This window comes from Streptomyces sp. NPDC085944 (assembly GCF_040686295.1).
GTDB lineage: Bacteria > Actinomycetota > Actinomycetes > Streptomycetales > Streptomycetaceae > Streptomyces > Streptomyces salinarius.
Window position 1 is genome coordinate 153,052 of the sequence record NZ_JBFBJX010000004.1, and the last position, 46,005, is coordinate 199,056.

General features: G+C 71.5%; 32 protein-coding genes and 1 tRNA gene (1 of these 33 only partly in view). 24 read left to right on the forward strand and 9 right to left on the reverse strand.

The genetic code is table 11. The features are described 5' to 3' along the window. The 11 genes from AB0P07_RS09385 to AB0P07_RS09435 all read left to right on the forward strand — a co-directional run. Window positions 1-445: the 3' portion of a Gfo/Idh/MocA family oxidoreductase gene (locus AB0P07_RS09385; RefSeq protein WP_365547396.1), read on the forward strand. The gene continues 857 nt to the left of window position 1, outside the view; only the last 445 of its 1,302 coding nucleotides appear in the window; its start codon lies beyond the left edge, outside the window; it ends in the stop codon at window positions 443-445. Window positions 446-461: 16 nt separating this feature from the next. After that, a complete protein-coding gene (locus AB0P07_RS09390; protein ID WP_365547399.1) occupies window positions 462-1,460 on the forward strand; it encodes a sugar phosphate isomerase/epimerase family protein in 999 nt (332 codons plus the stop codon). Window positions 1,461-1,725: 265 nt separating this feature from the next. Continuing rightward, window positions 1,726-5,442: a ThuA domain-containing protein gene (locus AB0P07_RS09395; protein WP_365547401.1), complete on the forward strand. Its 3,717-nt coding sequence runs from the start codon at window positions 1,726-1,728 to the stop codon at window positions 5,440-5,442. Between the two features lie 190 nt (window positions 5,443-5,632). After that, entirely contained in the window at window positions 5,633-6,853 is a 1,221-nt protein-coding gene (locus AB0P07_RS09400; RefSeq protein ID WP_365547404.1) for an inositol-3-phosphate synthase, read from the forward strand. Window positions 6,854-6,942: 89 nt separating this feature from the next. Continuing rightward, the gene (locus tag AB0P07_RS09405) at window positions 6,943-7,992 is read left to right on the forward strand and encodes an SCO3242 family prenyltransferase (RefSeq protein ID WP_365547407.1); all 1,050 of its coding nucleotides are present in this window, start codon (window positions 6,943-6,945) and stop codon (window positions 7,990-7,992) included. Then, complete coding sequence (locus tag AB0P07_RS09410; protein WP_365547410.1) at window positions 7,989-8,960, forward strand: sugar phosphate isomerase/epimerase family protein; 972 nt, start codon at window positions 7,989-7,991, stop codon at window positions 8,958-8,960. Before AB0P07_RS09405 ends, AB0P07_RS09410 begins: the two co-directional genes overlap by 4 nt. Window positions 8,961-8,973: 13 nt before the next feature. Then, the gene (locus AB0P07_RS09415) at window positions 8,974-9,735 is read left to right on the forward strand and encodes an EboA domain-containing protein (RefSeq protein ID WP_365547413.1); all 762 of its coding nucleotides are present in this window, start codon (window positions 8,974-8,976) and stop codon (window positions 9,733-9,735) included. Continuing rightward, window positions 9,735-10,583: a TatD family hydrolase gene (locus AB0P07_RS09420; protein WP_365547416.1), complete on the forward strand. Its 849-nt coding sequence runs from the start codon at window positions 9,735-9,737 to the stop codon at window positions 10,581-10,583. Before AB0P07_RS09415 ends, AB0P07_RS09420 begins: the two co-directional genes overlap by 1 nt. Before the next feature lie 3 nt (window positions 10,584-10,586). Beyond that, window positions 10,587-11,762, forward strand: coding sequence for a metabolite traffic protein EboE (gene eboE, locus AB0P07_RS09425; RefSeq protein ID WP_365547418.1), 1,176 nt, complete (start codon window positions 10,587-10,589; stop codon window positions 11,760-11,762). Beyond that, complete coding sequence (locus AB0P07_RS09430) at window positions 11,759-13,138, forward strand: nucleotide pyrophosphatase/phosphodiesterase family protein (RefSeq protein WP_365547421.1); 1,380 nt, start codon at window positions 11,759-11,761, stop codon at window positions 13,136-13,138. The genes eboE and AB0P07_RS09430 overlap by 4 nt, the downstream gene beginning before the upstream one ends. 114 nt (window positions 13,139-13,252) lie before the next feature. Beyond that, a complete protein-coding gene (locus tag AB0P07_RS09435) occupies window positions 13,253-14,461 on the forward strand; it encodes a sugar phosphate isomerase/epimerase family protein (protein ID WP_365547424.1) in 1,209 nt (402 codons plus the stop codon). Window positions 14,462-14,542: 81 nt separating this feature from the next. Here AB0P07_RS09435 and AB0P07_RS09440 read toward each other — a convergent pair whose 3' ends face one another. The 4 genes from AB0P07_RS09440 to AB0P07_RS09455 form a co-directional block, all read right to left on the reverse strand. Then, window positions 14,543-15,922, reverse strand: a complete 1,380-nt coding sequence (locus AB0P07_RS09440) for an OFA family MFS transporter (protein ID WP_365547427.1) — start codon at window positions 15,920-15,922, stop codon at window positions 14,543-14,545. A gap of 123 nt (window positions 15,923-16,045) precedes the next feature. Then, window positions 16,046-18,190 (reverse strand): acetate--CoA ligase family protein, encoded by a 2,145-nt coding sequence (locus tag AB0P07_RS09445; protein WP_365547430.1) that lies wholly within the window; start codon window positions 18,188-18,190, stop codon window positions 16,046-16,048. 4 nt (window positions 18,191-18,194) lie between these two features. Beyond that, complete coding sequence (frc, locus tag AB0P07_RS09450; protein WP_365548116.1) at window positions 18,195-19,454, reverse strand: formyl-CoA transferase; 1,260 nt, start codon at window positions 19,452-19,454, stop codon at window positions 18,195-18,197. A 19-nt stretch (window positions 19,455-19,473) separates the two neighbouring features. Then, window positions 19,474-21,156, reverse strand: coding sequence for a thiamine pyrophosphate-binding protein (locus tag AB0P07_RS09455; RefSeq protein WP_365547433.1), 1,683 nt, complete (start codon window positions 21,154-21,156; stop codon window positions 19,474-19,476). Window positions 21,157-21,296: 140 nt separating this feature from the next. Between AB0P07_RS09455 and sucC the strand changes: the two genes are divergently transcribed. From sucC to AB0P07_RS09470, 3 genes are read left to right on the forward strand one after another with little or no spacing between them, the layout of a single operon-like run. Further along, window positions 21,297-22,439 (forward strand): ADP-forming succinate--CoA ligase subunit beta, encoded by a 1,143-nt coding sequence (gene sucC / locus AB0P07_RS09460; protein WP_365547435.1) that lies wholly within the window; start codon window positions 21,297-21,299, stop codon window positions 22,437-22,439. Window positions 22,440-22,453: 14 nt separating this feature from the next. After that, a complete protein-coding gene (gene sucD, locus AB0P07_RS09465) occupies window positions 22,454-23,401 on the forward strand; it encodes a succinate--CoA ligase subunit alpha (protein ID WP_365547438.1) in 948 nt (315 codons plus the stop codon). Beyond that, window positions 23,398-24,969 carry an aldehyde dehydrogenase family protein gene (locus AB0P07_RS09470; RefSeq protein WP_365547441.1) on the forward strand — a complete coding sequence of 524 codons (1,572 nt, stop codon included), beginning with the start codon at window positions 23,398-23,400 and terminating at the stop codon, window positions 24,967-24,969. The genes sucD and AB0P07_RS09470 overlap by 4 nt, the downstream gene beginning before the upstream one ends. A 24-nt stretch (window positions 24,970-24,993) precedes the next feature. On the opposite strand, the gene AB0P07_RS09475 is transcribed toward AB0P07_RS09470, so the two are convergent. Next, a complete protein-coding gene (locus AB0P07_RS09475) occupies window positions 24,994-26,325 on the reverse strand; it encodes a DUF2254 domain-containing protein (RefSeq protein ID WP_365547443.1) in 1,332 nt (443 codons plus the stop codon). A 151-nt stretch (window positions 26,326-26,476) separates the two neighbouring features. Between AB0P07_RS09475 and AB0P07_RS09480 the strand changes: the two genes are divergently transcribed. Beyond that, window positions 26,477-26,561 (forward strand) — tRNA-Leu (locus tag AB0P07_RS09480). A gap of 382 nt (window positions 26,562-26,943) precedes the next feature. Beyond that, window positions 26,944-29,040, forward strand: coding sequence for an elongation factor G (fusA, locus tag AB0P07_RS09485; protein ID WP_365547445.1), 2,097 nt, complete (start codon window positions 26,944-26,946; stop codon window positions 29,038-29,040). A 96-nt stretch (window positions 29,041-29,136) separates the two neighbouring features. Here fusA and AB0P07_RS09490 read toward each other — a convergent pair whose 3' ends face one another. Continuing rightward, window positions 29,137-30,165 carry a substrate-binding domain-containing protein gene (locus tag AB0P07_RS09490; RefSeq protein ID WP_365547448.1) on the reverse strand — a complete coding sequence of 343 codons (1,029 nt, stop codon included), beginning with the start codon at window positions 30,163-30,165 and terminating at the stop codon, window positions 29,137-29,139. Between the two features lie 344 nt (window positions 30,166-30,509). Here AB0P07_RS09490 and AB0P07_RS09495 point away from each other — a divergent pair, with 344 nt between their 5' ends. From AB0P07_RS09495 to AB0P07_RS09510, 4 genes are read left to right on the forward strand one after another with little or no spacing between them, the layout of a single operon-like run. After that, window positions 30,510-31,820: an extracellular solute-binding protein gene (locus AB0P07_RS09495; protein ID WP_365547451.1), complete on the forward strand. Its 1,311-nt coding sequence runs from the start codon at window positions 30,510-30,512 to the stop codon at window positions 31,818-31,820. Then, on the forward strand, window positions 31,817-32,719 hold the full coding sequence (locus AB0P07_RS09500; protein WP_365547454.1) for a sugar ABC transporter permease: 903 nt from the start codon (window positions 31,817-31,819) through the stop codon (window positions 32,717-32,719). Before AB0P07_RS09495 ends, AB0P07_RS09500 begins: the two co-directional genes overlap by 4 nt. A 1-nt stretch (window position 32,720) precedes the next feature. After that, entirely contained in the window at window positions 32,721-33,617 is an 897-nt protein-coding gene (locus tag AB0P07_RS09505) for a carbohydrate ABC transporter permease (RefSeq protein WP_365547457.1), read from the forward strand. A 22-nt stretch (window positions 33,618-33,639) separates the two neighbouring features. Next, complete coding sequence (locus AB0P07_RS09510) at window positions 33,640-36,036, forward strand: glycoside hydrolase family 3 N-terminal domain-containing protein (protein ID WP_365547460.1); 2,397 nt, start codon at window positions 33,640-33,642, stop codon at window positions 36,034-36,036. A 12-nt stretch (window positions 36,037-36,048) separates the two neighbouring features. Here the strand turns inward: AB0P07_RS09510 and AB0P07_RS09515 are convergent, their stop codons facing one another. Together AB0P07_RS09515 and AB0P07_RS09520 are read right to left on the reverse strand one after the other, a co-directional pair. Next, window positions 36,049-37,236 carry a fumarylacetoacetate hydrolase family protein gene (locus tag AB0P07_RS09515; protein ID WP_365547463.1) on the reverse strand — a complete coding sequence of 396 codons (1,188 nt, stop codon included), beginning with the start codon at window positions 37,234-37,236 and terminating at the stop codon, window positions 36,049-36,051. 49 nt (window positions 37,237-37,285) lie between these two features. Beyond that, the gene (locus AB0P07_RS09520; protein ID WP_365547466.1) at window positions 37,286-39,022 is read right to left on the reverse strand and encodes an IlvD/Edd family dehydratase; all 1,737 of its coding nucleotides are present in this window, start codon (window positions 39,020-39,022) and stop codon (window positions 37,286-37,288) included. A 106-nt stretch (window positions 39,023-39,128) separates the two neighbouring features. Here AB0P07_RS09520 and AB0P07_RS09525 point away from each other — a divergent pair, with 106 nt between their 5' ends. Next, window positions 39,129-39,884 carry a FadR/GntR family transcriptional regulator gene (locus AB0P07_RS09525; protein WP_365547468.1) on the forward strand — a complete coding sequence of 252 codons (756 nt, stop codon included), beginning with the start codon at window positions 39,129-39,131 and terminating at the stop codon, window positions 39,882-39,884. A gap of 93 nt (window positions 39,885-39,977) precedes the next feature. On the opposite strand, the gene AB0P07_RS09530 is transcribed toward AB0P07_RS09525, so the two are convergent. Then, window positions 39,978-41,789: a coagulation factor 5/8 type domain-containing protein gene (locus tag AB0P07_RS09530; protein WP_365547471.1), complete on the reverse strand. Its 1,812-nt coding sequence runs from the start codon at window positions 41,787-41,789 to the stop codon at window positions 39,978-39,980. A 266-nt stretch (window positions 41,790-42,055) separates the two neighbouring features. Here AB0P07_RS09530 and AB0P07_RS09535 point away from each other — a divergent pair, with 266 nt between their 5' ends. The 3 genes from AB0P07_RS09535 to AB0P07_RS09545 all read left to right on the forward strand — a co-directional run. After that, complete coding sequence (locus tag AB0P07_RS09535) at window positions 42,056-43,141, forward strand: DUF1996 domain-containing protein (RefSeq protein ID WP_365547474.1); 1,086 nt, start codon at window positions 42,056-42,058, stop codon at window positions 43,139-43,141. Between the two features lie 89 nt (window positions 43,142-43,230). Continuing rightward, window positions 43,231-45,000: a discoidin domain-containing protein gene (locus tag AB0P07_RS09540; protein WP_365547477.1), complete on the forward strand. Its 1,770-nt coding sequence runs from the start codon at window positions 43,231-43,233 to the stop codon at window positions 44,998-45,000. 77 nt (window positions 45,001-45,077) lie between these two features. Next, window positions 45,078-46,005, forward strand: a 928-nt coding sequence (locus AB0P07_RS09545) for a glycoside hydrolase family 3 N-terminal domain-containing protein (RefSeq protein WP_365548119.1), incomplete at its 3' end; no start/stop codon positions are given.

Here is a 46,005-nt window from a genome sequence, read left to right on the forward strand (position 1 = left end):
GGACGACGCCGCCGTGTTCACCGGCCGTCTCACCTCCGGCGCCCTCGTCTCCTTCGAGGCCACCCGGTACGCCACCGGCCGCAAGAACGCCCTGCGCATCGAACTCAACGGGGAGCGCGGCTCGCTCGCCTTCGACCTGGAACGGCTCAACGAGCTGGAGTACCACGACGGCACCGAGCCCGGGGAGCACGCCGGTTTCCGTCGGATCCTTGTCACCGAACCCGAACACCCCTATCTGAACGCCTGGTGGCCGCCCGGCCACGGGCTCGGCTACGAGCACACCTTCGTGCACCAGGCGCGCGACCTCGTCCACGCCGTCGCCGAGGGCCGCGGGCCGGAACCCTCCTTCGCCGACGGGCTGCAGGTGCAGCGCGTGCTCGCGGCCGTGGAGGAGAGCGCAGAGAAGAACTCCGTCTACACCCCGATCGCCCCCATCGCACTCTGAGGAGGCCGGCAGCGACATGCCACGCAACTTCACGCTCTTCACCGGACAGTGGGCGGACCTGCCGCTGGAGGAGGTCTGCCGCCTCGCCCGCGACTTCGGCTACGACGGCCTGGAACTCGCCTGCTGGGGCGACCACTTCGAGGTCGACAAGGCCCTCGCCGACCCCTCCTACGTGGACTCCCGCCACCAGCTGCTCGACAAGTACGGCCTCAAGTGCTGGGCGATCTCCAACCACCTGGTCGGCCAGGCCGTGTGCGACGCCATCATCGACGAGCGCCACGAGGCCATCCTGCCCGCCCGCATCTTCGGCGACGGCGACGCGGAGGGCGTACGGCAGCGCGCCGCGGCCGAGATCAAGGACACCGCACGGGCCGCCGCCCGGTTCGGCGTCGACACCGTCATCGGCTTCACCGGCTCGTCGATCTGGCACCTGGTCGCCATGTTCCCGCCCGCCCCCGAGTCGATGATCGAGCGCGGCTACCAGGACTTCGCGGACCGCTGGAACCCGATCCTGGACGTCTTCGACGCCGAAGGCGTGCGGTTCGCGCACGAGGTGCACCCCAGTGAGATCGCCTACGACTACTGGACCACGCACCGCGCGCTGGAGGCGGTCGGCCACCGGCCGGCCTTCGGCCTCAACTTCGACCCCTCGCACTTCGTGTGGCAGGACCTCGACCCCGTCGGCTTCCTGTGGGACTTCCGCGACCGCATCTACCACGTCGACTGCAAGGAGGCCCGCAGGCGCCTCGACGGCCGCAACGGACGGCTCGGCTCCCACCTGCCGTGGGGCGACCCGCGGCGCGGCTGGGACTTCGTGTCGGCCGGACACGGCGACGTCCCCTGGGAGGACGTGTTCCGCATGCTGCGCTCCATCGACTACCAGGGACCCGTCTCCGTCGAGTGGGAGGACGCCGGCATGGACCGGCTGCAGGGGGCACCGGAAGCCCTCACCCGGCTGAAGGCCTTCGACTTCGAGCCGCCCAGCGCGTCCTTCGACGCGGCCTTCAACAGCTGATCCTGAGGTTCGACCGCAGGTCAGGACCGGGGACCGGCCGCCACGCCGGTGCCCGGTCCGGGCTGCCCGAATCCTGCTTTGTCCTGAGTTGGGAAAAAGTTGAATCAGCCACGGTCCAAGGGGTGTTGGCCCCGGAAGAACGCGGTTACCGTCCCTGAAGTGTCCAGGACACTCACGCCTCCGGGGTGACGGCGCACCCCGGCGCCCGCATCGCACGTCTTCGCACCCATCCCAGTACGGCCCACCCCGTTCCCGGAGGGACTTCGTGCACAGAACCAGACTCAAAGGCACCGGCACCACCAGGCGCCCCGGACTCCGCACCACCCTCGCCCTGTTCACCGGCCTGCTGCTGGCCGTGGGCACCCCGGCTACCGTCGCCGGCGCCCACCCGGGCCACCCGGAGCACGACGAGACGGCGGCCGCCGCCGAAGGGCAGTTCCAGCAGGTACCGCTCGCCAAGGGCGAGCCCGAGATGGGCGAGCCGATGTCGCTCGCCGTCCTCCCCGACCGCAGCGTCCTGCACACCGCCCGCGACGGCACACTGCGCCTGACCGACCAGGGCGGCGTCACCAAGGTCGCCGGCAAGATCCCCGTCTACAACCACGACGAGGAGGGCCTGCAGGGCGTCGGCATCGACCCGGACTTCGAGAACAACCGGGCGATCTACCTCTACTACGCCCCGCCGCTCGACACGCCCGCGGGCGACGCCCCGGAGAACGGCACCGCCGAAGACTTCAAGCCCTTCGACGGCGTCAACCGCCTCTCCCGCTTCGTCCTCAACCCCAACGGCACGCTGGACATGTCCAGCGAGAAGAAGGTCCTGGACGTCGCGGCCTCCCGAGGCACCTGCTGCCACGTCGGCGGCGACATCGCCTTCGACGCCGAGGGCAACCTCTACCTCTCGACCGGCGACGACACCAACCCGTTCGCCTCCGACGGCTACACGCCGATCGACGAGCGCGCCGACCGCAACCCGGCCTTCGACGCCCGCCGCAGCGCCGGCAACACCAACGACCTGCGCGGCAAGCTGCTGCGCATCAAGGTCGCCGAGGACGGCTCGTACACCATCCCGGAGGGCAACCTCTTCGAGCCCGGCACCGAGAAGACCCGGCCCGAGATCTACGCGATGGGCTTCCGCAACCCGTTCCGGATCAGCGTCGACAAGAAGACCGGAACGGTCTACGTCGGCGACTACGGTCCCGACGCGGGTGCCGCCGACCCGAAGCGCGGCCCGGCGGGACAGGTCGAGTTCGCCAAGGTCACCAAGGCCGCCAACTTCGGCTGGCCCTTCTGCACCGGCGACAACGACCCGTACGTCGACTACGACTTCGCCACCGGCACCTCCGGCGAGACCTTCGACTGCGCTGCTCCGAAGAACACCTCGCCGCACAACACCGGTCTCACCGACCTGCCGCCCGCGCAGGCCGCGTGGATCCCGTACGACGACGACTCCGTGCCCGAGTTCGGCAGCGGCTCCGAGTCCCCGATGGGCGGCCCGGTCTACCGCTACGACCCGGAGCTCGACTCCAGCGTCAAGTTCCCCGAGGAGTACGACGGGGACTTCTTCGCCGGTGAGTTCGGCCGCCGGTGGATCAAGCGCATCGAGCAGAACGAGGACGGCTCGGTCGCGAAGATCAACGACTTCCCGTGGACCGGCACCCAGATCATGGACATGGAGTTCGGCCCCGACGGCGCGCTCTACGTCCTGGACTACGGCCTGTCCTGGTTCCAGGGCGACAAGGACTCCGCCCTGTACCGGATCGAGAACGCCGCGGACGGTTTCTCGCCGATCGCCGAGGTGAGCGCGAACAAGACCTCCGGCGCGGCCGGACTGAAGGTCGCCTTCACCGCCACCGCCAAGGACGCCGACTCCCCGGACCTCACCTACAGCTGGGACTTCGGCGACGGCACCAAGGGCGAGGGCCTCATGCCCACCCACAAGTACAAGAAGGTCGGCACCTACACCGCGACCTTCACCGCCAAGGACCCCGAGGGCAACACCGGCAACGCCAGTGTCCGCATCGTGGTCGGCAACACCGAGCCCAAGGTGGTCATCGAGACCCCCGGCAACGGCACCCTGCTCCCCATGGGGCAGCCCATCCCCTTCAAGGTGAAGGTCACCGACCCCGAGGAGACGATCGACTGCTCCAAGGTCAAGGTCGCCTACAGCCTCGGCCACGACTCCCACGCCCACGAGCTGACCAGTGAGATGGGCTGTGAGGGCACCCTCAATCCGCCGCCGGGCGACGGCGGCCACGACCCCAACGCCGACATCTACGGCGTCGTCGGCGCCAGCTACACCGACGGTGGGGCCAACGGCCAGGAAGCCCTGACCGGCACCGCCCGAACCGTCATCCAGCCCCCGCACCGCCAGGCCGAGCACTTCTCCGCCCAGCAGGGCGTGTCGCCGATCGACAAGACCGGCGCCAACGGCGGCAAGACCGTCGGCGACATCAACGACGGAGACTGGATCTCCTTCAGCCCCTACAAGTTCGACGGGCAGAAGAAGCTGACCGTACGGGCCTCCTCCGGCGGCGCCGGCGGCTACGTCGAGCTGCGCACCGGTTCGCCCACCGGCCCGCTGCACGGCTCCGCGTACATCCCGCCGACCGGCAGCTGGGAGACCTTCCAGAACGTCGACGTGCCGCTGCGGGCCCTGCCCAAGAAGACCACCGACATCTACCTGGTCTTCAAGGGCGGCGAGGGCGCGCTGTTCGACATCGACGACTTCGAGTTCTCCAAGGAGCCGTTCAAGGCCGGCAAGAAGGTCCTGGTCTTCTCCAGGACCGCGGGCTTCCGCCACGACTCCATCCCGGCGGGCATCGCCGCCCTGAAGGAGCTGGGCACCCCGGCCGGCATCTCCGTCACCGCGACCGAGGAGGCCGGGCAGTTCACCACGGCCAACCTGGCCAAGTACGACGCGGTGGCCTTCCTGTCCACCACCGGTGACGTACTCGACGCCGATCAGCAGACGGCGTTCGAGAACTACGTCAAGAACGGCGGCGGCTACATGGGCATCCACGCCGCCGCCGACACCGAGTACGACTGGGAGTTCTACGGCGGCCTCGTCGGCGCCTACTTCGACTCGCACCCGGCCATCCAGAAGGCCACCGTCCGCGTCGAGGACCACGACCACCCGGCCACCGCGCACCTGGACGACGCCTGGGAGCGCACCGACGAGTGGTACAACTACCGCACCAACCCGCGTGAGCAGGCCAAGGTCCTCGCCACCCTGGACGAGACCACCTACCAGGGCGGCAACATGAAGGGCGACCACCCGATCGCCTGGTGCCAGAACTACGGCGGCGGCCGCTCCTTCTACACCGGCATGGGCCACACCAAGGAGTCCTACGCCGACGAGGCCTTCCGCAAGCACCTGCTCGGCGGCATGCAGTACGCCACCGGCCAGGTCAAGGCCGACTGCAAGCCCGGCAAGGGTTACCGGGACATCTTCAACGGCCAGACCCTGGAAGGCTGGAAGCAGGCCGGCCCCGGCAAGTTCAACGTCAAGGACGGCGTACTGGAGTCCGAGGGCGGCATGGGCCTGCTCTGGTACCAGGCCAAGGAGCTGAAGTCGTACTCCCTCAAGCTCGACTGGAAGATGCGGGGCGACGACAACTCCGGCGTCTTCGTGGGCTTCCCGGCCTCCGACGACCCCTGGTCCGCGGTGAACAAGGGCTACGAGATCCAGATCGACGCCACGGACGCCGTGGACCGCACCACCGGTGCGATCTACACCTTCAAGGCGGCGAACATCAAGGCCCGCGACCAGGTGCTGCGGCCGCCCGGCCAGTGGAACTCCTACGAGATCAAGGTCCGCGGCGAACGCCTCCAGGTGTTCCTCAACGGAGTCAAGATCAACGACTTCACCAACAAGGACCCCGGGCGGAGCCTGACCGACGGCTACATCGGCCTGCAGAACCACGGCGCCGACGACCAGGTCTCCTTCCGTAACATCCAGCTCAAGGAACTGCCCTCCTAGGGCGAACCGCCCCCGAGGGGTGACCTCTTCCAGGGGCGCCCCACCCCTCGGGGCAACCGGAACGGCGGCGGGCGGAGGACGCCGGACCTCCGCCCGCCGTCCCCCGGCACGGCCCATCGCTCCCGGCCCAACCCCCTCCGGCCGTACCACCGCTCGTGTGTGCTCGACGCGCTCGACAAGGAGGCTGCCCATGTCCGCGTCCCCCTCTGCTTCCTCCCACGGCTCCCGTACCGGCGTCTGGCTGATCGGAGCCCGCGGTTCCGTCGCCACCACGGTGGTGGCCGGCTGCGCCGCCGTGACCGCGGGGCTGCACCCCGCGACCGGCATGGTCACCGAGACCCCCGACTTCGCCGACGCGGGGCTCCCCGCGCTCCCGTCCCTCGTCTTCGGCGGTCACGACACCGTGGACTGCCCCTTGCCCAAGCGGGCGGAGGCACTGGCCGCGGGGGGCGTGCTGCCGCACGGGCTGCCCTCGGCGGTGGGTGCCGAACTGGCCGCGGCCGACCGCGAGATACGCCCCGGCGGTCCGCTGCCCGGCGACACCCGGGACGACGAGGAACTGATCGCCGCGTTCGCCGCGGACATCACCGACTTCGCGCGGTGCTGCGGCGTGGACCGGACGGTGGTCGTGAACGTGGCCTCCACCGAGCCCGCGCCCACCGGGGGCAGCCTGCCGGCCAGCTCCCTCTACGCCGCCGCCGCCCTGCGCGCCGGCTGCCCGTACGTCAACTTCACCCCGTCGACCGGCCTGCACCACCCGGCTCTGGCCGCGCTTGCCGAGTCCTCGGGGGTGCCGTACGCCGGCCGGGACGGCAAGACGGGCCAGACCCTGCTGCGCTCGGTGCTGGGCCCGATGTTCGCGCAGCGGGCGCTGGCGGTTCGCGCCTGGTCGGGCACGAACCTGCTGGGCGGCGGCGACGGTGCCGCACTGGCCGACCCGGCCGCCGCCGCGGCGAAGAACGCCGGCAAGGAGCGGGTGCTGGCCGACACCCTGGGCGCGCCCGTGGAGGGCGAGGTCCACATCGACGACGTGCCCGCGCTCGGGGACTGGAAGACCGCCTGGGACCACATCGCCTTCGACGGCTTTCTCGGCGCCCGCATGATCCTCCAGACCACCTGGCAGGGCTGCGACTCGTCCCTCGCCGCGCCGCTCGTCCTCGACCTGGCCCGCCTGGTCGCCCGCGCCCACCAGAAGGGGCTGTCCGGCCCGCTCGGGGCACTGGGCTTCTACTTCAAGGACCCGGTGGGGGAGGGGCCGTCCGCCCTGTCCGAGCAGTACGGGGAGCTGAAACGCTTCGCCGGGCTGCTCCGGGATGCCGAGGACTCCGGTCGGGACAGGGACGCCGAGGACGGCGGGTTCCCCGGGGCCGTGGGAACCGGCGACGCCGACGAGCGCGGGGCGGGACGATGAGCCGCATCTGCGCCACCGCGCGGAACAGCACACGGGGTGCGTCCGCGACACGTGCGTCGGGTGGTGTGGCGGGTGAGGCGTCGAGTGGTGTGTCCGGTGGAGCGAATGCCCGTGCGTCGGGGGGCGCGGCGGAGACGCCGGGGCCGGCTTCCGCCGTCGCCGGACCGCCTCCCGGGGGCGCGGCAGCACTGCCCGCCCCCTCCTCCCGCGTCGGCGCATGGGCCGAACTCCTCCGCCTGCCCGCCCTGTTCACCGTCCCCGGCGACGCCCTGGCCGGCGCGGCCGCGAGCGGTGCGCGCCCCGGCCCCCGCACCCTGCTGGCCATCGGCTCCTCCCTGTGCCTGTACGAGGCCGGCATGGCCCTCAACGACTGGGCCGACCGCGCGGAGGACGCCGTCGAGCGTCCGCACCGTCCCCTCCCGTCCGGCCGCATCCGCCCCGCCACCGCACTCGCGGCCGCGGGTGCCCTCACCGGTGCCGGGCTCGCCCTGGCGGCCGGAGCGGGACGACCCGCCCTCACGATCGCCGCGCCCCTCGCGGCCACCGTCTGGGCCTACGACCTCACCCTGAAGCACACACCGGCCGGCCCCGCGGCCATGGCGGCGGCCCGCGGGCTCGACCTGCTCCTGGGCGCGGCCGCCACCGGGGGCGGCGCCCGGGCCGCGCTGCCCTCGGCCGCGCTGCTCGGCAGCCACACCCTCGCGGTCACGGCCGTCTCCCGCCGGGAGACCACCGGCGGTTCGGTCCTGGCCCCGCTGGCCGCCCTCGCGACGACGGGGGCGCTGACCGGCCTGGTCGCCCGCCGCCGCACCCGACTCCCGGCAGGTCGGCGGGCAGCAGCCGCCCCCGGCCTGCCGGGCTCCATCCCCGCGCCGGGTGTCGCCGACGTGCTCAGGACCGGGCTGAGCGCCGTCTACGCCGCGACGGCCGCACGCCCCTGCTTCCACGCCGTGCTCAACCCCTCGCCCCCGCTCACCCAACGCGCCGTGAGCGGTGGCATCCGGGCCACCATCCCGCTCCAGGCCGCGCTCGCCGCCCGCTCGGGTGCCGGCACCACGTCCCTCCTGGTCGCGGCCCTCGCCCCGGCCGGCCGGTGGTTCGCCGGACGGACCGCCATGAGGAAGGTGAGCATCACATGACCCCTGACAAGAACCAGGGACCGAACGAGACCCAGGTCGGTCCTGGCACCGGGGACACAGCGGCGCAGGAGACCGCCGCGCCCCCGCTGCGCTTCGGATACGGCACCAACGGCCTCGCAGACCTCCGGCTCGACGACGCCCTCGCCCTCCTCGCCGACCTGGGGTACGACGGCGTCGGCCTGACCCTCGACCACATGCATCTCGATCCGCTCGCCGACGACCTAGCCGCCCGCACCCGCCGGGTCGCGCGGCGACTGGACGCGCTCGGTCTTGGCGTGACGGTGGAGACGGGCGCCCGGTACGTGCTCGACCCGCGTCGCAAGCACGGTCCCTCCCTGCTCGACCCGGACCCGGAGGACCGCGCCCGCCGCAGCGACCTGCTCCTGCGTGCCGTCGACGTGGCCGCCGACCTCGGTGCTCACGCCGTGCACTGCTTCAGCGGCGTCACCCCGGCGGGCACGGACGAGGACACGGCGTGGAAGCGGCTGGCCGAGTCCCTCGCCCCGGTCCTGGACGCCGCCGCCGGCGCGGGCGTCCCCCTCGCCGTGGAACCCGAACCCGGGCACCTCCTCTCCACCCTCGCCGACTTCCACACTCTGCGCCGCACCCTCGGCGACCCCGAACCGCTGGGCCTCACCCTGGACATCGGCCACTGCCAGTGCCTCGAACCGCTCCCTCCCGCCGACTGCGTGCGCGCCGCCGCTCCCTGGCTGCGGCACGTGCAGATCGAGGACATGCGCCGCGGCGTCCACGAACACCTCCCCTTCGGCGACGGCGAGATCGACTTCCCGCCCGTCCTCGACGCCCTGGCCGCCACCGGCTACCAGGGCCTGACCGTCGTCGAACTGCCCCGCCACTCCCACGCGGGCCCCCACTTCGCCGAACGCTCCCTCCCGTTCCTGCGGCGCGCCGCACCGGCGACACCGTCCCGCACCAACCGCTCGGGCAAGCCCTCCGCCACCCACTGAAGGGAGCCACACCATGACGCAGCCACACGCCGCCCACGTCACCCCGGGCACCCAGGACGCGGACGGCGCCCCCGCCGGGCCCGAAGGACAGGCCGGACAGGCCGGAACGGACCAGGGCACCACCCCTGCCCACGTCCCGCCCGCCGAACTGCGCGCAGCCCTCACCACCCGCCTCGGCGGAGCCGCCCGCGCCTGGCTGGACCAGGCCCTCGACGAGGCCGCCGCCCACCCCGGCACCCACGGCCCCATATCGGTGTGGGAACTGCGCCTCGCCGAGGCCGGCCGCCGCTGCGGGCACGCCCACGCCGACGCCGCCCGCGTCCTCGTCCTGCACGCCGCCCAGGCCGACCCGGACACCCTGACCCGGGTCTACACCCAGGGCACCGCCGACGAACGCCGCGCCGTCCTGCACGCCCTGCCCCACCTGGTGCCGGGTCCGGACGCCCTGCCGCTCGTCGAGGACGCCCTGCGCACCAACGACACCCGGCTCGTCGCCGCCGCCCTCGGCCCCTACGCGGCCCGGCACCTCGACCCGCACCAGTGGCGGCACGCCGTACTGAAGTGCCTGTTCACCGGTGTTCCCGTCGACAGCGTGGCGGACCTCGCCCGCCGGGTCCGAGGGGACGACGACCTCGCCCGGATGCTCGCCGACTACGCCGCCGAACGGACCGCCGCGGGCCGCACCGTCCCCGAAGACCTGCACCGCGTCCTGGCCCTGACCGAGTCCGGACGCCCCGCGCCCGGCACGGCCGACCCCCACGGCAAGGAGTCCTGATGCGCATCTTCGACCCCCACATCCACATGACCTCCCGGACCACCGACGACTACGAGGCCATGCACGCCGCCGGCGTCCGCGCCGTCGTCGAACCCTCCTTCTGGCTGGGCCAGCCCCGCACCTCTCCCGACTCCTTCCGCGACTACTTCGACGCCCTGCTCGGCTGGGAGCCCTTCCGTGCCGCCCAGTACGGCATCGCCCACCACTGCACGATCGCCCTCAACCCCAAGGAGGCCAACGATCCCCGCTGCCTGCCCGTACTCGACGAACTGCCCCGCTATCTCGTCAAGGACCGGGTGGTCGCGGTCGGCGAGATCGGCTACGACTCGATGACGCCCGCCGAGGACACCGCCCTCGCCACCCAGCTCCAGCTCGCCGCCGACCACGGCCTGCCCGCCCTCGTACACACCCCGCACCGCGACAAGCTCGCCGGTCTGCGCCGCACCCTGGACGCGGTCCGGGAGTCCGCCCTGCCCATCGAGCGGGTGCTGGTCGACCACCTCAACGAGACCACCGTCAAGGAGGCCAAGGACAGCGGCGCCTGGCTCGGCTTCTCCGTCTATCCCGACACCAAGATGGACGAGGCCCGGATGGTCGCCCTGCTGCGGGAGTACGGCCCGAAGCAGGTGCTGGTGAACTCCGCCGCCGACTGGGGCCGGAGCGACCCGCTCAAGACGCGCAAGGTCGGCGACCTGATGCTCGCCGAGGGCTTCACCGAGGACGACGTGGACCGGGTGCTGTGGCGCAACCCAGTCGCCTTCTACGGACTGAGCGGACGCCTGGAACTCGATGTGACCGGGGGCGAGGCCACCCACGAGGGCAACTCCATCCTGCGCGGCGGGGAGTGAGTCATGCGCTTCCGGCACCCCGACGGCTCCACCGTCCACCTCGCCTACTGCACCAACGTCCACCCGGCCGAAACCCTCGACGGCGTCCTCGCCCAGCTCCGCGACCACTGCGAGCCGGTCCGCAAACGCCTCGGCCGCGACCGGCTCGGCATCGGGCTGTGGCTCGCCCGCGACGCCGCCCACGCCCTGGTCACCGACCCCGCCGCCCTGCGCGGACTGCGTACCGAACTCGACCGGCGCGGCCTGGAGGTCGTCACCCTCAACGGCTTCCCCTACGAGGGCTTCGGCGCCGAAGAGGTCAAGTACCGGGTCTACAAGCCGGACTGGGCCGATCCCGAACGCCTCGACCACACCACCTCCCTGGCCCGGCTGCTCGCCGGACTGCTGCCCGACGACGTCACGGACGGCACCATCTCCACCCTTCCCCTCGCCTGGCGCACCGCCTACGACGAGGCCCGCGCCGACAAAGCCCGCGCCGCCCTGGTCACCCTCGCCGAACGCCTCGACGCCCTGCACGAACTGACCGGCCGCTCCATCCGCATCGGCCTGGAACCGGAACCCGGCTGCGTCCTCGAGACCACCCACGACGCCATCGCACCGCTGACCGCGATCGCCCACGAACGCATCGGCGTCTGCGTCGACACCTGCCACCTCGCCACCTCCTTCGAAGATCCGGACACCGCCCTGGACGCCCTCGCGGCCGCCCGCGTACCCGTCGTCAAGTCCCAGCTGTCCGCCGCACTGCACGCCGAACACCCCGCCGACCCCACGGTCCGCGAAGCCCTCGCCGCCTTCGCCGAGCCGCGCTTCCTGCACCAGACCCGAACCATCACACCGTCCGGCGGCCGGCAGGGCACCGACGACCTCGACGAGGCCCTCGCGGACGGCGGCCCGCTGCCCACCACCACGCCCTGGCGCGCCCACTTCCACGTACCCCTGCACGCGGCCCCCGCCGCACCCCTCACCTCCACCCTGCCCGTGCTCAAGGCCGCGCTGACCCGGCTCGTCGGCGGCCCGCACCCGCTCACCCGCCACCTGGAGGTCGAGACCTACACCTGGCAGGCCCTCCCGTCCGAGCTGCGGCCCCGCGCCCGCGCCCAGCTGACCGACGGCATCGCCGCCGAGCTGACCCTCGCCCGCGACCTGTTGACGGACCTCGGCCTGAAGGAACTGCCATGACCGGACCCACCCCCCTCCTAGTCCTGGACGTCGTCGGTCTCACCCCCCGTCTCCTCGACCACATGCCCCATCTCAAGCAGCTCGGCCAGTCCGGCTCCCGCGCCCCGCTCGGCACCGTCCTGCCCGCCGTCACCTGCGCCGCCCAGTCCACCTTCCTCACCGGCACTCATCCCAGCGAGCACGGCATCGTCGGCAACGGCTGGTACTTCCGGGAACTCGGCGACGTCCTGCTGTGGCGCCAGCACAACGGCCTCGTCTCCGGCGACAAACTCTGGGACGCCGCCCGCCGCGCCCACCCCGGCTACACCGTCGCCAACATCTGCTGGTGGTACGCCATGGGCGCCGACACCGACATCACCGTCACCCCCCGTCCCGTCTACTACGCCGACGGCCGCAAGGAACCCGACTGCTACACCAGGCCCCCGGCCCTGCACGACGAACTCACCGACAAGCTCGGCACCTTCCCCCTCTTCCACTTCTGGGGACCCGGCGCGGACCTGGTCTCCAGCCAGTGGATCATCGACGCCACCCGGCACGTCATGGCCACCCGGCACCCCGACCTGACGCTCTGCTACCTCCCTCACCTCGACTACGACCTGCAGCGCTTCGGCCCCGACGACCCGCGCTCCCTGCAGGCCGCCGCCGACCTGGACACCGCCCTGGCCCCGCTGCTCGACGACGCCCGCGCCGAGGGCCGCACCGTAGTCGCGCTCTCCGAGTACGGCATCACCCCCGTCAGCCGGCCCGTGGACGTCAACCGCGCCCTGCGCCGCGCCGGACTCCTCGAGGTGCACACCCAGGACGGCATGGAATACCTCGACCCGATGGCCTCCCGCGCCTTCGCCGTCGCCGACCACCAGATCGCCCACGTCTACGTCCGCCGCCCCGAGGACCTCGACGCGACCCGTGCAGCCCTGGACGGACTGCCGGGCATCGCCGAACTCCTCGACGACGAGGGCAAGAAGGCCCAGCACCTCGACCATCCGCGAGCCGGTGAACTCGTCGCCGTGGCGGAGCCGGACGCCTGGTTCACGTACTACTACTGGCTCGACGACGATCGCGCGCCCGACTTCGCGCAGCTCGTCGAGATCCACCGCAAACCCGGTTACGACCCGGTCGAGCTGTTCATGGACCCGCTCGACCCCTACGTCAAGGTCAAGGCGGCCGGCGCCCTGGCCCGCAAGAAACTCGGCATGCGCTACCGCATGGCGGTCGTGCCCCTGGACCCCTCACCTATTCGAGGCAGCCACGGCCGCCTCCCCGCGAGCGACGACGACGGTCCGCTCCTCATCTGCTCCACCCCCCGCGCTGTCGGAGACCGCGTCGCGGCCACCGACGTGAAACAACTCCTGCTCCGGCTGGCCGGACTCGGCTGACGCACCACCCGGTACGCCCGCCGAAACCCGACTACCCAGAGTGAAACACACGGCACTGACAACGGCCCGCCCGAGCCGCATCGGCGCAGGCCACGACCCAGAAGGCAGGCATCAGTGACCCCGTACACCGACCCCTCCCGCACCGACGCCGGCACCGACCCGTCCACCGACGGGCCGGGCGAGAGCCTGCGCCGCACCCTCGGCGTGAACCGACGCCGCTTCCTCAGCACCTGCACCGCCGTGGCGGCCGGTGCCGTCGCCGCCCCCGTCTTCGGAGCCTCCCCGGCCCTCGCCCACGGCCGGGACAGAGACCACGACCACGACCATGGGCACGGCCACGGGCAGATCCTCGTCCCGGCGGACAAGCGCGGCATCATCCTCTACACCGTCCGCGACGCCACCGCCCGCGACCCCCTCGCCTCCGACCTGCCCTCCGGCTTCCGCGAGGTCTTCAAGCAGCTGGCCCGCCACGGCTACCGCCAGGTCGAGTTCGCCGGCTACCGCCAGCACGCCAACGCGCCGGGCGGTGCCGACCTGGAGTCCGTCGAAGGTGCCCGGCTGCTGCGCTCCTGGCTCGACGACTACGGTCTGCGCGCCCAGGGCAACCACGGCTTCATCCCGTCCTCCTGGCCGCTGACCGCGGCGGACAAGGACACCTTCAAGAAGCACCTGGAGATCGCCAACATCCTCGGCATGGACCACATGGGCACCGGCGGCGACCCCACCGGCAGCTCCTACCGCGCCGACTGGGACGTGGCCGCCGACAAGTGGAACGCCCTCGGTGCGATCGCCCACCGGGAGGGCATCAAGCTCTACACCCACAACCACGACAGCGCCTACGGCTTCCTGCTGGACGGCGGCCCGCTGGACGACCAGGGCCGGCCGACGCGCAGCTCGGGCATCCGGAAGCTGGAGTACTTCCTGAAGATCACCGACCCGAGGGTCGTCTGGCTGGAGATGGACATCTTCTGGGCGCACGTCGCCCAGTACAAGTTCCACGAGTACACCGCCCACGACGGAACCACCAGGAAGAACGTCTTCGACCCGGCCGGCCTGGTGGTCCGCAACAACCGGCGCTACCCGCTGTTCCACGCCAAGGACGGCGTCGTCAGCACCACCAACGGCATGGGCTACGACATGGTGCCCTTCGGGACGGGCGTCATCGACTACACGACGTTCTTCTCCAGGGTCGGCCTGCGGAACTACCACAACCCGATGGTCGAGGACGACAACTCCCCGAGCGCCACCGATCCCGCGCAGTCCCTGCGGGAGGCCAAGATCAGCTACGACAACATGGCCGCCCTGCGCAAGCGGCGCCATTGACCCACGACACGGACCGGGCGGCCGCTTCCGCAACACGCGGAAGCGGCCGCCCGGTCCGTGCGAGGAGGCCGCTGTGCCCGCTCACCCCTCACCGAGCGGCTGCGGGTTGGGCGTGATGCGCTTGTCCTTCGGGCGCCCCGGCGGCCGCAGGGACAGCGCCACGCATCCAGCGAAGAGCGAGATGCACCCCGCCAGAGTGTAGGCGCCGTTGTAGCCCCAGGCACCGACGACCACGGACCCCATGCCCGCACCCAGGCCGGAGACCAGCTTGGAGCTGTAGACCATCCCGTAGTTCGTGGCGTTGTTGTTCTCACCGAAGTAGTCCGCCGTCAGCGCCGCGAACATCGGGAAGATGGCCCCGCCGCCGAAACCGGAGACGGCGGAGAAGACCAGGAACAGCGGCAGGTTCTTGATCTCGGCCGACAGGATGATGCCGAACTGGGCGAGGCCCAGGATCGCGCACACGCAGAGCAGGCACTGCTTGCGGCCGTACAGGTCGGAGAGCCAGCCGATGACACCCCGCCCGGTGCCGTTGACGATCGCCTTCAGCGACATGGCGGTGGCCACGACACCGGCCGCGAAGCCCGCCTCCTCGCCGATGTCGACCTGGAAGGCGATACCGAAGATGTTCACGCCGGAGGTGCAGGCGAGACAGAACCACATCAGCGCCACCCGGCCGGTCTTCCAGGCCTCCATCGGGGAGTACTGCTTGACGGCCGGCGGGTTCTTCGCCAGCGAACGCCGGGCCCGCGGGTCGTCCGGCGGGTTCAGCGGGTCCACCGCGGACGGCCACCAGTTCTTCGGCGGATCCCGGAAGAAGAAGCCGGCGATCGCCACCATCGCGGCGAGGAAGAGGCCGCACGTGACCAGCACCCAGCGGAAGTTGGAGCCGTCCATGTAGCCGTGGAAGATGAAGACGAACGGCACCGAGCCGTAGGCGAAACCGCCGTTGACGAACCCGGTCTTCCCGCCCCGGCGCTCCGGGTACCACTTGCCGACCATGTTGACGCAGGTCGCGTACGCCATGCCGGCGCCCATGCCGCTGAACACGCCGAAGCCGATGAAGGCGAGCGCGACGTGCGGTGCGAACGCCAGCGACAGGTAGCCGAGCAGTGTGCCGGCCGAACCCAGCATCATCGCCCAGCGCGCGGGCAGTCTGCCGCTCTCGCGCAGCCGCCCCGCCGGAAAGGCGACCGCGGCCTGGCAGAACACCCAGGCGGTCATCATCCAGTAGATGCTGCCGCTGGACCACTGGTGGGCCTCGTGCAGCGTGTCCTCGGCGGACGCGAACGCGTACTCGGCGGAGGAGATGCCCATCATGCCGATCCAGGGCAGGACCACCATCCACTTGCGCTTGCGCCCCATGATGTCGATGTCGGACTCGCCCACGCGGTAGACGCGCCCGTTCTTGTCGGTCACCTCCCGATAGCCGGCGACCCGTGTGACATCGGTGGTTGTCATGTCGTTTGCACCCCTAGCGTCGAAAGCTCTGGCCAGCGCCCCCTGTCCAATGCCTTTCGTGCGCGCGCGGGTCCCCGGGGCCGGCCGACGCGCACCCGTCGGCCGGCCCCTCGCCGTCTCACGTCATGAACCGCCCCCCAACAAGCCCGCGGCCCGCGCCCACCGGTACTTGGCGCCGAGCACGGCCACCGGCTTCTCGGTCGTGTACGGGTATGCCACGACGCCGCGTTCGAAGAGGTACTGGCACGCCTCCTCCACCTCGACGTCACCCGCCAGGGAGGCCACCACGGGCTTCTCGACGCCGCGCTCGCGGAACTCGGCCACCACGCGCGCGGTGAGTTCGGCGAACACCATGGGAGGCGTGACGATGGTGTGCCAGTAGCCGAGGACGAGCGCGTGGATGCGCGGGTCCTCCAGGCCGAGCCGGATCGTCGCCTCGTACGTCGACGGCGGCTCGCCCCCGGTGATGTCCACCGGGTTGCCGGCCGCGCCGAACGGCGGGATGAAGGCGCGGAACGCCGTGTCCAGGTCGGGCGGTATCTCCATCAGCGACAGCCCGTTGTCCGTCACCGCGTCCGAGAGCAGAACCCCGCTGCCGCCGGCGCCGGTGATGATCACCACGTTGTCGCCCTCGGGGGCGGGAAGCACCGGCAACGCGCGCGCGTACTCCAGCATCTCGTTCAGTCCCGGAGCCCTGATGACGCCCGCCTGCTTCAGCACGTCGTCGTAGACGGCGTCGTCCCCGGCGAGCGCCCCGGTGTGCGATCCGGCGGCCTTCGCACCCGCCGCCGTACGCCCCGCCTTGAGCACGACGACCGGCTTCTTCGGCACGGTCGCCCGCGCGGCCTCGACGAAGGCGCGGCCGTCCTTGAGGTCCTCCAGGTGCATCGCGATGCACTCGGTGTGCGGGTCCTCGCCGAACCAGGTCAGCAGGTCGTCCTCGTCCAGGTCCGACTTGTTGCCGAGGCCCACGATCGCCGAAACGCCGGTCTTCGTCGTCCGCGCGAAGCCCAGGATGGCCATCCCGATGCCGCCCGACTGCGAGGTCAGCGCGACGCCGCCCTTGACGTCGTACGGCGTGCAGAACGTGGCGCACAGGTCCTGCCAGGTCGAGTAGTAGCCGTAGATGTTCGGACCCAGCAGCCGGATGCCGTGCCGTTCGGCGACCGCCACGATCTCGTCCTGGAGCGCCTGCTCACCGGTCTCGGCGAAGCCGGAGGGGATGAGGACGGCGTTGGGGATCCGCTTGCGCCCCACCTCCTCCAGGGCCGCCGCCACGAACCGCGCGGGGATCGCGAAGACCGCCACATCCACCTCACCGGGAACGTCGGTGACACTCTTGTACGCCTTGCGGCCCAAGATGTCATCGGCCTTGGGGTTCACCGGGTGGATCTCGCCCGCGAAACCGCCGTCGACGAGGTTGCGCATCACCGAGTTGCCGATCTTCCCCGGCTCGCCCGACGCGCCGATCACCGCCACCGAAGAGGGCTGCATCAGGCGGCGCATCGAGGTCAGGATCTCCTCGCGTGTGTACCGGCGCCGCTGCCTCGGTGCGTCGGTCGCCAGGATCACCCGGATGTCGGCCGCGACCGCACCCTCGGGCGTGGCGATCACCGGGTTCAGGTCCACCTCGGCGATCTCCGGGAAGTCGGCGACGAGTTCGGAGACCCGGCGGATCTGTTCCGCCACCGCCCACCGGTCCACCCCGGCCTGCCCGCGCACTCCGCGCAGCACCTCCGCCGCCCGGATCGAGTCCAGCATCGACAGCGCCTCGTCGGCGTCCACGGGCGCCAGCCGGAAGGTGACGTCCTTCAGCACCTCGACCAGCACCCCGCCGAGCCCGAACGCCACCACCTTCCCGAACGTCGGATCGGTGACCGCCCCGACGATGACCTCCTGTCCCCGCGGCAGCAGCTCCTGCACCTGCACGCCCTCGATCCGCGCGGAGGCGTCGTACGCGCGCGCGTTGTCGACGATCCGGCAGAACGCCGCCCGCACGTCCGCCGCGTCCTCCACCCCGACGACCACACCACCGGCGTCGGTCTTGTGCAGGATGTCCGGCGAGACGATCTTCATCACCACCGGTCCGCCGAACCGCGCCGCGCACGCCACCGCCTCGTCGACGTCCCGCGCCAGCTCCTCGCCCGGTACGGCGATCCCGTAGGCGTCGGCGAGCACCTTGCCCTCGGGCGCGGTGAGCGCCGTGCGCCCCTCGGCCCGTACGGCGTCCAGGAGCTCGCGCACCCGCGCGCGCCGGTCCTCGGCCATCACGTCAGATCACCCCGTTCGACTTGAGCAGGCGCAGTTCCTCGTCGCCGAGGCCCAGCTCGCCGACGTAGACCTCCTCGTTGTGCTCGCCCAGCAGCGGCGAACTCGTCACCCGCACAGGGGAGTCCGAGAGCTTGAGCGGGCTGCCCACGGTCACGAACTCGCCGCGCTCGGGGTGCGGGACGGTGACGACCATCTCGTTGGCGACCAGCGACTCGTCCTCGATGATCTCCTTGGTGGACAGGATCGGCCCGCACGGGATGTTGTGGGCGTTCAGCCGCTCCAACACCTCCCACTTGGGCAGGGTGGACGACCACTCCTCGATCAGCTGGAACATCTTGTTCAGCTTCGGCAGCCGGGCCTGCGGCGTCGCCCACTCGGGGTCCTCCGCCAGCTCAGGCCGGCCGATCAGCTCGCTCAGCGGCCGCCAGCCGACCGGCTGGACGATGACGTACACGTAGTCGTTGGGGCCGCCCGGCGCGCACTTGACCGCCCAGCCCGGCTGCCCGCCGCCGGACGCGTTGCCGGAGCGGGGAACCTCGTCGCCGAAGTCCTCGTTGGGATATTCGGCGAGTGGACCACGAGTCAGGCGCTGCTGGTCGCGCAGCTTCACCCGGCAGAGGTTGAGCACCGCGTGCTGCATGGCCACGTTCACCCGCTGACCGCGTCCGGTGTGCTCCCGCTGGTAGAGGGCGGCGAGGATGCCCGCCACGACGTGCACGCCCGTGCCCGAGTCCCCGATCTGCGCCCCTGTCGCCAGCGGCGGCCCGTCCTCGAAACCGGTGGTGGACATCGATCCGCCCATGGCCTGCGCGACGACCTCGTACGCCTTGAACGCGGTGTACGGGCCCTCGCCGAACCCCTTGACGGAGGCATAGACGATCCGTGGATTGATCTCCCTGATGCGGTCCCAGGTGAACCCCATCCGGTCCACCGCGCCGGGGCCGAAGTTCTCGACCATGACGTCCGAGCGGCGGATCAGCTCGGTGAGGATCTCCTTGCCGCGCTCCGTCTTGGTGTTGAGGGTGATGCTCCGCTTGTTGCAGTTGAGCATCGTGAAGTAGAGGGAGTCGACGTCCGGCAGATCGCGCAGCTGCCCGCGCGTGATGTCGCCGTGCGGCGCCTCCAGCTTCACGACGTCCGCGCCGAGCCAGGCGAGCAGCTGGGTCGCCGAGGGCCCGGACTGCACATGCGTCATGTCCAGGACGCGGATGCCCTCAAGGGCCTTCGCAGGCGTACCGGTCGTGCCTGTCGTGCCGGTCATGCCGGTCATGGGGGTCACCTCACTTGTACATCGTCTGGTTCATGGTTCCGGGGGCGTACGCGTCCGGGTCCACCCAGACGTTGATCAGGGACGGCTTGCCGGACTCGCGGGCCCGGCGCAGCGCGGGGCCGATGTCGGCGGGGTCGCGGACCTCCTCGCCGTGGCCGCCCAGCATCCGGGCGAACTGGTCGTAGGGCACGTCGCCGAGCGTGTTGCCGACCCGCTCGCGCTCCTTGCCGTACTTCACGGCCTGGCCGTAGCGGATCTGGTTCATCGACGAGTTGTTGCCGACGATGCCGACGAACGGGAGGTCGTAGCGGACCAGCGTCTCGAAGTCCCAGCCGGTGAGCGAGAAGGCGCCGTCGCCGAAGAGGGCGACGACCTCCTTGTCGGGCCGCGCCTGCTTGGCGGCCAGCACGAAGGGGACGCCGACACCGAGTGTGCCCAGCGGCCCCGGGTCCATCCAGTGGCCCGGCGACTTGGGCTGCACGACCTGCCCGGAGAAGGTGACGATGTCGCCGCCGTCGCCGATGTAGACCGAGTCCTCGGTGAGGAAGTCGTTGATCTCGCTGACCAGCCGGTACGGGTGAATGGGGGAGGCGTCCGACCTGAGCTGCGGCAGCCGCTTGTCCAGCGCCGTCCGCTCGGCCGCGCGCAGCTCGTCCAGCCACTCCTTGCGCTTCGCCGCGCCCCCGTTGATCCGTCCGGACGCCGCCTCGGTCACCGACCTCAGCACCAGCCCCGCGTCGCCGACGATGCCGAGGTCGATGTCGCGGTTCTTGCCGACGGTGCGGTAGTCGAGGTCGATCTGGACGACGGTCGCGTCGGGGGAGAGCCGCTTGCCGTAACCCATGCGGAAGTCGAAGGGCGTGCCGACGATCACGATGAGGTCGGCGCCCGAGAAGGCGTAGCGGCGCGAAAGCTGGAAGTGGTGCGGGTCGCCGGGCGGAAGGGTCCCCCGGCCCGCGCCGTTCATGTACGCCGGGACGTTGAGCGTGCGGACCAGTTCGACGGCTGCCTCGGTGGCGCGGGTCGTCCACACCTGGCTGCCGAGCAGGATGGCCGGCTTCTCGGCGTGCACCAGCAGGTCGGCGAGCTTCTCGACGGCCTCCGGGTCACCGGCCGAGCGGGTGGAGGCACGGTAGGCCCCGGCCTTCGGCACCCGCGCCTTGTCCGCCGGCACCTTGGCGTCCAGCACGTCGCGCGGGATCTCCAGGAAGGACGGCCCGGGGGCGCCGTGGTAGCACTCGCGGAACGCCATCGACACCATGTCGGCGGCGCGGGCGGTGTCCGGCACGGTCGCCGCGAACTTGGTGATCGGCGTCATCATGTCGACGTGCGGCAGGTCCTGCAGGGACCCCATTTTGTGCTGGCTGTGCGCGCCCTGACCGCCGATCAGCAGCATGGGCGACTCGGCGCGGAAGGCGTTGGCGACGCCGGTGACGGCGTCGGTGGTGCCCGGTCCGGCGGTGACCACCGCGCAGCCGGGCTTGCCGGTGAGACGCGCGTATCCGTCGGCGGCGTGCGCGGCGACCTGCTCGTGGCGTACGTCGACGACCTCGATGCCCTCGTCGACGCAGCCGTCGTAGATGTCGATGATGTGGCCGCCGCACAGGGTGTAGATGCGGTCGACCCCCTCGGCCTTGAGTGCCTTGGCAACGAGGTGGCCGCCGGAGATGACGTCCTGGGTGTCGTCGGGCATGGCGAAGTCCTGTCCCTTCACGAGGGGATGGGGCGCTCTCGTACATTGCATACAGTCGACGAATACTGTATGAAGCTTGTTATCCCGCATCCGGTGGGTGGTGTCCAGGGGGCGTGCGGCACTTTCAGTCAGGAGCCGAGATGGACCTGTACGAACACCAGGCAAGGGAACTCTTCAAGGAACACGGAATCGTGGTGCCGAGGGCGGAGGTCACCGACTCGCCCGAACGCGCCCGGGAGATCGCCCGCGCCCTCGGCGGACGCGCCGTCGTCAAGGCGCAGGTGAAGACCGGCGGACGCGGCAAGGCGGGCGGCGTGCGCCTGGCCGCCGACCCCGCCGAGGCCGAACAGGCCGCACGGCGCATCCTCGGCATGGACATCAAGGGGCACCCGGTCGACACCGTCATGCTCGCCGAACCGTGCGACATCGAGCGGGAGTTCTACGTCTCCTACGTCCTCGACCGCGCATCCGGAGGATTCCTCGCCGTCGCCTCCGCGGAGGGCGGCACGGAGATCGAGGAGGTCGCCGCCCGGCGGCCCGAGGCCGTGGCACGCATCCCCGTCGATCCCGTCGCGGGCGTGCACACGGCCACCGCGGTGCGCATCGCCGACGCCGCGGGACTGCCCCCGCAGACCGTCGACACCCTGGTGCGGCTGTGGAAGGTGCTGGTCCGCGAGGACGCCCTCCTCGTCGAGGTCAACCCGCTGGTCAGGACGGTGGAGGGCCGGATCGTGGCCCTCGACGGCAAGGTCACCCTCGACGACAACGCCCGCTTCCGTCAGTCCCGTTGGGGCGACGAGAAACCGGCGCCCGACGACTCCCTGGAGGCGCGGGCCGGCGCCAGGGGCCTCAACTACGTCAAGCTCGACGGGGAGGTCGGCGTCATCGGCAACGGCGCCGGGCTGGTCATGTCGACGCTCGACGTGGTCGCCGGCTGCGGCGCCCGCCCCGCCAACTTCCTCGACATCGGCGGCGGCGCCTCCGCCCGGGTCATGGCCGACGGGCTGTCGGTCATCCTCTCCGACCCCGACGTGCAGTCCGTCCTCGTCAACGTCTTCGGCGGCATCACCGCCTGCGACGTCGTCGCCGACGGCATCGTCCGGGCCCTGGACGAGGTGCGGCTGACCAAGCCGCTCGTCGTGCGCCTCGACGGCACCAACGCGGCCCGGGGCCGGGCGCTGCTCGACGCACGCGCGCATCCCCTGGTCGAACAGGCCACCACCATGGACGGCGCCGCCCGCCGTGCCGCCCGACTCGCCACCGCGGCGCCCACCGCCGGATAAGGAGACAGGACGAGATGGCGATCTACCTCACCAAGGAGAGCAAGGTCCTCGTCCAGGGCATGACGGGTGCCGAGGGCATGAAGCACACCCGCCGCATGCTGGCCGCCGGCACCGACGTCGTCGGCGGCGTCAACCCGCGCAAGGCGGGCCGCACCGTCGACTTCGACGACCGGGCCGTCCCCGTCTTCGGCTCGGTCCGCGAGGGCGTCGAGAGCACGGGCGCCGACGTCACCGTGGTCTTCGTGCCGCCCGCCTTCGCCAAGGCCGCGGTGGTGGAGGCATGCGACGCCGGCATCGGCCTCGCGGTCGTCATCACCGAGGGCATCCCGGTCCACGACTCCGTCGCCCTCACCGCCCACGCCCAGGCCAAGGGCACCCGTGTCATCGGGCCCAACTGCCCCGGCCTGATCACCCCCGGCCAGTCCAACGCGGGGATCATCCCGCCGGACATCACCAAGCCCGGCCGTATCGGCCTGGTCTCCAAGTCGGGCACGCTCACCTACCAGCTCATGTACGAACTGCGCGACATCGGCTTCTCCACCTGCGTCGGCATCGGCGGCGACCCCGTCGTCGGCACCAGCCACATCGACTGCCTCGCCGCCTTCCAGGACGACCCCGACACCGAACTGATCGTCCTCATCGGCGAGATCGGCGGCGACGCGGAAGAACGCGCGGCCGCCTACATCCGCGAGCACGTCACCAAGCCCGTCGTCGGCTACATCGCCGGCTTCACCGCGCCCGAGGGCCGCACCATGGGCCACGCCGGCGCGATCGTGTCCGGCTCCTTTGGCACGGCACGGGCCAAGCGGGAGGCGCTGGAGGCGGCCGGCGTACGGGTCGGGAGCACACCGACCGAGACGGCACGGCACGTACTCGCCGTACTCGACGGCACCGCCCATGACGGTGCGGTGCATGACGGCACCGCACACGACGGCGCGGCCCGTGACGGAGCCCGCCCATGACGGCGGCCGGCGCGCGGGGCACCGCAGCCCTCACCCTCAAGTCCGGCACTTCGTGGGCCGACGCCTGGCGCCGCTGCCGCGCCGTCGCGCCCGAGGCGTTCCGCGACGACCGCGTCCTCAACCTCTGGGACGCCGGCTGGCGGGCGGACGGCCGGGTCCTGCCGGCCACCAGCCCGGTCGACGGCACCCCGGTCGCCGGCCCGCCCCGGCTCGACGCCGTGACGGCCCGGCACGCCGTACGCGCCTCGCTCGACCAGCACCGGGCCTGGCGCCACGTCCCCCTGCCCGAACGCCGCGCCCGCGTCGCGGCCACCCTCGACGCCCTGACCCAGCACCGTGAACTGCTCGCCCTGCTACTGGTCTGGGAGATCGGCAAACCCTGGCGGTCGGCACAGGCCGACGTCGACCGGGCCGTCGACGGCGTGCGCTGGTACGTCGACGGCATCGACGACATGCTCGACGGCCGCGCCCCGCTGGACGGCCCGGTGTCCAACATCGCGAGCTGGAACTACCCGATGAGCGTGCTCGTTCACGCCATGCTGGTCCAGGCACTGGCGGGCAACGCGGTCGTCGCCAAGACCCCGACCGACGGCGGCGTCGCCTGCCTGACGCTCGCCTGCGCGCTGGCCGCCCGCGAGGGACTGCCCGTCACCCTCCTCAGCGGCAGCGGCGGCGAGCTGTCCCAGGCGCTGGTGCGGGCGCCCGAGATCGGCTGCGTCTCCTTCGTCGGCGGCCGGGACACGGGTGCCGCCGTCGCCACCGCCGTCGCCGACCTCGGCAAGCGGCACATCCTCGAACAGGAGGGACTCAACACCTGGGGCATCTGGAACTTCACGGACTGGGACGCGCTCGCACGAGTGATCCCGAAGCTCTTCGACTACGGCAAGCAGCGCTGCACCGCCTACCCGCGCTTCGTCGTCCAGCGGCAGGCGTTCGACGCGTTCCTCGCGGCGTACCTCCCGGCGGTCCGCACCCTGCGCGTCGGCCACCCGCTCGCCGTCGCGGCCCCGGACGACCCCTATCCGGCGCTCGACTTCGGTCCGGTGATCAACGCCGCCAAGGCCAAGGAGCTCCAGGACCAGGTCGCCGAGGCCGTCGACCGCGGCGCCGTCCCGCTGCACCGCGGCAGCGCGGTCGACGCCCGGTTCCTGCCCGGCCAGGACACCTCGGCCTACGTCCAGCCGGTCACGCTGCTCAACCCGCCCCGGTCCTCACCGCTGCACCACGCGGAACCCTTCGGCCCGGTCGACACCATCGTCCTGGCCGACACCGAGGCCGAGCTGCTCGCCGCGATGAACGCCTCCAACGGCGCGCTCGTGGCCACCCTGTCCACGGACGACCCGGCGACGTACGAGAGGCTGGCGCCGCAGATCCGGGCGTTCAAGGTCGGTCACGGCGTGCCCCGCTCCCGCGGCGACCGCGAGGAGCTGTTCGGCGGGCATGGCGGATCCTGGCGCGGTGCCTTCGTGGGCGGTGAGCTGCTGGTACGCGCCGTCACCCGCGGCCCGGCGGGGGAGCGGCTGCCGGGGAACTTCCCGGACCACCACCTCATGCCGCGGGTGACCTGAGGCGGCCCCGACGGCCGCCTCGGGTCACCCGATGCCCTGCCGGTCCGGCCGCAGGGCGAAGGCCCGGTCCGCCGGGGTCGGCGCGGTCCGCTCGACGGCCTGCCGCAGCAGCTCGCGGTGGCGCAGCAGCGGCCCGCGTCGCTCCGGCGGCACGAGCAGCAGCAGGTCGTCGAGGCCGGCCAGCAGCCGCCGTGTGACCTGCGGCGACCCGACGGCGCAGGCACGCACCTCGGCGAACCCGAGGTCCACCAGCTCCGTCCAGCCGGGCACGGGCTGCACCAGCCGGACCGTGCCGCGCCGGTCCCGGTGCGGCACGGCCTCCAGCGGCCGCCGGGACAGCGTGGCCAGGATCTGCACGACCCGGTCCAGTGCCTGCACGGCGGTCGTCGGATCGTTCACCGCGGGGGACAGGGCGCGCAGGCCGATGTCCGACAGCTGGCGCAGCCCGAACGCCAGGTCCTGGTGGAAGGTGCGCTCCACCCCCACGGACAGCGCGTACCGCAGCGCCCGGCGGGAGGGAGCCGCCCCGCCGTGCACCGCCAGGACCGGTGTGCCCGGCACCAGGAAGTCACCGATCCGCGGGACCAACCGCAGCACCACCCCGTGCTTGCGGGCCACCCGCACCAGCCGGGCGACATGCACGTCCCGCAGCACACCCGCCTGCCCGTCGTGGGCGACCCACGCCGTCGCCGGCCCGAGGCCGGGAACCTCGCCGCCGCCCGTCGGCACCGGCGTCAGCGCCGCCACCCGGAAGGACTCGGCGGCGATCCGGGCGATCACGTGGCTGACCCGCATCAGCCGCAGCGTGGCGTTCACGTACATCACGAAGAGCAGCAGGCTCAGCGCGACCATGACCAGGGTCAGCACCGACTGCACCAGCGGCACGGACACGGCGGTGCGGGGGTCGGCGTTGCTGTCGTAGCTGGTCAGGACGAGCAGCGTCAGCACGAAGGTGGCGAGGAACACGGCGAAGGTCGTCTTGGTGATCCGGCTGCGGACGAAGAGCCGCACCACCCGCGGGGTGAACTGCCCGCTCGCCATCTGCACGGCGACCAGCGAGATACTGAACACCACGCCGATGAACGTCATCATCGCCGAGCCGACCGCCGACACCACCGTCTTCGCGTCGTCCGCGAAGCGCAGCAGCTCGGCGAGCGTGTCGTAGTCGCCGTCGTCCTGCAGCGAACGCACGAGGGCGGCGTCGAGCTCCTGGGCCGCCAGCCAGACCAAGAGGACACCCACCATGGCCGCGGTGGGCGCGAACCAGAACGTGTCCCGCAGATGCTCCCTGAGCGGCGACAGCGCCCGCGGCCGACGACGCGGAAGCGGCCCCTGCGTAACCATCCAGTCACTCATGGTGCGACCCTAGGCGCAGCGGAGCCGCCGGTCCCGGACCGCCGCTCAGGGAGAGGGCGGGGGAAGGAAACGCAGGTGAAAGGCACCGCGAAACCTTGGTATGGTTGTCCATGTCGCCGCGGGGGACACCCCGCACCGCGACAGACACCTCGTCCGGGTGGCGGAATGGCAGACGCGCTAGCTTGAGGTGCTAGTGCCCTTTATCGGGCGTGGGGGTTCAAGTCCCCCCTCGGACACAAGACAGGCAGTGCATGATGCCGGTCGGGAGAGATCTCGGCCGGCATTTCGCGTTCCCGGACGGAAAAGCCGGTGCGGCGCCGGACCCGGCCTCCCTACACTCACCCCACCGGGATCGAGACCGAGTGAGGGGAGCAGGGCCGTGCGCATCCGCACCGCTGCCGTCGTTCCCCCGTCCCGGTACGAGGTGATCCTGGTGTCTTCGGCCCTCCGGTGTCCGCTGCGCGGCCGGCACCGGACGCCCGCGACCGGCATCTGACGCGACGCCACTCCCGCCCCGCCCTCGTGTGGCCCCTGGCCCTGTCCCCGCACGTCCGGTCCCGGGAATCGCGCCGCCCTGTTCACAGATGAGCTCGACCGAGCAGCGAAAGGCCACAGGCCGTGCGCACCCACCTCAACACCCGCACCAGCACCGACCCGCTCGCCGGAGTCCGCAACCTGGGCATCCTCGCCCACGTCGACGCCGGCAAGACCACCGTCACCGAGCGGATCCTTTTCGCCACCGGCACCACCCACAAGCGCGGCGAGGTCCACGACGGCACCACCGTCACCGACTTCGACCCGCAGGAACGCGACCGCGGCATCACCATCTTCGCCGCGGCGGTCTCCTGCTCGTGGGACGGTCACCGGATCAACCTCATCGACACCCCGGGGCACGTCGACTTCGCCGACGAGGTCGAGCGCTCGCTGCGCGTACTCGACGGCGCGGTCGCGGTGTTCGACGCGGTGGCGGGAGTGGAGCCGCAGAGCGAGTCGGTGTGGCGGCAGGCCGACCGGCACGGTGTGCCCAGGATCGCCTTCGTCAACAAGATGGACCGGGCGGGTGCCGACCTCGACACCGCCGTCGCCTCCATCCGCGAACGGCTGCACCCCGTGCCGCTGGCCGTGCAGCTGCCCATCGGCGCGGAGGACGGCTTCACCGGCGTCGTCGACCTGGTGCGCATGCGCTCCCTCGTCTGGGCCGCCGGCGCGGACGCGGCCGAGGAGGGGCCGGTGCCCGACGCCCTGCGCGAGGAGGCGGCACACAGGCGCCGGCTGCTGGAGGAGGCGGTGGCGGAACGGCATCCGGCCGCACTGGAGGAGTTCTGCGACCGGGAGACGCTCACCGCGGCCACCCTCGCCACCGCCCTGCGCGACCTGACGCGCACCGGCGACGGCGTGGTCGTGCTGTGCGGCTCGGCCTACCGCAACCGTGGTGTCGAACCGCTGCTCGACGCCGTGGTGACGTACCTGCCCTCGCCGCTCGACGTACCGCCGGTGCGCGGCACGCACGACGGCACGGAGCAGGAACGGCCCACCGACCCGGCGGCACCGATGGCGGCACTGGCGTTCAAGGTGAACGCCACCCCGACCGGACGGCTGACGTACGTCCGGGTCTACTCGGGCACGATCGAGAAGGGAGACACCGTGTGGGACGCGGGAACGCGCCGCACCGAGCGCATCGGCCGCATCCTGCGGGTACGGGCCGACCGGCACGACCCGCTGGACCGCGCGGTCGCCGGGGACATCGTCGCCGTCGTCGGACTGAAGTCGGCCCGCGCCGGCTCGACCCTGTGCGCACCGGCTGCTCCGCTGCTCCTGGAACCACCCGGCGTGGCCGAACCGGTCGTGCACGTGGCCGTGGAGGCCCGGCGCTCCACCGACACCGAACGGCTGGCCGCCGCGCTCGCCCGGCTGACCGAGGAGGACCCGTCGCTGGCCGTGCGGACCGACCCGGAGACCGGGCAGACCGTGCTGTCGGGCATGGGCGAACTGCATCTGGAGGTCGCGATGGAGCGCGTCCGGCGCGAGCACGGACTCGACGTCGCCGTCGGCCGTCCCGGCGTGGCCCACCGCGAGACGGTCGGCGCGGGTGTGACCGGCTTGGTCCACCGGCACGTCAAACAGGACGGCGGCGCCGGGCAGTTCGCGCACATCGTGCTCGACGTCGAGCCGTGGAAGGAGGACGGCGACCGCACGGAAGGCGCGGGCGGGTTCGTGTTCCGTTCGACGGTCGTCGGTGGACGCGTGCCGCAGGAGTACGTCCGGGCCGTCGAGGCGGGCTGCCGGGACGCCCTCGCCGAGGGTCCGCTCGGCGGGCACCCGGTGACCGGCCTGAGGGTCACGCTCACCGACGGCCGGACCCATGTGAAGGACTCCTCGGACACGGCCTTCCGCACCGCCGGCCGGTTCGGTCTCCGCGAGGCCCTGCGCGCCTCGGAGATGGTCCTGCTGGAACCGGTCGTGGAGGTCACCGTCACCGTGCCCGAGGACGCGGTCGGCGGCGTGCTCGGTGACCTCGCCGCGCGCCGCGGCCGGGTCACCGGCTCCGGCACGCGGAGCGGCGCGGCGGTGGTCACCGCCACCGTGCCGCTGGCCGAGCTGTTCGGCTACGCGACCCGGCTGCGCAGCCGCACCCAGGGCCGCGGCACCTTCACCGCCCGGCCCACCGGCTACGCACCGGCGCCGGTCGTGACGACCGTCACGACCACGCGGTAGGCGCGGCGCGGCACCCTCACGCCCCGGGCATGAGGGTGCCGAACCGTGGACTCCCGTGTGGCGGCGGTCTTCGAGACCCGGCCCCTTCCTCTCCGGCTACCCGCGCTGCGGGGACACCGCGCGGGGCGGGGCCGTGGAGGCGCGTACCACGAGTTCGGTGGCGAGCTCGATGTGGTGGGAATCGACCCGCTCACCGTTGGCGAGCCGGAGGGCGGTGCGCAGGGCGGCACCGCCCATCTCGCGCAAGGGCTGGCGGACGGTGGTGAGGGGCGGCGATGCCATCCGGGCGAGGCTCGTGTCGTCGAAGCCGACCACACTCAGGTCCTCCGGGACGCGCAGGCCTCGGGCACGGGCGGCCTCGACGACACCGACGGCGATCTCGTCGTTGCCCGCGAAGACCGCGGTGGGTGGCTCGTCCAGGTCCAGCAGCGCCGCGGCTCCGAGCAGTCCGGTCTCATAGGTGAACTCCCCCGGCCGGGTGTAGGCATCGGGTACGGGGACGCCGCCCGCCTCCATGGCGGCGCGGTAGCCGTGCAGGCGTGCCTGGTTGCACACGGCCATGGCGGGTCCGCCGAGATAGGCGACTCGGCGGTGGCCGAGGGAGAGCAGGTGCCGGGTCGCGGCCAGGCCGCCCGCGAAGTTGGTGGCTCCGACACTGTGGATCCGGCTGTCCGGCAGGTGCAACGGGTCCAGTACCACCAGGGGCAGCCCGGACCGGGCCAGTTCGTTCAGGTGCGCCGTGGTGTACACGCTGGTGACCGCGATGACGGCACGACGCCCGGCCGAGACCAGGTCCCGGGCCCAGTGCGGGGCACCGGATGCCTTGCTGATCACCACCGAGGCCCCGGACTCGGAGGCCGAATCGATGATCCCTTCCAGGGTCTCGGCCACGTACGACTTCAGTCCACCCCGGAACTGCACCTCGATGGTGGGGCTCTCCACCGCCTCCGTGTGCCGGAACACGGGGGCGAGGTAGTGGTGCTGGTGCAGCAGTTCCTGCACCCGGGTGCGGGTCTGCGGAGCCACGTCGCCACGGCCGTTGACCACCTTGGACACCGTCGCCACGGACACCCCGGCCGCTCGTGCGATGTCCGCCAACGTGGTGCGCCTCGCGTCCGGTCGCATCGGTTCCCTCCCACGGGTACGTCCACCGTGTGGCGAGTCGCCGCTCGGGCCGGCAACGCGGGTGGAGCCGGTCAACAGTACGGCAACGCGACTCGTGTCACCTCATCTTCTCTGCCCCGCAGTCATGCCTTTCGAAACTGTTTCGGAGCTGTCGGGGCTCCTTGTCGGTCGTCAAAACCCAGTCCTGGCAACGTTTCCTGAAGCAGGGTAACGCTCCCGCACGTGTCTTGACACCTTGTCAGTCTGCTCCCTAACTTGCAGACCAGAGCTCGGAGAAGGCGATTTCGAAAACCTTTCACCACGAGTCACGAGAAGCCGACGGCTCTCGGGTGCGGAGAAAAGACATGGCGCTCTCCCGACGTACTCTCCTAGGCATGGCCGCCGGTGTGCCGGTCTCCGCGGCGCTGGCGGCCTGCGGCTCGTCCGGACCCGGCAAGAGCGGTGGCGGAGCCACGTACTGGTACCTGAACGGCCAGCCGCAGGAAGGCGTCCGAGCCGGTGCGGTGGACGCCTTCAACAAGGCCCACCCGGACAGCCGGATCAAGGACACGACGTTCCAGAACGACGCCTACAAGACCAAGATAAAGACCGCCATCGGTGCGGGGCAGGCGCCCACCATCATCTGGGGCTGGGGCGGCGGGACGCTGCGCACCTACGCGGAAGCCGGCCAGGTCGACGACCTCACCTCGTGGTTCGACGAACATCCCGAGGTCAAGAAGGCGCGCTTCCCGTCGTCCTTCGGCGCGGCGACCGTGGACGGCAGGATCTACGCGGTCCCGTGCGACGCCGTGCAGCCCATCGTCCTCTACTACAACAAGAGGGTCTTCGAGAAGGTCGGCGCCGAGCCACCGGAGTCCTGGGAAGACATCATGGCGCTGGTGCCCCGGTTCAACGCGAAGGGCATAGCGCCGTTCTCCCTCGGTGGGCAGTCCCGGTGGACGAACATGATGTGGCTGGAGTTCCTGTTCGACCGCATCGGCGGTCCAGAGGTGTTCCAGGCCGTCATCGACGGCCAGCAGGACGCCTGGTCGCACCCGGACGCCATCACCGCGCTGACCAGGGTGCAGGAGCTGGTCGAGGCCGACGGTTTCATCAAGGGCTTCTCGTCCATCACCGCGGACTCCAACGCGGACCAGGCGCTGCTCTACACCGACAAGGCCGCGATGATGCTGCACGGCGCGTGGTCGTACGGCATCCAGCAGGCCGACGGCGGTGACTTCGTCGCCAGTGGCGGCCTCGGCTACATGAACTTCCCGCCCGTCGACGGCGGCAAGGGCGATCCGAGCAACGCGGTCGGCAACCCCGCCCAGTACCTCTCCCTCTCCGCCAAGGCCACCGAGGAGGAGAAGAAGATCGCCAAGGAGTTCTTCGCGACCGGTGTCCTCCAGGACGCCGAGGTGAAGGCGTGGATCGACAACGGGTCCGTTCCGGTCCGGGTCGGCACGGAGAAGCTCCTGGCCGCCTCCAAGAGCGCCGACTTCCTCCAGGTGAACTACGGCATCGCCAGCAAGGCCAAGACGTTCGTGCAGTCCTGGGACCAGGCCCTCAGCCCGACCGCCGCCGAGACGCTGCTGGACAACGTCGCCAAGTTGTTCCAGCTGTCCGTCTCGCCGCAGCAGTTCGCCGCCAACCTCAACGCGGTCATCGGCACATGAGCCCGCACACGGGCCACTCGCCCGGTCGCCCACCGCACAGCATCCTGCCGTGGCTGGCGACGCCGGCGCTGGTGGTCTACGTCGGCTTCGCGGTGGTTCCGCTCGTCGGTGTCTTCGCGCTGAGCTTCACCACCTGGGACGGGATCGGCACCATCCGCGGCTCGGGGCTGGACAGTTGGCGCGCGGTGCTCACCGACCCCGGGCTGCCGCACGCCCTGTGGGTGACGTTCCTGGTGATGGCCGTGTCCTGGGCCGTTCAGACACCGCTGAGCATTCTGCTCGGCACGTTCCTGGCGGGCCGCCAGCGGTACCGCGCGGTGCTGGGCGTGGTCTACTTCGTCCCCCTGATGCTCAGCTCCGCCGCCATCGCGATCGCGTACAAGGCGCTGCTGGATCCCAACTTCGGGCTCGGGGCGGGACTGAAGCTGCCGCTGCTGGTCCAGGACTGGCTGGGGCGGCCGGGGCTCGCGTTCGGTGTCGTCGTCTTCGTCGTCTCCTGGCAGTTCGTCCCGTTCCACACCCTGATCTACCAGGGCGGCGTCCAGCAGATCCCCAAGTCACTCTACGAGGCGGCGCAGCTGGACGGGGCCGGACGGATCCGGCAGTTCTTCAGCATCACCCTGCCCCAGCTGAAGTACACCGTCATCACCTCGTCCACGCTGATGGTGGTGGGGTCGCTGACCTTCTTCGATCTCATCTTCGTGCTGACCGAGGGCGGTCCCGGGGACGCCACCCGGGTGCTCGCACTGGACATGTACAAGCGGGGATTCCAGGCCAGTCTGATGGGACCGGCCAGCGTCATCGCGGTCATCCTGGTCCTGGTGGGTCTGGCCCTCGCGCTGCTGCTGCGCCGGCTCGGCGGCCGGGACGCCGGCGCGAGCCAACTCGAGGGAGTCTGAGGTGACCACCACACTGTCCGAGGCACGACGGCCGCCCGAGGCCGCCGGCCGCGACCGGCCACAGCGCTCGTCCCGGGTGACCGGCCGGCGCAACTGGGCCGGCGGTCTGGCGGGATGGCTCTGGTTGGTCGTCGTCGCTGTGCCCCTGTACTGGACCCTCATCACCAGCCTCAAGGCCCAGAGCCGCTATTACGCGGAGAACCCGCTGGTGCCTCCGGCCGACCCGACACTGGACAACTACCGGCTGGTCCTCGAGTCCGACTTCCTCCGCTACTTCGCGAACAGCGTCGTGGTCACGGTCGGCGCCGTGGTGCCGGCGGTCGTGTTCTCCTTCATGGCGGCCTACGCGATCGTCCGAGGCCGGCGCATGCGGGTACTGCGCGCGATGAACGGCCTGTTCCTCATGGGCCTGGCCATCCCGCTGCAGGCGACCGTGATCCCCGTCTACCTGATCATCATCAAACTCCAGCTGTACGACAGCCTGCTGGCGTTGATCCTGCCGTCCGTCGCCTTCGCCATCCCGCTGTCGGTGCTGGTGCTGGCCAACTTCGTCCGGGACGTGCCCAACGAACTGTTCGACTCGATGCGGGTCGACGGCGCCGGCGAATGGACGACGATGTGGCGGCTGGCCGCACCGCTCACCCGACCGGCCATCCTCACCGTGACCATCTTCAACGCACTGACCATCTGGAACGGATTCCTGCTGCCACTGGTGCTCACCCAAAGCCCGCAGCGCCGGACCCTGCCGCTCGCGCTGTGGACCTTCCAGGGCCAGTACGGGGTCAACGTCCCCGCCGTTCTGGCCGCGGTCGTCCTCACCACCCTGCCCGTCCTGATCCTGTACGCCTTCGGCCGCCGCCAGTTGTTGAGCGGTCTGACCGCCGGATTCAGTCGCTGACCGACGCCGACGTGGGAGGAAAGTGAACGCCAACGTGGCCGAAGAGAACGAGAACACCGCCACCGCCCCGCTCTGGAACGACACCACCGCCTCCGTCACGGCGCGCGTCGACGCGCTCGTCGCCGCGATGACGCTCGGTGAGAAGACCGCCCAGCTGTACGGAGTCTGGGTGGGCGCCTCCGACGAAGGCGACGAGGTCGCCCCGCACCAGCACGACATGGAGGAGGCCGTGGATCTCGACGCGCTCCTGCCTACCGGGCTGGGCCAGTTGACCCGGCCCTTCGGGACGGTTCCGGTCGATCCGGCGCTGGGGGCGCTCTCCCTGGCCCGCACCCAGATGCGGATCGCCGCCGGGAACCGCTTCGGCATTCCCGCGCTCGCTCACGACGAGTGCCTGGCCGGCTTCGCCGCCTGGGGCGCGACCGCCTACCCGGTCCCGCTGTCCTGGGGCGCCACCTTCGACCCGGACCTGGTCGGGCGCATGGCCGCCTCCATCGGCCGCGACATGCGCGCCGTCGGTGTCCACCAGGGACTCGCTCCCGTCCTGGACGTGGTGCGGGACGCCCGCTGGGGCCGGGTCGAGGAGACCATCGGTGAGGACCCGTACCTCGTCGGCACCATCGGTACGGCCTATGTGCGCGGGCTGGAGTCGGCCGGGATCGTCGCCACCCTCAAGCACTTCGCCGGCTACTCGGCCTCACGCGCCGGCCGCAACCTCGCCCCCTCCTCCGTGGGCCCCCGCGAGCGGGCGGACGTCCTGCTGCCCCCGTTCGAGATGGCGATACGCGAAGGCGGCGCCCGGTCGGTGATGAACGCGTACACGGACACCGACGGCGTCCCCGCCGCGGCCGACGAGGACCTGCTCACCGGGCTGCTGCGCGACACCTGGGGCTTCGACGGCACCGTCGTCGCCGACTACTTCGCCATCGCCTTCCTCAAGACGCTGCACGGGGTGGCGGCCGACTGGTCCGGCGCGGCCGGACTGGCGCTGGGGGCGGGCGTCGACGTCGAGCTGCCCAACGTCAAGACATACGGCGCTCCCCTGGCAGAGGCCGTCGCGGACGGGCGCGTCCCGGAGGCGCTGGTGGACCGCGCCCTTCGCCGGACACTCACGCAGAAGGCGCGGCTCGGCATGCTCGATCCGGACTGGAACCCGGTGCCGGCCGCACTGGAGGGGGCGGATCTCGACCATCCGGAAGCCCTGAGGGGCCGGATCGACCTGGACGGGCCGGAGAACCGGCACCTCGCCCGCACGATCGCTCAGGAGGCGGTGGTGCTGCTGAGCAATGACGGCACCCTGCCGCTGGACCGGCCTCGCCGCATCGCCCTGCTCGGTCCCAACGCCGACGAGCCCACCGCCGTGCTCGGCTGCTACTCCTTCCCTCAGCACATCGGCGTCCGCCACCCCGGGACCCCGCTCGGCATCGAGTTGCCGACGCTGCGCGACACCCTCGCCGCGGAGTTCCCCGAGGCCGAGATCACGCTCTCCCGGGGTACCGGGATCGACGACGGGGAGCTCAGCGGCATCCCGGAGGCCGCATGCGTGGCACGCGCGGCCGACATCGCGGTCGTGGTGCTCGGGGACCGCGCGGGGCTCTTCGGGAGGGGCACCAGCGGGGAGGGGTGCGACGCCGATTCGCTGGCACTGCCGGGGGCGCAGCAACAGCTGCTCGATGCCCTGCTCGACCAGGAGACCCCCGTGGTCACCGTGCTGCTCGCGGGGCGGCCGTACGCACTCGGGCGGGCCGTGGGGGAGGGCGCCGCGATCGTGCAGTCCTTCTTCCCGGGGGAGGAGGGCACGCACGCGATCGCCGGTGTGCTCAGTGGCCGCGTCAATCCCTCCGGGCGGCTTCCGGTCGGCGTGCCGAGCGGGCCGGGTTCGCAGCCGGCCACCTACCTCGGCGCGCGGCTCGCCCACGCCGGAGCAGTGTCGAACGTCGACCCGACGCCCGCGTTCGCCTTCGGCCACGGCCTGTCCTATACGTGCTTCGACTGGACGGACCTGAGGGTCGACGTGCAGGAGGCGCCGACGGACGGCGAGTTCCGTCTCGCCTTCACCGTCCGCAACACGGGCCAACGGTCCGGAACCGAGGTCGTGCAGCTGTATCTGCACGACCCCGTCGCCTCCGTCGTCCAGCCGGTGCAGCGTCTCGTCGGCCATGCCCGGGTCGACCTGGAGCCGGGCGAGGCCGTACGGCTGCGTGCCACGGTCCCGGCCGACATCGCTTCCTTCACCGGACGCGACGGCCGGCGCGTGGTCGAACCGGGTGAGCTGGAACTGCGGTTGGCCGCCTCCAGCGCGGAACACCGCCTTGTCGCCGGGGTCACGCTGACCGGGGCCGCACGGTATCCGGACCACACGCGACGCCTGCGGTCGGTGATCGTCCGGGAGCGGGACCATCCGCCGGGAGCCGCTTGAGAATCCGGTGGCTCACAGCACGCCGCGCCGGGCGAGACTGCGCGTCAGCGCACGTATGCCGAACGTCCACGGCGCCGCCTGCTCGCTGGTGACGACGGTGTTGACCAGGGTGCCGAGTCGCGGGCTGGAGATGCGTACGACGTCGCCGTGCTCGTGGGTGAAACCCGACCCCGGTGCCGTCCGATCCTCGGTGGGGGCGAACAGCGTCCCGGTGAACAGCACGAAGCCGTCGGGGTACTGATGGTGCGGACCGTGGGTGGCGGCCACCAGGTCCAGGACGTCGCGGCTGATCTCGCGCATGGAGCTGCTGCCGTGCAGTGCGTAGCCCTCCGGGCCGTCGACCCGCAGGCCGACGTCGAGCCCGCGGACGGCGTCGAGGTCGAAGCCGTCGTCGAACAGGCGGATGAACGGGCCGATCGCGCACGAGGCGTTGTTGTCCTTGGCACGGCCCAGCAGCAGTGCGCTGCGTCCTTCGACGTCACGGAGGTTGACGTCGTTGCCGAGCGTCGCGCCGCGTACGCGGCCGCGCGAGTCCACGACGAGGACGACCTCGGGCTCGGGGTTGTTCCACACCGAGGCGCCGAGCACTCCGATGTCGGCGCCGACGCCGACCGCGGACAGGACCGGCGCCTTGGTGAACACCTCCGGGTCCGGACCGATGCCGACCTCCAGGTACGGCGACCACAGACCCTCGGCGACGAGCAGTTCCCTCACCCGGTCCGCCTCGGGCGATCCGGGATGGACGCCGTCGAGCTCGCCGCCCACCACCCGCTCGACACGGGCCCGTACCCGGGCGGCCTGCGCCGGGTCGCCGCCCGTGCGCTCCTCGATGACGCGTTCCAGCAGGCTCCCGGCGAAGGTGACGCCGGCGGCCTTGATCACCTGAAGGTCGACGGGCGCGAGCAGATGGGCAACGTCACGACGGCCGTGCGGTGCTTCGAGCAGTTCGTCCAGGTGCCAGACGCGTCCTCCGTCGGCCTCGCGGACGACGGCCGCCGCGTCGTCGCGTTCCATGAGGTCGGAGACGGTGGGAACGACGGCCGTCAGGTCGACGACCCGCTCCCCGCGCACCGCGGCCACACACGGCCCGTCCCATTCCGGGGCGTGGACGCGTGCCACGAGGGCCGCGCGGTCGGCGTCCTCCGGCAGGACACAGGACCCGGTGAGGACCGGACGAGGGTGTACTGCTGCCGATTCCACGATCGATGCCCTCCTGGGTTCGGGGGAGTGCGGTGGCCCGGGGCCGCGCTCAGTGGGAGTCGCGGGGGACGTCGTGTCCACGGCGTCCGCGCAGGAAGCCGAAGTCGGCTCCCCGGTCGGCCTGTTCCACGTGTTGCGTGTAGAGCCAGGTGTAGCCGCTGCCGTACTGCTCGGCCGATGCCCTCCACGACTGCCGGCGCCGGGCGAGCTCGGCGTCGTCCACGTCCAGGTGCAGGGTGCGGTTCGGAACGTCGAGGACGACGGGGTCGCCGTCGCGCACCAGGGCGAGGGGACCGCCGACGGCGGCCTCGGGCGCCACGTGCAGGACCACCGTCCCGTACCCCGTGCCGCTCATCCGGCCGTCGCAGACCCGCACCAGGTCCTTGACACCGGCCTTCAGCAGCTTGGCGGGGAGCGGGACGTTGGAGACCTCGGGCATCCCGGGGTATCCCTTGGGGCCGGCGTTGCGGATGACGACGACGGTGTTCTCGTCGACGTCGAGTTCCGGGTCGTCGGCCACCTCGTGGTAGGCCTCCGGGGAGTCGAAGACGCGCGCGGGGCCGCGGTGGGTGAGCAGGTGGGGCGACGCGGCGGACTGCTTGATCACGGCCCCGTCGGGGCACAGGTTGCCGCGGAGCACGGCGATGCCGGTGCCGGCCGGCTGGAAGGGGGCGTCGAGAGGGGTGATGACGTCGGAGCCGACGCGTTCGGCGTGCGCGGTGTTGTCGGCGACGGTGCGTCCGGTGACCGTGATCTGGTCGCCGTGCAGCAGCCCGCCCTTGAGCAGCTCGGCCAGGACGGCCGGCAGGCCGCCCGCGTAGCAGAAGTCCTCCATGAGGTACTTGCCGCTGGGCATCAGGTTGACCAGCGTCGGCACCGCGCGGACCAGGTCGTCGAAGTCCGCCAGGCTCAACTCGACGCCGACGCGCCCGGCGAGGGCGGTGAGGTGGATGACGGCGTTCGTGGAGCCTCCGACGGCCGCGTTGACCCGGACGGCGTTCGCGAACGCCTCCCGGGTCAGGATCCGCGAGGGGCGCAGCTCCTCCTCCACCATTTCCACGATGCGCCGCCCGGCCGCCTGCGCGGTCTCCATCCGGCGGGAGTCGACCGCGGGCCAGGCCGCGGAACCGGGCAGCTGCATGCCGAGCGCCTCCGCCACGCAGGCCATCGTCGAGGCGGTCCCCATCGTCATGCAGTGCCCGTTCGAGCGGGCCATGCAGCCTTCCGCGAAGAAGCACTCCTCCTCCGTCATCCGGCCGGCCTTCAGATCCTCCTCGAACTTCCACACCTGGGTGCCCGACCCCACGTCCTGACCCCGGTACTTGCCGTTGAGCATCGGCCCGCCGGTGACCATCACGGCGGGCAGGTCGACGCTGGCGGCGCCCATGAGCATGGCGGGGGTCGTCTTGTCACAGCCGGACAGCAGCACGACCCCGTCGAGCGGGTTGGCCCGGATCAGCTCCTCGACCTCCATCGCCATCAGATTGCGGTACAGCATGGCGGTGGGGCGCATCAAGGTCTCGCCGGTGGCCATGGTGGGGAACTGCAGCGGCAGCCCGCCCGCCTGCCACACGCCGCGTTTGACGGCTTCGGCGACGTGGGTCAGATGAGCGTTGCACGGGGCGAGTTCGGAGGCGCTGGTCGCGATGCCGATGACGGGGCGCCCGTCGAACACCTCGTGCCCGAGCCCCTGGTTGCGCATCCAGGAGCGGTAGATCATCCCGCCGCGGCCCTGTGCGCCGAACCATGCCTGGCTGCGTCGGCTCGTCCTCTGCCCGTCGGTCATGCGGTCACTCCCGTCGGCTGTGGCGTCGTCCGTCTCACGAAGGGGCGTTCTCGGCTGAGGGTCCGCGGGCCGCACCCTGTGCCACAATCATTAAATGATTCGATGAATGGCGTCCAGAGGGCGGGCAGAGATCGTGGAACACTTCCCCACCACGCACCAGCGTGTGGTCGACGAGCTGGGGCGGCGCGTCGTGGGCGGCGTCTGGAACCCGGGGGACCCACTGCCCGTCGAGGACGCGCTCGCGGCCGAACTCGGCGTCAGCCGCGGGGTGGTGCGAGAAGCGGTCAAGGCACTGATGGCCAAGGGGATGCTGCGGGTACGACCGCGCACCGGCACCCGGGTGCTGCCGCCGGAGCACTGGAACCATCTCGACCGGGACGTCCTGCGCTGGAAGCAGGACGGGGACGCCGCGTCCCTGCTGCGCGACACGGGCGAACTGCGCCTGATCGTCGAGCCGAAGGCGGCCCGGCTCGCCGCCCACCGGGCCGGAGCCGACGACCTGCGAGTCCTGCACGAGTCGCTGGCCGCCATGGAGGCCGCGGCGGCGGCACCCGGCCGCAGTGGCTACGTCGAGGCCGACCTCGCCTTCCACCGGGCCCTGCTCGCCGCCAGCGGCAACCGTCTCCTCGGCTCACTCGGCCGGGCCGTCGAGATCGCCCTGGAGCACAGTTTTCTCATCAGCACGCAGACCCCGGGAGCGGTGGAAGCCTCGTTGCCGGGGCACCGGGCCATCCTCCGGGCCGTCGAGGCGCGCGACCCCGAGGCCGCGGCCGAGGCCGTACTGGCCCTGATCGAAGCCGCCGAACGGGAGATCGCCCAGTCACCGGGCATGCCGAACGCGACCCCGGGCGACGCCGGATGACCTGCCGCCGCTGAGACCCGCGAGCGCCGCGGGAGACGGCCGCCCCCGGCTGCCCCGGGCACCCCCGCTCAGGGGCCCCCGGGGCAGCGCGGCTCAGGGGTACCGCACCACCTTGGACGGCACCGTGTCCGTCCCCGACGTGGGCGCACCCGTGTCGTTGATGACGCACTCGTACTGTCCCTGGCCGCCCAGCGACACCACGAGCAGCCCGTGGAAGCGCACCCCGGACCGGGTCGGCGCGGCGAAGCCGTGGTGCTGCACGATGGACGGGTTCACGTTGTAGTAGCAGTAGCTGCCCATGCCCCAGCCCTCGTGCTCGGTGACGTCGTCCCCGACCTTGTAGGCGGCGTACCCCTTGACCGAGCCGTTCTGGATCGCGGCCTGGTCGGGGGCGTCGTAGGCCTTCTCGTTCTGGAAGAAGACCGTGCGGCCCCGCTCGCCGTTCCACTGCACGTCGTACTTGTTGAAGTGCTCGACGAACAGGCCGGTGATCAGTACGTCGTCGCCGTTCACGACCACGCCGTAGTCGGCGCGGTTGGTCTCCCAGCCGACGCCGTCGCCGTGGTCGGCGCGCCACACCCAGGTGTGGTCGACGATCGTGTGCCGGCTGTTGACCACCATGCTGGTGGTGGCCTTGCCGGGGCCCGCGCCGCCGATCCGGACGAACACGTCCTGCACGGTGGTGGGGTTGGCCGCGTGGTCCGCGGACGCGCCCTCGGGCCCGATCTCCAGCAGGGTCGGGGAGTTGACCGGCCCGGCGTCCACGAGGAACCCGGCCAGCCGTACGCCGTCCACGTCGGCGACCCTCAGCGCGGTGACGCCGTTGTCGGGAATGAGCGTGGCGTAGCCGAGCCCCAGGACGACCGTGCCCGCGCGCTTGACCTCGACGGTCCGGTCGACGTGGTAGATCCCCGGCGTCAGCAGCAGGTGCAGGCCCTGCTCCAGCGCCTGGTTGAGGGTGGCCGCCGAGTCGCCGGGCCTGGCGACGTAGAAGCCGGACAGGGGCAGCGAGGTGCCGCGCGGGGTGCCGTTGCCCCAGGAGACGCCCCGGGCGTCGGTGCGCTTCTCCGGGAGGAAGACGCGGTACTCGTCGCCCTCGAGGTACAGGAACGGCTTCTCCCGGGAGACGGGCGTCGTTTGCAGCGTGGTGTACGGCGGTTCCGGGAAGCTCTGCGCGGGCGCGCCCTCCACGCCGGAGAACACCATGTTCCACACGGCGTTGAGCCAGCCGCCGACCGAGCTGTCCCGGGTGTACCACTGCTGCTGCGAGTACGGGCCGACCGTGCCGTCGATCCGGCTGTCGGCGATGTAGCCGCCGCTGGCCCAGCCGTAGCCGTCGGGAGCGAGGTTGAGGCCGCCGCGCACGTGCATGCGCCGGAAGGGCGCCGCCTGCGAGACCGCCCAGCGGTTGGTGCCGCTGACCGGGACCAGGGCGAGGTTCTCCGCCGAACGCCAGAAGTTCTGCGTGGCGTTGCCGTCGAACCAGCCGGCGTCGACCGTGACGTCGCCGTTGATGGTGGTCTCGTCGGGGGAGAGGCCGAGGCCCGCGATCGAGGTGTAGAAGCCGAGCTGGGCATTGAGCCCGTGGTAGGTGCCGGGCTTGAACAGCAGCGCGTAGCGGCCGGTGCCGAACTGGGCCGACTCCTGCTGCTTGAAGATCTCGTCCAGTCGGCCCTGGATGTTCGCCGTGGACGGGTCGAAGACGATGACGTCGGGCCCGAGGTCGCCGCCGCCGGGCAGCGCGCGGGGGCCGTCGGGGGAATCGGCGGCGGAGTTGACGGCGGAGGCGGCTCCCACGCCGGTGAGGGAGGCCAGCACGGGTGCCGCGGCGGCCGCCGCGAGGAGACTGCGGCGACGCGGTCCGGAGGGTTCGGGCAGGGGGGAGTGCGTGGGGGAAGAGGGCATGTGGGGCGGCTCTCCTTGTTCGGGAAGTGAACGCAGTGGAGGTGGGGGAGCGCTCTCTGCGAGTGCACTCTTCATCCGTCGGCACGGACACGTCAAGAGTTGCGACCGCTTCTTGTGCTCTGCGTTCAACAAGTGAGAGCACGGCGGGCGTTGCCGCGACCGGCGCCCGGCCCGTCGAAACCCTTGACACCCTCCCTCGCGCCCCCAACACTCCGAGTCGGGAGAGCGCTCTCCGAGATTTTCCCCGACCTTCTCAGGAGGTCTCCATGCCACGGAGATCGAAAGTTCTGTCCGGCACCCTCGTCGCGAGCGCGTTACTGCTGACCTCGATCGGCATCGGCACGGTCGCCGCCAGCGCGGACACCCCGGCGCCGGCCCCGGCCGCCGCCCCGGCGGCGCCCGCCGGGCACACCATGGCGGTCTCGACGGCCGGCTCGCCCGAGGATCCGGACGGCGACGGCTACATCCCCGCGAACCCGCCGGTCACCGGCGTCACCCCGTCCACGAAGGAGCCGCCGCACCGCTACTTCCACGAGTTCCAGGCCAACTGCTCGGTCACCCACACCGCACCCGACGACCCGATCGTCTTCCCGCAGCAGCCCGGCACGTCGCACGACCACACGTTCATGGGCAACACGACGACCGACGCAGGCAGCACCACGGCCTCGCTCGACGCCGGGTCCACCACCTGTCTGGCGTCCGGTGACCGCTCGGCCTACTGGATGCCGACCCTGTACGACGGCGACCGCCCCGTGCTCCCGGTCGGCCCGCAGACCATCTACTACAAGGCCGGCGTCACCGACTACACCAGTGTGCGGCCCTTCCCGAAGGGACTGCGCTACGTCGTCGCGAGCCCCATGCAGAGCGCCCAGGAGTTCCGCGATCACCCCGGCTTCGTCGAGGGCTGGGAGTGCGGCGACAGCTTCTTCAACGTCGACTTCCCGACCGACTGCCCGCAGCGGCCGGACGTCCAGGTCAACATCCGCTTCCAGGCGCCCAGTTGCTGGGACGGCAAGAACCTGGACACGCCTGACCACAAGAGCCACATGGCGTATCCGGTGGTCAACCCCGGGACCAACAACAACATCTGCCCGGCCGACCACCCCGTCGCCCTGCCGATGATCGAGTTCAAGATGGCCTTCCCGGTCAACGGCGACCTCTCCCGCGTACGACTGGCCAGTGGCGCGAGCTACTCGTTCCACTACGACTTCTTCAACGCCTGGGACGAGGCGACCCTCGACGCCATGGTCGGCCACTGCATCGTCGGCGGGCTCCAGTGCGACGCGCGCGGCTACGACCAGACCCACCCGGAGGCCGGAGCGGCGCTGAGCGAGGACTACGAACTGCCCTGACCCGGCGCGCCCTCATCGACCGGCCCGGCCGTCCACGTCTGTCCCCGTCACGGCCGGGCCCCGCATCCTGCAGACCGGAGAGAAACCCCATGAGCCGACCCCGCACCCCCACCCGCAGACTCCCCTCAGCCCGCAGACTCACCGCCCCGCTCACCGCCGGCCTGCTCGCCGTCGGCGCACTCACCGCCCTGCCCGCGACACAGGCGCACGCCGCCGGCAGCGTCGTGAAGGTCACCGGAAGCCAGGGCAACTGGCAATTGACCGTGGACGGCAGCCCGTACACCGTCAAGGGGCTGACCTGGGGCCCGTCCCCCGCCGACGCCGATCGCTACATGCCCGACCTGGCGTCCATGGGCGTCAACACCATCAGGACCTGGGGCACCGACGCGAGCAGCCGCCCGCTCCTCGACTCGGCCGCCGCCCACGGCATCAAGGTCGTCGCGGGCTTCTGGCTCCAGCCCGGCGGCGGTCCGGGCAGCGGCGGATGCGTCGACTACCTCACCGACACCGCGTACAAGGACCGGATGCTCGCCGAGTTTCCGCGCTGGGTGCAGGAGTACAAGGACCACCCCGGCGTCCTGATGTGGAACGTCGGCAACGAGTCGGTGCTCGGCCTGCAGAACTGCTACGGCGGCGACGAGCTGGAGCGCCAGCGCGACGCCTACACGACCTTCGTCGACGACGTCGCCAAGAAGATCCACGCCGTCGACCCGAACCACCCGGTGACCTCCACCGACGCCTGGGTCGGCGCCTGGCGCTACTACAAGAAGAACGCCCCCGACCTCGACCTGTACGCCGTCAACTCCTACGACGCCGTGTGCGACGTGCGCTCCGCGTGGGAACAGGGCGGCTACAGCAAGCCGTACATCGTCACCGAGTCCGGACCGGCCGGCGAGTGGGAGGTGCCGGACGACGCCAACGGCGTACCGAGGGAACCGACCGACCGGGCCAAGGCGCAGGGTTACACCGACGCCTGGAACTGCGTCACCGGTCACCGGGGCGTCGCCCTGGGCGCGACCCTCTTCCACTACGGCACCGAGTACGACTTCGGCGGCATCTGGTTCAACCTGCTCCCGGCCGGGCAGAAACGGCTGTCGTACTACGCCGTGAAGCGGGCCTACGGCGGCGACACCTCGCGCGACAACACCCCGCCCGTCGTCTCCGGCTTCGGCGTCGAGGGCGACGCGGGCCGGGTGCAGGCCGGCAAGAACCTGGTCCTGACCGTGCGCGCCTCCGACCCCGACGGCGACCCGATCGGGTACGAGGTGCTGTCCAACAGCAACTACATCGACCAGAGCAAGCAGTTGACCCCGATGCCCTTCACCGACCTCGGCGGCGGACGCCTCTCGGTGACCGCCCCCGACCGGCCCGGCGTCTGGAAGCTGTACGTCAAGGCCACCGACGGCAGGGGCAACGTCGGCGTCGAGACCCTCTCGGCACGGGTCGTGCCACCCGCCGTGGACGGCACCAACGTCGCCCTCGGCAGGCCGGCCACCGCCTCCTCCTTCCAACCGAGCTACGGCGACTGCCCCTGCACCGCCGCCAACGCCGTCGACGGCAACCCGGACACCCGGTGGGCCAGCGACTGGAGCGACCCGCAGTGGCTCCAGGTGGACCTGGGCACACGCACCACTTTCCGGCACGTCCAGCTGTACTGGGAGGCCTCGTACGCCAGGGCCTACACCGTCCAGACCTCCGACGACGGTCAGAACTGGCGGACCGTGTCCACGGTGACCGACGGCAACGGCGGCGTCGACACCCTCGACGTGACCGGCACCGGCCGCTACGTACGCGTCAACGGCACCGCACGCGGCACGGGCTACGGCTACTCGCTGTACGAGTTCGGCGTCTACAGCTGACGCCGTGGGACGAGACGGAGGGGGGATGAACCCAGGTGGGCACGAGTGACGAAGAGATCGACCGGCTGCTCGGCAAACTGACACCGCGCGCCCGCGCGCTGCTGCCGACCGGCGCCACGACCTGGCGCACGAAGGCGGAACCAGCTCTGGGCCTGAGGGAGTTGGTGATGTCGGACGGTCCGGCGGGCGTACGGGGCGAGGCCTGGGACGAGCGGATCACCTCCGTCCTGCTGCCCTCGGCCTCGGCTCTCGCCGCCACCTGGGACGAGGCCCTCGTCGAACGCCTCGGCGGTCTGCTCGCCGCCGAGGCCCGGCGCAAGGGGGTGGACGTCCTCCTCGCCCCGACCCTGAACCTGCACCGCAGTCCGCTGGGCGGCCGGCACTTCGAGTGCCTCTCCGAGGACCCCGAGCTGACCGGCCGCATCGGCGCCGCGCTGATCCGCGGTGTCCAGGCCCACGGCGTGGCGGCCACCGCCAAGCACTACGTGGCCAACGACTCCGAGACCGACCGCCTCACCGTCGACGTGCGGGTGGGCGAACGGTCGCTGCGGGAGGTCTACCTCGCGCCCTTCGAGGCGGCGGTGGCGGCGGGGGTGCGACTCGTCATGGCGGGGTACAACGCGGTCAACGGCACCACCATGACCGCGAGCGCCCTGCTCACCGACCCGCTGAAGAGCGAGTGGGGCTTCGACGGCGTCGTAGTCTCCGACTGGGGAGCCGTGCGCGGCACCGTGGACACGGCCCGCGCCGGTCTCGACCTCGCCATGCCGGGGCCCGAGGGCCCGTGGGGCGAGGCGTTGGCACGGGCGGTGGCCGACGGCGACGTACCCGAGGCGACCGTCGACGACAAGGCACGCCGCCTGCTGCGCCTCGCGGCCTGGCTGGACGCGCTGGGCGGGCCCGACTCGCCCCGGCCGGTGCCGACGGGGGAGTCGCGTGGTGGGGAGCGCTCGGCGGCGGTGCCTGCGTCGTCAGCAGCCCGTGAAACGTGCCTGCCGGTGTCGG

Bases quoted from the DNA above. Each gene is read 5' to 3' on its own strand.
- AB0P07_RS09500 (WP_365547454.1), top strand. From the start codon at position 31,817: ATGAGCCCGCACACGGGCCACTCGCCCGGTCGCCCACCGCACAGCATC.
- AB0P07_RS09420 (WP_365547416.1), top strand. From the start codon at position 9,735: ATGCGCATCTTCGACCCCCACATCCACATGACCTCCCGGACCACCGAC.
- AB0P07_RS09535 (WP_365547474.1), top strand. From the start codon at position 42,056: ATGCCACGGAGATCGAAAGTTCTGTCCGGCACCCTCGTCGCGAGCGCG.
- sucD (WP_365547438.1), top strand. From the start codon at position 22,454: ATGGCGATCTACCTCACCAAGGAGAGCAAGGTCCTCGTCCAGGGCATG.
- AB0P07_RS09540 (WP_365547477.1), top strand. From the start codon at position 43,231: ATGAGCCGACCCCGCACCCCCACCCGCAGACTCCCCTCAGCCCGCAGA.
- AB0P07_RS09495 (WP_365547451.1), top strand. From the start codon at position 30,510: ATGGCGCTCTCCCGACGTACTCTCCTAGGCATGGCCGCCGGTGTGCCG.
- AB0P07_RS09410 (WP_365547410.1), top strand. From the start codon at position 7,989: ATGACCCCTGACAAGAACCAGGGACCGAACGAGACCCAGGTCGGTCCT.
- sucC (WP_365547435.1), top strand. From the start codon at position 21,297: ATGGACCTGTACGAACACCAGGCAAGGGAACTCTTCAAGGAACACGGA.
- eboE (WP_365547418.1), top strand. From the start codon at position 10,587: ATGCGCTTCCGGCACCCCGACGGCTCCACCGTCCACCTCGCCTACTGC.
- AB0P07_RS09390 (WP_365547399.1), top strand. From the start codon at position 462: ATGCCACGCAACTTCACGCTCTTCACCGGACAGTGGGCGGACCTGCCG.
- AB0P07_RS09490 (WP_365547448.1), bottom strand. From the start codon at position 30,165: ATGCGACCGGACGCGAGGCGCACCACGTTGGCGGACATCGCACGAGCG.
- AB0P07_RS09520 (WP_365547466.1), bottom strand. From the start codon at position 39,022: ATGACCGACGGGCAGAGGACGAGCCGACGCAGCCAGGCATGGTTCGGC.
- AB0P07_RS09440 (WP_365547427.1), bottom strand. From the start codon at position 15,922: ATGACAACCACCGATGTCACACGGGTCGCCGGCTATCGGGAGGTGACC.
- AB0P07_RS09475 (WP_365547443.1), bottom strand. From the start codon at position 26,325: ATGAGTGACTGGATGGTTACGCAGGGGCCGCTTCCGCGTCGTCGGCCG.
- AB0P07_RS09470 (WP_365547441.1), top strand. From the start codon at position 23,398: ATGACGGCGGCCGGCGCGCGGGGCACCGCAGCCCTCACCCTCAAGTCC.
- AB0P07_RS09430 (WP_365547421.1), top strand. From the start codon at position 11,759: ATGACCGGACCCACCCCCCTCCTAGTCCTGGACGTCGTCGGTCTCACC.
- AB0P07_RS09525 (WP_365547468.1), top strand. From the start codon at position 39,129: ATGGCGTCCAGAGGGCGGGCAGAGATCGTGGAACACTTCCCCACCACG.
- AB0P07_RS09415 (WP_365547413.1), top strand. From the start codon at position 8,974: ATGACGCAGCCACACGCCGCCCACGTCACCCCGGGCACCCAGGACGCG.
- frc (WP_365548116.1), bottom strand. From the start codon at position 19,454: ATGACCGGCACGACAGGCACGACCGGTACGCCTGCGAAGGCCCTTGAG.
- AB0P07_RS09445 (WP_365547430.1), bottom strand. From the start codon at position 18,190: ATGGCCGAGGACCGGCGCGCGCGGGTGCGCGAGCTCCTGGACGCCGTA.
- AB0P07_RS09530 (WP_365547471.1), bottom strand. From the start codon at position 41,789: ATGCCCTCTTCCCCCACGCACTCCCCCCTGCCCGAACCCTCCGGACCG.
- AB0P07_RS09400 (WP_365547404.1), top strand. From the start codon at position 5,633: ATGTCCGCGTCCCCCTCTGCTTCCTCCCACGGCTCCCGTACCGGCGTC.
- AB0P07_RS09455 (WP_365547433.1), bottom strand. From the start codon at position 21,156: ATGCCCGACGACACCCAGGACGTCATCTCCGGCGGCCACCTCGTTGCC.